Origin of the sequence: Microcoleus sp. B7-D4 (genome assembly GCF_036705125.1) — a bacterium.
Taxonomy (GTDB): Bacteria; Cyanobacteriota; Cyanobacteriia; order Cyanobacteriales; family Microcoleaceae; genus Microcoleus.
The window spans coordinates 4,748-62,418 of the sequence record NZ_JAUBTT010000028.1; the positions used below are offsets into that span (position 1 = coordinate 4,748).

Here is a 57,671-nt window from a genome sequence, read left to right on the forward strand (position 1 = left end):
GTCAGTCAGGCGATCGAGCAGTCAGTCAGGCGATCGAGCAGTCAGTCAGGCGATCGAGCAGTCAGTCAGGCGATCGAGCAGTCAGTCAGGCGATCGAACCGATGTTCTCGATCAAACCGATGTAGGTGATCGAACCAATGTAGGTAGCATCAGCGTTAGCGAGGAAATATAAAGAAACTCTTCAAGTTTCTTACTTTAAGATCGAGAGATAGTAGAAAGTGTAGTCAAGGACATCAGCAATCGGTGAAGTTGGCCCTTCCCGATCGACTAAAACAAGTCTGGTGTGTAGATAAGCGGACATTTTTGATGACAGGCGCACTCTAAACACAGGCGGTATCTTAGGCTCTCGTTTTCATGAGAAAGCCTGCATTTACAAGGTTAGTTCTATTGCCTGTTTTGTTCTTTCACACTCAGCGCAGAGCATCCGCAAACCATGACATCCAAAGTTTTAGGCATAGACATCAGTAAAAAAGACTTTCATGTCGTTTTACTGAAAGAAAGTGGTGGCACCAGACTCAAAAAATTCACCAATAATAGCGCAGGTTTTGAGAGTTTACATTCTTGGCTCAAACAACTTGGTGTTGAGGAAGTTCATGCTTGCATGGAAGCCACCAGCATCTATGGAGAAGCCTTGGCAGAATTTCTCTACCAAGCCGGATATCAGGTCAGTATAGTCAATCCAGCTCGGATTAAAGGGTTTGCTAAAAGCGAACTCCTGCGTACCAAAACAGACTCCGTAGATGCAGCACTGATTGCCCGTTTTTGTGCGGCTGTTAAACCCTCATTCTGGACGCCTACGGCACCAGAAGTTAAAGAATTACAAGCCCTGTTGCGACGACTAGATTCCTTAATGGAAATGTTTACTGCCGAACAAAACCGTCTGGAAACAGCCACAGCAACTGTTGCTTCCCTTACCCAGGAACATTTGGAGTACCTCAAACAACAACAAGCACAGATAAAACAATTAATTAGCGACCATTTTGACCGACATCCGCATTTGAAACAGCAGCGCGACCTTTTAACATCAATTCCCGGAATTGGAGATGTGACAGCTTCTGTATTTTTAGCTGAAATTGGTCGGATTGAGGATTATAAGAACGCCCGTCAGTTAGCTGCTCATGCAGGTTTAACTCCCTGTGAACGCAGTTCAGGAACGAGTGTTCGTGGCAAAACACGTTTATCTTGCACGGGCAATGTCCGACTGCGAAAAGCATTGTATATGCCGGCGGTAGTGGCAATGCGTCACAATCCGTTACTCAAAGCTATGAGCGAGAGATTATTGGGTCGTGTCCAGGTCAAAATGCAGGTGATTGGTGCTTTGATGCGGAAATTGGTGCATTTGGCTTTTGGTATTTTAAAGTCCCAAAAGCCTTTCGACCCCAATTATTTACTTGCTACCCCTTGACTTGTCTAGACAGTATCTACGTAATTACGCTCGATGCACCAATCCGAAAAGGTAGGTTTGTATTTATGGGTGGGTGGGGGCGGGTTTTCGAGATGGTCTGTTTCAGTCAGAAATTGTCTGTAAAACCCGCCCCTACAGAATTACGATCGATTCACAAAACACGATATAACTAATAACTAATGACTAACATAAAATTTCTGCAACCAGGAGATTTGCTCAAAGTAATTGCCCCTAGTGGCAGTTTGCGAGAATCAACCAACTTTGAACGGGGTGTAGAAATTTGGAAATCCCGTGGCTATCGACTTGAATTAACACCGGGTTTTGACGATCGCTGGGGCTATTTGGCCGGTTCCGATGAAAACCGCGTCCGACAGTTGGCAGATGCCCTCAATGACCCGGATTGTCGCGGTATTCTGTGTGTTCGAGGCGGTTTCGGCAGCACTCGACTTTTGGAAAAAGGAAATGTGGGAGATTGGGCAAATTCCCAATTTCCAACTCCCAATTCCCATTCCCCGAAATGGTTAATCGGCTTTTCCGACATTACTGCTTTGCTGTGGAATCACGACAAATTGGGCATTTGGGGCGTTCACGGGCCGATGCTGACAACTTTGGCGGATGAACCGGATTGGTCTGTCGATCGACTTTTTGACTGCATAGAAGGTCGTCCCTTACAATCTTTGCAAGGTAAAGGATGGGGCAGATCAAAAGCCACCGGGCGGCTGTTTCCTGCGAATCTGACTGTGGCTTCTCATTTGCTCGGAACCCCGTATCAACCGGATTTGACCGGGGTTATTCTCGCATTTGAGGATGTTTCCGAGGCTCCTTACAGGGTCGATCGAATGTTGACTTTGTGGCGGATGGCGGGGGCTTTCGCTGGGGTGCGGGGCATTGCTTTGGGGCGCTTCAGTCGCTGCGAGATTGAGCCGAGTATTCCCAGTTTTAGCATTGAAGAGGTTTTGCGCGATCGGCTGGGGGACTTGAATATTCCGATTGTCTCGGATTTGCCCTTCGGGCACGAGGGAGTTAACGCTGCTTTGCCAATGGGAATTATGGCGAGTCTCGACGCTGAATCGGGATTGCTGATTTGTGGCGATCGATCGCAACTTTAGATTAGGGCTCAACGTCTATAACTTTAACATGAGATTTTGCACCCGCTAAATAGCCGGGTTGGGTGAGGTTGACACGGTTGGCAGAAATTACATTTAAAATGGATTGTGTATGCAAATGTCGGCACAAAAAAAGCAAAAAGATTTTAAAATTTTCCAGAGGTTGATATGAAAGCACACAACTTGTTAAACAGTATTGCTGCCGCAGTCCTAGTTACGGGATTGGCACTTACCGGAATTTCCTCAAGTGCGGTTGGCGAACAGATAGGTAATAACGATCGCATTGACGGAGTAATTCGTCGCACTTCCCCGATTTACCGTTTCCGAAATATGTGGACACCCGGAACTCCGACGGAAGAATTGCGCGGTCAAGAATACACATTCAGCGCAAGGGAAGGCGACAACATTGAAGTTTTTTTAGATACAGATAGAAGTCGCGGTTTTACTCCCGTCATGGTGCTGTTTTACGGGAACAACAAACAAGTCGCTTTTACGCTAGACCGTTCTTTTAATTATCAAATTCCCCGTACTGGCGATTATAAGCTTTTAGTGTTAGCAAAAGATGCAGCCAGGGGCGGTAGCTACACGCTGGAAGTTTCGGGAATTGATGGGGGCAACAGACGATCTCGCAATTCGCGGGACGATTGGTACACGAGGCGAGATGACGGCCGAAATGACGGTCGATATGACAGAGCACAGCTTCTGGAAGATGATTTTGGCTTGCGGTCTGTTGATTGTCGCGAGAGACGTTCTATGGTGAGAGTCAGATTTGACGATGGAAATCAAGACTCGACTTACTGCGCTGTCCCGACTAGAAACTTTCCGGCGGGAGATTATTACTACAATTCGCGGAGTAGAAATTTAGATTCGGCGAGGCGGAATGATAGTAGATTTGATGCGGACCGCGATCAATGTCGGGTAGTGGTGGGCGGAGTCTGCGTGACGAGATAGTAGGGTGCGTCCCTATTTACAATCTAGAAATAAACTCGAAAATGTCACAGCGACGCACCCTAAAAAATACCGTGGGTACGTCGCTATTTACAATCTAGAAATAAACTCGAAAATCTCGCAGCGGCCCACCATACTTACGGCTGCGTCGCTCTGTATAATCTACAACTAACCTTCATAACCGGGTTTTTCACGCTCATCTGTAAGCTGCAACGCGTCTTTCGGAAAAAACCTGGTTTATGACTACCCGTGCGTTCAGGATTATTGGTATATTAATAATATTAATGATGTGGCAAAATGTATGAGCGTTAAAGAACTTGAAACAGCAATTATGAACTTGTCAGTTAAGGAACTATCCGAACTCACTACTTGGCTGATAGAGTATCGCCAACAGGTTTGGGATAGGCAAATTGAAAACGATTTGGAGGATGGGCGGTTAGATGCGCTACTTGATGAAGTCGATGCAGAGTATGAAGCGGGATTGGCTAAAGTGTGTCGATAATCACCATTTTACCAATATTGTTTTCTGACTCTACTTTTTCGCGGATGCTGCTCTCATAAATTTGCTTCGCAAGCTTTGCGACTTCTTCGTGACTTAGGAATGAAAAATCAATAATATCATGTCCGATCGATTGACCATAATATCCCGGTCGGGCGGGTTTTTGAGATTGTCAATTATTGGCAGATATTGTTGGTGAGGGGAACCCCTACCTGATGTCGGGCGAAGCGAAGCGGAGGGAATCGACCGGACATAATATAAGTTGTACAATTAAACCCCAGAAGCCTTGCTCCAAGGTAAACTATTGCTCTATTAGTCACCTTATTTATTTTTAATTCCTTAATAGGATTGTTTGCCTAAATAACTTCCTAGCGCTAATTTTCATTATAGAACTTTCTTCATTATATCTTATGCCAATACTCCCGACAGTTTTTAAGCAGCCAGAGTAAGCTGTTACGCATTTAAACAACTAACGAACCAGGTAAGGTGCGTCAGCTAGAACACTTACGCTTACAAGGGAAACGCTTATGTACTGACGCACCCTACAATTGTCCTTTAAATGTCGAACAGCTTACCATAAGACAAGACTGAAGAAAGATTAGGATGATTTAAAATCAAATCTGGGTCTAAATCTAACTTGTCAATCAAGGTACAAAGTAGGTGTTTATTGAATTCCAGACGTTTATAAGAGGTTATTGAAAACACAAAAGACTTGGCAGATGAATGACAAGTAGAGAGTTGATGTTTAGCTAAATTGAAGGCAATAAGACTGGCATTAAAATGAAAATTAAGTCGCGGTAAATGACGAGCTTGGCAATCAGACAATCCCGTAAATTGCTTGACATCACGAAGAATAAATTCGATATGAAAACGAGCCTGATAATATTCAACAATTTGCTCAGGCAGCAGGTGAATATCAGTGCTAAACAATAACGCATTTTTGATATTTCCCTTGGCTTGAACCTCAGAAATACAAGCCAAACTCATCTGGCAATTTAAACAACAACTCGCCTAGTACCAATGTATATAATGAAACTCCCGCTTTTATTTTTTTAATAAATTTAAGACGACTCAAATCACTAGAGTTAAATTTACCATCATATTTGTGAGGTGCTCCCAGTTTTTTTGTTCACCTTTATAGAGATAGCGTAAGTTAGCATCAACTCGCTCGCTTGCCAATAAAGTTTAAATTTAACTCCCGCACAGCATCCCAGAATTTAGAGCGATATTAATAGCCATCAGCGACCATTTGTACGTACAGAACTAGGGAAGAAATAACGAGTATTATTCAAATGTTTTGCATAGTCATCAACTCTTGTGATGTCAGGCTTTGAACTTGAAAATTCCGGTTTTTTTCGACTTTTTTTCGACCAGCAATTCTTCGGATTTTGGGGCATTTTTTCGCGGGCTTTATTTGAGGGCGTGATGGAGTTTGCTGTAGGCTTAAGCTATAAGATAAACGACTATCTATTTCGACAATAGAAATTACAGGAATTTCCAACCCCTGTTCCGATTTACCAGCTACACCCTTATAAAAATAAGCTTTACCGTCAGTCTTTTGGCCAGTTTTTATAAAAAAAAACACTCAATACCAGCAATGACTGTGTGTTCAGGATTTAAGGCAGATTCGAGCAAATATTGATTAAATGGTGGAAAGTTAAAGCTTTTGAGAAAGAGAGGACGGTAGGTTTTTTCGCTCAAACAACTATAACGACTGAGATTCGTGAAGTTGACAAAACAAAAGGATCAGCAAAATATTTTAGAATAAAGTGATTAAAAACTTCTTTTGGGGTTGACTAATCCTCGGCATTTGTTGTAAGATGGATTCCATAATTTTCCTAATGGAATCTGTTAAGATTGTGTGATTTTATAGCTTAACCTAAAAGAGCGCCTTTTTTTCTGTTCATTTTGGGTTCAGATTGCACTCACTTTTTTCGCTTCTGTGCTTTATTGCGTAAGCGTTGCTTGCCGAAGGCATCGCATCCCTATTTAAAAATAGTCCGGAGTATTGTTACAAACCACTCAATTTTGGATAATTGAGCAATTGCATAAATGTAGATAAACTTTGAAATCAGAGAAAATCCAAATGAAATCTTTCAGCAGAAAACTTGGTTTGGTAGAAATGTGGATGGCGCTCGGCCATGACGTGGGAGGTGGACTAATTGTAAATGTTGTCTATCTGGAAGGGATTTTAACACCGGATGTTGTTCAACAAGCTCTTAAATTAGTCCAACAGCGTCATCCCATGCTCCAAGTTTACATTGTTGAGTCTGAGGATGGATTATATTTTCAATCGTCAGGAATAACGGAAATTCCAGTCCAAATTATATACAAAAAAGATGAAAATGAAGCAATTAAACTTGCCGAGAAAGAAATACATACAAAATTTACACTAGGGAAAAATCCTCTGTGTCGCCTAACTCTTTTGTATTCTCCTCAGAATCAAAATACCTGTGAAATGATTATTACCTTTCATCATGGAATTGTAGATGGCATATCATGTATGCGCTTTATTGATGACCTGTTATTTTATTGTCAAAAAATCAAGGATGGAGAGAATATATCTCAAGTAGACTCCCTAGAATTTATTCAGCCCATAGAAAATTTAGTTACTTATAATATTACCAGTAAAGAACCAAGGGAAAATCATCCACTCGCAACTGAACAACCCTCTCTACCACCCCAATTAATTATTGAACATCAAGCATCCGCTAACGAACGTTTAACTCGGATGTTACCGCGAATGCTTAGTCAAGAAAAGACTAAGATACTAATTGATAAATGCAAACAACAAAAAACCACAGTGCATGGTGCTATGTGTGCGGCAATGCTATTTGCTGCTGGTAAATTACTATCAATAGATACACAGGCAAATTTCTCCTATGGTTTACCTGTAGATTTGAGAAAATATTGTGAGCCTGAAATCACAGACCAAAATCTAGGTTGTTTTATATCTGTGCTGGGTTTTAATCAGTTAGTTGAGCCAAATACATCTTTTTGGGATTTAGCTAGAGAATGTAAATCCCAAATACATGATTCTTTAATTAGCGGTGTCCATATAACTAGACTACAAGAAGGTAAATTACGTAATCTTGACATGGATTCCATGAAGGAACTCGTGATTAAGTCTATCTTGAGTAAAGAAGATACTATGGGAAGAAATAATCTTTTTGCAATTTCTAATAGAGGCAAATTTCAATTCCGGCATCAAGCCGATAAGCTAAAGGTTAAGGAATTCTACTTTGCTTTTCCTCAACATATTAGTGGTGATTGTTTTTGGTTAGGTGTTCTCACGCTAAACGAGCAGTTATTTTGCAATTTTATTTATGTAGAACCTGTAATCAGCGATCGAACAGCACAGTTATTTGCTGATGATGTGATGACAGTCATAGAAAAAGTGTGTATCAATCCAAATTTGACGTTAACAATGTTGTGTGAGTCAGTCACACAAAATTAAACTCTTTTAATTTCTGGGATTTATTTGACAAAAATATAAGTTTATTCTACAATATTTACGTCAACAAATGGTAAAAATCAAATAATATGAACTGGGACAATAAGTCACTTGTAATTTATTCAAATTTTCCCTTTCATGTAGAAGATTGGTCTCCTTTATCTGTGAATAAAGGTATTGGCGGAAGCGAGGAAGCGATCGTTTACTTAAGTCAAGAATTCGTTAAGTTAGGCTACGCGGTTACTGTTTTTAATCGATGCGGTGATATGGAAGGGGAATATAATGGAGTAGTTTATCAGTCTGTTGATAAATTTAATCCCCAAGATAACTTTAATGTCTTAATCTTTCATCGGGCTTGGACACAACCTATGCTAATGAAAGTGAAAGCCAGAAAAACTGCGGTGTGGATGCACGATAACCCGCAATTATTTCCTCCTTTAGAAGAGTCTCAGCGTTTGGAATTTCTGGCAAGTTTTGACAAACTTTTTATGTTGTCAAATTTTCATAAATCTCTGCTGCCAGACTGGATTCCTGAAGACAAGATTTTTTTAACAACCAATGGGATTAATCTCGAAGATTTCAATTTAACAGGAATTGCTAGAAATCCCAAAAGGCTAATTTCGATTAGTGATTATACAAGAGGTATTGAACATTTACTTATACACTGGGATAAAGTTATCAAAGAAGTACCAGATGCCGAGTTTCATGTTTTTTACGGTTGGCAAGTGGTTGATGCTTTAATTAATTCACAATTAATTAATAAATTTCCACAATTACCAGTTCAAAAGCAAAAATTAGTGCGTCTTTTCAACCAGAAAAATGTTTATGAACATGGTAGAATTGGACAACAAGAATTAGTTGAAGAATTATTCAAATCGGGAGTATGGGTTTATCCTTGTCATACACCTGAAAGTTTCTGTATTAGTGCTTGGAAAGCGCAAGCTGCTGGTTGTGTTCCGGTGGTGACAACTTATGGAGGTTTAGATGAAACTGTGAAATCAGGTATCCGAATTAAAGGGCCTGCTGGGGATGAGGAAACTAATAATGCTTTTATTGCAGCAGTGATTGACTTGTTAAAAAATCCTGAGAAACAAGACTCTTTAAGACAGGAAGCATTAGAACTTAAAGATTCATTTGGCTGGGATAGAGTCGCTCAACAATGGCATCAGGAGTTTATATCGGCTGAAATTAAGTAGAAAATAATGAATCCACAACCCGCATTTTGAATGTGGTTCAGGGTTCAGGTGATTCAGCCGACCCACCATACAACCGCTATCTTTAGGCCGTCAAGATAGTAAAAAAGTCCTGCTTATTTACCATTTTTTTGACGTAGTGGCTCGAAACCCGCCACTTCTGCCAGCGTATAAAGTGGCCGATCCTTCACCTCCTCGTAAATCCGCCCTATATACTGACCCAAAATCCCAATACTGACCAACTGCACCGCACCCAAAAAGAAAACCGCCATAATCACAATTGTCAAACCAGTTAATGCCGAACCAGGAGAGAAAAGACGCCAATACAAAACCAAAAAAGCCATCAAAACAGACACGAAAGCCGAAAATAAACCCAAATAAATTGACAGTTGCAAAGGAACTTTTGAAAAAGACACTAAACCGTTCATCGCCAAAGCGAAAGATTTACTAAAGGTATACTTAACATCGCCAGCAAAACGCGGATCGCGTTCAAACTTAACTGCCGTTTGTTTAAAACCAATCCAAGCGCGCAATCCCCGAATGTAGCGGTTGCGTTCAGGCATGGCATTCAGTACGTCCACCACGCACCTATCCATCAAACAAAAATCTCCGGTATCTATCGGAATATCAACATCAGCAAGATGGCGCAAAATGCGATAATACATATAAGCCGGCAACCGCTTAAGCCAACCTTCTTGACGGCGTTGAGTGCGCTGAGCGTAAACCACTTGATAGCCCTGCCGCCACTGTTCTACCATATCCATAATTAGCTCTGGCGGGTCTTGCAAATCGCCGTCCATGATGACTACAACTTGACCTCTAGAAAAGTTTAAACCAGCAGTTACAGCTATTTGATGACCGAAATTGCGCGCAAAACTGAGGTAACAAATTCGCGAGTCTTTTTCGTGCAATTCTCGCAAAAGTTCGAGAGAGCGATCGCGACTGCCATCATTGATTAAAATTAATTCTACTGGGCCGTCCATTCGAGCCATCACGGCACTAATTCGCCGGTAAAGTTCAGCTAAATTTTCTTCCTCGTTATAGATGGGAATTATCAAGGAATACTTAGGTCTATCGTTCATCGCAGTTTATTTAGGGGAATCAGGTTTTCAACTGTTAAATCAAATAAATCCAAAGGTTATTTTTTCACAAATACACTTAGTGGCTCCATTGACCATTTTTGTAGGTAAATTTGATTTTTTACAACCATCTCTTTTCCTTGTCGGTCGTCATTTTTTGTAGCTGAGTAAATTATGGCACAAGGGGTAAAACTTTTGTAAGGTTCCGAGTTGAGCTTTTGCTGGACAACAGGATCGATAGTGGAAATGTGCTCGATGCGAGGTGCTGGTTTTCCCGACTCTGCAAACATTACCCACAAGGGATATTCCCAGACATTTTTAGCCCAAAATGACAGTCCTATATTCGTGCAGTTTTTAGATTTAACAAAATCTACTGCTGTATTGTAAGCAACCTCGATGTTCGGCCGACTTGCAAAGTAAAGCTCGTGTCTGCTGCTATTAAAAATGTTACTATCTCCCAGAAGAGGTCTAAAGTTGTTGTAAAAAATCCAAGGTAGCGACATGACAATCAGAATGGCGACCAGATAATTCGCTATTTTATGATTTGATAATTCCGATGCGGCTAATCCAAATAGTGGGGAAAATAATACAAATATTGACATGTGATGTCGGCTGTGCCAAGGCTGCAATTTCAGCAGAAGACACAGCAGTAAAAATGCCATTATTACAGCACTTAAATAGGTTAATACTATTTTTGTTTTTCTCCAACTTGGGGTGTTAAGTATAAGTGGGATCGTGGCAAGTGTCAGCCAGAAGTGAATGGGATTTGTAGCTGTGTTTTCATTAAATGACGGTGTAGCGATCGCAAATACTTGTCCGGGAGGCCAAGTGATGCGCGGGTCGTTTGTAGCTACGCCCAATATTCTGTGCAGGAGGTTGATACCTCCCACAATTATACCATTAATTCGGGAAATCCTCGTACCGGCTTGCATACCTAAATTTCTAATTACATTTGACAGAAAAGTTGGCAGGGTAAATACTTCTATTTTATATTCTTTAGTAAAACTTTGAGGTGCTCCGATCGCATAACCGAATAAATCGTAATTTCGCCAAAAGTGACCGATATTCAAAACTAAAGTCACCGTGGCTATTATCAAAATTGGTGGCAGCATCTTCCCCCGAAAAGATTTAATTCCTCCTACAATAAACCAAACAATAAAAGGGAAACAAAATATATAAGCTGTCGTTTTGGTCAAGAGAGCTAGACCCAAACTCGCACCAATTTTAAAAGTATTAAACCCCGTAATTCCTGCGGAGAGTCCTGCTAAACCGCAGCCAACAAAACAAACTACCCAGAAACATACAGCATAATCGTTTTGAGTGCTAGAACCCTGGAGGATACCCATGGGCAAAGTCGCAGCAAAAACAGCAGCAAAAACTTGACCGCGTAAATTAGCGCCCAGTTGCTTAGCAATTAAAGAAACTGCGATCGCGCTTCCCACCATACTCAACCACTGTACCAAATTAGCAAAGCGATCGCCCCCGCTTAAAATCTGAAAGTGCATAATCGCAAACTCAGCCCAAGGCGGGTGATACAACTGTGGCACATAAGAAGTAGGATAATGCTCGACACTACGGTTTTGCATCCAGTGCACAACCCGGCTCATGTGATAAGTCATAGAATCCCAATTGTTAGGCGGTGCAACTACAGCAATCAAGCCCACCGCAGCAAAAATAAATAATACACCGCCTAGCAACCCCAGTAAGAAATTCGGAAATTTCTCATCTTGATTTTTCTCCACAATTGGCTGGACAATTTTAAATTTTAGATAAAAAATCAACAACAGAATATCTACTACCAACCACAGCCCGAACACCCACTCAAAAGTCAGCAACCTAAATAAACTAAAAATTTCAGTAGATAAAGCAACAATAACTCCCGCCACAATTGCTGCGGACAAAATAGCGCTGCGCCAACAATTATCTATTTTATGAAATATGAGAAACAAAATGCCCAGAGCCACCAATGGAATCAAGCCGAATATATCTGTTATCATAGATTGGGAGCCTGAATTTAAGACAGGACGCTCAGCGCGGGAAGGCTAAAACCCAGGTTTTATTGTTAATTCCTGGTTGTCTTTCCCCACTGTTTTATAGTATAAACCATGTGGTTTGCGTAAGTCCTCTAACAATTACCATCATAACGGAGAGATAAACAAATCATGGCTAATTCTAACTATCTTTGGCAAGCCAATCAAGACTTAAGCGAAGCTTGTCTGCAACATCCCTTTGTCAGAGGCATTGCTGACGGCAGCCTGCCCCAAAATAGTTTTGCCTATTACGTTGCACAAGACGCATTTTTTCTGGGAGCATTCGCTCGCGCTTACAGTATCGCTGCGGCAAAAGCACCCGACTGGGAGGGGTTTGAAATTCTCCACAATCTCGGTAGCGGCGTTTTAGAAGAACTTCGTTTGCATCAAAAATATGCAGCCAAATGGGGTGTAAACTTGCAAGAGGCAAAACCGGGAATTGCTACCCGCCGCTACACAGATTTTTTATTAGCGACAGCCTGGGGGAGTGGTGTAGGTTTGACAGTAGCCGCCATGACTCCTTGCTTGCGGTTGTATGCTTTTTTGGGACAGCAGCTAGCTAAACCTAATATACCGGAACACGCCTTTAGGGACTGGATTTCCACCTATAGCAGCCCGGATTTTGAGATTTTAGCAAAGCGGCTGGAAAGTTTGGTCGATCGCTACGCCGAAGCGACGCCGGAAGTAGAAGCAACCTATCACTACGCCATGCTGTGCGAAAGAGACTTTTTTCAGGCAGCTTGGGAAATAGAGTAAATTAAGTTTGGGCAAAAGATATTAAGAGCGATCGCCCCTAAGCTACCCACAGCCAACTAGCAAATCTCACGGAAAAGCGCAGCAGATATATACCAAACAATCCCATCAACCCGTAACCCCAACGAGGCCTATCCGCCAATAACAAGCCAACACCTATTGACAGTGGCACAATACCGTAAGCGTAGCGCTCTACCGAGTGTAAAGCTCCCGAAGTAACCAGCAGGGCCAAAGAGCAAAAACCGAAGCAAATGATTGTAATGCTCAACCTTTTTCGTAAATACCACAACAAAAAGCCACCGCCAAAAACCATCCCAACTTTAGTAGCACCGGACAAGCTGAAACTGAACAAGTCCTTAAATATCTCCCACCAAGTAGGCTGAGGCCAGTGTTTTTGGATGTGAATAAATGCTAAAGGATCTCCCAAATTAATAGCACAATATAAAATAAATGAAAAAAACCCGATCGCGCTACCAAAACCCGCAGCATAAGCCAGGGGAGGTCTTTTTTCCCTCCAAGCTGTCAGCAAAAAAGTAGGTATCAGGGCTACTCCTGGCCCTCTAGTAGCAGTCGTCAAAGCTCCCCAAAAAGCCGCCCAAATATACTCGCCCCTTTCAAAAGCTCGTAAAGCCGATGCTGTCAGGAACAAAAACAATCCTTCTGTGTATATGACAGTGCAAAATAGTGAGAACGGACACCAAGCTAGCACAGCAGTTGTCCACTTGGCTGCACCAGTATCGTATCGCTCTTCCACCCAAAAGTAGACCACGGCTAAGGCACCCAGAAAGGCCAAACTATTGATGAGTACCCCTGCTACTTCCACTTGCATTCCCAGAGTCGTCAACCCACGCATCAGCAAAGGAAACAGGGGATAAAAAGCCACAGAATAGTTCGGCCCGTCATCTGCATAGGTGTAGCCTAAATTAGCGATTTGGACGTACCATTTACCGTCCCAGTGCGAAAACAGTTCCCAGCCACTTTTGGGAAGGAAGCCACTGGCAAAACTTAGAGGGGCCCAATCCTCTGGCGGGAGGGAGGCTAAAGGAGCAATTATCTGCATCCCGATCGCAATTACCGATCGGCTCAGAAACCACATAGCAATTACAAAAATTAGCCCGTCCCTGCTTTTGGAGCGCGGACGGTGCCCAATTACTTCTAACCCTAAATCAGTATTTGTCATCCCTAAAACAGCGCAAGACTGTAGATTGAGAATTCAAGTATAGTCCGCTGCCAGCGAGATCGCCAAATATATACGCAAGTACAGCCGTACTGCTAATTTTAACGTCCCAGTTTATTGGGAATCCCTTCGCAGCCGCCGGGAATAGTCTCTCTCGACTTCGAGCCGCACCAAGCGCAGCAGTAATAGCGCTGCTCCTCCGACAGCCGCTTGACACCGGTGAAATCAACACGTTCAACCACAGCGCCAGTATGTTCCCCCGTTTGATAGTTGGGAAATTCGGTACGGCTGCGGGGAGATGCAGTTTGTGCCGAGCCGTAGAATAATGCGGCTGCTCTCATGTCGGCGCGAGCGAGATTGGCGTCGTACAAGACAGCGCGCGAGAGGTTGGCTTTCACTAAATCGCACTTGCTGAGATTGGCGCGGACGAGGTTGGCTTCGCTCAAATCCGTCCACCGCAAATCGGTGCCAGCCAGGTCAGCACCCGCTAACATGACATTGAGATCGATAACGCGGATACCGTGCTCTCTATCTTCAGCGTAGCCGCCGTCGCCGTCAAAGATGGGGCGGCCTAAAAGCCGATCGCGCTTCAGAGGAGTAACCAATCTAGACTGCGACAAAAACCGCAGAATTTTAGCTTTACCTTCAGCATCTACACTGCTCATAATCGCAGCCGTGCGGCCTTCTGCGATCGCCCTTTCCTGCGGCCAGTCTTCCAAAAACCCTTGTTCGTCAAGGGCTAAGTCCGAAACCCCTTGAAAATAAGCATCGATCGTTTGCTGCTGCGTAATTCGATTTTGCTGAATCGTCAAATCTTTCGAGATCACGTACTGCCGCCAAGCCACGTAAACGCCCAAAATTGCGATCAAAATTTGGCCCAAAGCGCCGATCAACTCGCCGAGAGCCCCGATGGCGTCCCAGTTGATTTGGATGTTGCGGCTTCCCGGTTCAGTATTACTACCGCTGAGCATCAGCAAGCCAACAATCCCAGCTAAAAGCCCGAAGCAGGCGACGATCAGAGTGCGCCAAGTCGGCGGAATTACCTGCGCCCAGATTTTGCCCCAACTCGGCCACATCAGTCGCAGCGATATGCCGATCGCACCGACAGCGCCAATTAAGCCCAGCCAAATGTTGTCATTGGCCAGCCCAAAAATCATCGCTGCGATCAACCCCAGCGTCAGCGCCGCCCCCGACTTCTCAGCAGTCGTTTGTTCCGGCTGCTGGGGCAGAAAAACCTTGCGAGTTGGAGGCGGCGGCACCGGTTTTTCCGGTTCAGCAGTAGCGACGATTGTCCCTGATTCTGGTGGCACAGTAGGGTTCGCACCGTTCTGACTTTCTACAGTCACGTTAGATTCAGGGCGATTGGGTTGAGAAGAGTTGTTTTCTGGTGTCATGCGTTGAGGCAAATTCTAATTTTAGCCGATCACTAAAACGATTTTAACTAACCTAGCAGTATTCTAGATAATATTACAATAGAAATCTCCACTAATTACACTCAAAAGAGGTAACGTACTATGACCCTCGTACTCCCCAATCTGCAAGAAAAACAAATGGGTCAAGTTCTTACAACAATCACCGTAACGAATCGCATCGATCAAGTCCTAGCTGAGCGGGGGTTCATTCCTGCGGGTGAAATTCGTTCATTAACTCTCGATAAAGTTTTAGTAGATACCGGAGCCACTCTGCTTGCCTTACCAGCTTTCATTATCAGCCAGTTGGGTTTAAGCCAGCTTGGAGAAACCTATGTAGAAACTGCTGCGGGAATCAGAAAAGGGCGGATTTTTCAAGATATAATGCTGGAAGTTGAAGGGCGACAAGCAGTGTTTGACTGCCTGGAAATGCCCGAAGGAGTTGATGCGGTTTTGCTGGGCCTGATTCCGATGGAAAGGCTAGGCTTAGAACCAGATTTAAAAAATCAACGGCTGCGAGTATTGCCGATGAATGAAGAACAAACATATCTGATGGTTTAATATTCTAGCGGACGAAACAGCCCAAAGATGTACCATAAAATCCACTCAAAGAGGTAACATAATTATGACACTCGTACTCCCCAATCTGCAAGAAAAACAAATGGGTCAAGTTCTTACAACAATCGCCGTCACGAATTTCATCGATCTAGTTATGGCTGAACGGGGATTCATTTCTGCTGAGGAAGTTCGCTCTGTGACGATCGATAAGGTGATTGTCGATACCGGAGCGACACTGCTTTCCCTGCCAGCTCTCATTATTAGCCAAATCGGTTTAAAACAAGTAGGAGAAAGAGATGTAGAAACATCGGCTGGCATCACAACAGGTCGAATTTTTGCCGGCGCTCAAATTATTGTAGAAGGGAGAGAAGGGAGATTTGATTGTTTAGAATTGCCCGAAGGCGTTTCTGCTGTTTTGCTGGGCGTGATTCCAATGGAAGAACTAGGATTAGAACCCGATTTGAAAAATCAACGGCTGCGAGTATTGCCGATGAACAATCAGCAAACATATCTGATGGGTTAGTCGATCGGCGTTTACCGCACCACAAACCTCTGGGCTGTGATTCCTCTCATGTCCAGTCAATCGATTTTAGATTTTAGATTTTAGATTTTGGATTGACCCCACGGATAAATTCGGGGGCTTGAGGATTTTAGATTTTAGATTTTGGATTGATTCCACGGATACATCACGTGGCGGGTACCATCAAGAAATTCTTGGTCAATTACCCGCCCTCAAAAATGTTTGTAGTGAGGACTAAACTCCTCAGAAAAAAATTGAGTAATTTATTCCTCATTCTTAAAAAAATATTGATTTTGAGAGGTTATATATTATTAACTGCGGTTTAAAAAATGCTCAAAAAACTTAGTTTTTGGGTATATGTAATAAGTTTTTTGCCCTACATCTAGCGAGCCGAATAAGCCTTGAGTAAATACAGGTCAACCGTCCCTAAAATCAAAACAATTATCCCTAAAAGCAACTCCATACTAAACCTTTGAGCATTGCCCAAAGCGACAAGAATTTGCTGTCGCACCACAAACGCCAACAGCCAGCAAATCTCCGCCTTCAGCCAAACCAAAAGGCCTCGCCCCAACAGATATTGCCGGCGAGCGTTCTCAGAATTAATCGGTACCGGATAATTAAAAGTATGCCGATAGCGCGATACCGCAGTTAAAACCGCAAAAATAATCGCAGCCACAGCCGGCACGATCCAAATCGTCACCTTGTCGCCCCAAGCATCAGCCACCCCCCCCAAGCCGAAATGAATCGGAATTCGATCGGGCAAAACCGCCCAAAACTTGACGATGAGCAAAACAGCCAGCAAAATCGCGATCGCACCTAAAAGCTCTACCGCCACTAAAACAGGCGAAAGCCCCAGAGAAATAACCGGCCGTTGGTTTGGTGCGTTTCCAGTCATGGCTACTTAACTAACAAGCGGGAAGTCCCGCACTCTAATGGTAGTCCGTTGAGTGCCGGGATGAAAGCGTACAGAACAAGTGGGTTCGATGCCCACTTGTTCGCTTTGCGATCTTTGCAGATCGGCAAAACCTTTGATATAATATTTACTATTAATAGCAATTACCAGTAAGTAAATGCTACGCAAAGTTGTCAAAGTTCGTTTATACCCTACCGATCGGCAGTCCCAGCATCTGGCACAGAGTTTTGGTTGCGCTCGTTGGTGGTGGAATTACGCGCTTAATAAGTCCATTGAAGTCTATCAAGAGACTGGCAAAGGGCTGGGACAATCTGCATTAAATGCTTTACTGCCAGCACTAAAAAAGGAATATGAATGGTTAAGTAACTGCTACAGTCAAGTGCTACAGGCGGCTACGCTTAATCTCACGACTGCCTATAAAAACTTTTTTGACAAAAGAGCTCAGTTTCCTAAGTTCAAGTCAAAAAAGCATAAGCAGTCGATTCAATACCCCCAAAATGTTCAAGTCGTTTCTGACTCTGAACTCAAGTTCCCTAAACTTGGAGTAGTCAAAGCAAAATTACATAGACCGATTGACGGAAAAATCAAAACTGTCACAGTTAGCCAAAACCCTTCGGGTAAATACTTTGCTGCAATTTTATTTGAGATTGAAGGTGAAAATCCAGAAATTTCTACCTCTGGGAAAATCGTTGGGATTGACTTAGGATTAAAACACTTTGCGATCGTTGCCGACGGCACTAAGATTTCTCAGTTTGAGAATCCTCAACATTTTGTAAAATATCAACAAAATCTCAAGCGTAAGCAGCAAAAATTAGCGCGTAAAAAGGATGGTAGTAATTCTCGCAAAAAAGCTAAAAAATCAGTGGCTAAGGTACACGAACGGGTAGCCAATAGTCGGCATGATTTTCTGCATAAACTCAGCGCAAATCTGGTCAACAAAAACCAAGTTGTCATAGTAGAAAATCTTCATGTTAAAGGCATGGTTCGTAATCATTGCTTAGCTAAAGCTATATCTGATGCTGGCTGGGGAATGTTTGTCAATTTCCTGAGCTACAAATTAGACCGCACAGGCGGTAAGTTAGTAGAAATTGATCGATGGTTCCCTAGCTCCAAAACCTGTTCAGTTTGTTTGCATCAAGTCTCGGAAATGTCTCTAGATGTGCGCGAGTGGACTTGCTCTCACTGTGGCACTCATCACGACAGAGATGGCAATGCTGCAACAAATATCAGGAATGAAGGTATCAGAATGCTAAAGACGGATGGAACGGCCGTTTCTGCTGTTGGAGGGGAGGTAAGTCCAAAGGTGGGGCGTAAGTCCAATCTGAGGCACTCCCCTACGAAGACAGAAGCCCACGCTGTATGCGATAGCATCAGCGCTGGGTAGTTCACAATTAGATTAATATTGGAAATAATAGTATTGGTTCCAATTTCCTCCCCCAACAGCTTTCGTTGGGGGTTTCCAAACATCCCGCGAGGTTCTATGACGGCTCAGGTCTTGATTGAAAAGAAAAAGTTAGAAAAACCGCCCCTAACAATACACACATTAGGCGATCGCGTCCTGCGGCAGCCAGCTAAGCGCGTCAAAAGCGTCGATGCAGAAATTCGGCAGCTAGTCCGAGAAATGCTGCAAACCATGTACAGTGCGGATGGCATCGGTTTGGCAGCCCCCCAAGTCGGAGTCCACAAACAAGTAATCGTCCTCGACTGCGACCCGGAAAACCCCGCCACACCCCCAATGGTTTTGATCAATCCCACCATCAAAAGTAGCAGCAGCGATATCTGCATCTTGCAAGAAGGGTGTTTGAGCATTCCGGGAGTTTATTTAGAAGTCAAACGCCCAGAAGTCATTGAAGTCTCCTACCGCGACGAATACGGCCGCCCACAAACCCTGATAGCAACAGATTTACTGTCGAGGGCAATTCAGCACGAAATGGATCACCTCAACGGAGTGCTGTTTGTAGACAGAGTAGAAAACAAGCTGGCACTGAATGAAGCATTAGTCAAGCAGAAATTTTCGCCAAAGGCAGTAAAATCAGTATGATGGCAGGAACTCCGAAAAGTGGTTTACTATTAGCTCTTTCGTGCATCACTGCGATCGCGGCAGTCGGCTCCATCTTTGAGCTGTCATCGGGAGAAGCTCAACTTGGCAATTTAGTCACGGGCATCATCCTCGCCCTGAGCGTACCGCTAACTGGCATATTTTTCTATGCTGCCGTTCAGGATGCCAGGGCAAATCTATAAGCAGAGTTATTAGTCATTAGTCATTAGTCAGCAGTAATTAGTAATTAGTAATTAGTAATTAGTCAGCAGCTAACAACCAATAACTGTGGAATAAAGATTGCTCAAAAATAACATCAGCTAACAGCTCGTGAGCTCATGACCAATGACTAATGACTAATGACTAATGACTCATAACTCATGACTAATGAAATCGGATTTCTGCGACAAGTGCCAGCCAAAGATGCTCTGGAAACCCCAGTATCCAAGTACCAACTTTCTGAAGAAGGGGAATGGGTCATCGGACGCGATCGCAATTGTCAAATAGCTTTAGAGTCGATCGCCCACGGCATGGTTTCCCGTCGCCACGCCCTGATCCGTCCCCTAACTCAGGGTACTTTGACGAGATGGGAAATTTGCGACCTCAACAGCGCTAACGGAACTTATATCAACGGAAAAAAGCTCTCTGGCTGCCAAACTTTAGAAACAGGCGATCGCATCAGTCTCGGTATTGACGGCCCTGAATTTATATTTGAATCTCCCGTAATCCCTTACCAAAATCAACCCGGATTAAGAGCACCACAAACGGGCAATTTTGCTGGTAGCGAAAAAGACGCTCTCACTTTAACTCAATTATTCCCGATCGCCTCCACTGGCAAACAATTAAGCCAAAAAGCTTACTTATATCCAGGTATCGCCACAGTTATTGTTGTCGTGTCGATGTTTGTCGCCGTTGGAAATTCCGCAGCATTCAACTTGCTGCTGTCAGCTTACCTCGCCGGTGCGGCTTACTACTTTATCTATCAACTATGCGGCAAACACAAGCCTTGGTGGGTATTGCTTGGTTCGGCTTTAGCTACAGTCCTGATTCTGAGCAGCCCCTTATTAATTGGATTTATATTCGTATTTAGAGAAATTTTGCCCGGTCGCCTGCCAATCGAAGGCGAAACAATCAGTTTTTTGCCTTTTTTGACCAGAATGTTTTTCGGGGCGGGTCTGATGGAAGAATTGCTGAAAGCCCTGCCCGTTTTGGGAGCCATGTTGCTGGGAAATTGGCTGAAAAATCCCTGGCGCGATCGAGTCGGCGTTTGGGAACCTTTAGACGGAATTCTGTTAGGAAGTGCCTCGGCAGTCGGGTTTACACTGTTAGAAACTCTGGGACAGTACGTTCCCAATGTCATCCAAAATGTCACCCTGCAAGCAGGGCCGGACGCCGGACAATTAGTAGGATTGCAGTTGCTAATTCCCCGCATTTTGGGTTCCGCCGCCGGACACATGGCTTACAGCGGCTATTTGGGATATTTTATCGGTTTGAGCGCCCTCAAACCCAGGAAGCGCTGGCAAATTTTGGGCGTAGGTTATTTCAGCGCTTCGGCACTTCACGCTTTGTGGAATGCGTCGGGAGCCGCCAGCGTACTTTTGTTGGCGTTGGTGGGAGTTTTGTCCTATGCGTTTTTGGTAGCCGCGATTTTGAAAGCCAGAGCTCTGTCTCCGAATCGAGAGCAAAATTTTGCAACTCGAATATTTTCTGAAAAGTGACTTCTGACCATTGGTAACAATTTAAGCTAAGAAAGCATTTGTCAATCAGCAATTATGCTCAACATTTACTCGGATTTGGGCATAAAACTGAGATTTGGGCGGTTGAGGAATCATGCCTCCCATGATATTTATACGTACTTTCTCTCAAATCGTGAATTTTCCACTCTTAAAAAAGCAGTTTTTTGAGTAATATTACTGATTGACAAATGCAATTAAGTCTTAACTTGTTACCAATGCTTCTGACTGCTTAATTGTTAAGGTGCGATCGCACTTCAAGCTGCCATTTTTTTCTTGTGTTTTAACCAGCTTAAACCTGCCAATGCTAAAGCAGTCCCTGCAGCGGTGATTGGTTCGGGAACTGGTTCGGCTTCGGTCTTCATTAGGTCGTAGGAAACAGAGATATCTGAAGCTATCACTTTGTCAACTAGATTTACACTGCCTGGGTTTATGCCTATACTATATAGCTCCCTATACCCCGTGAAAACAGATATCCACCTATAAGAGAACTCCTCGACCGAAGCTATAGACCAAGATGCGTTACCCTGATACTTGACGTAAAAAGGTCCATATGGTTCGTCTGGAGGAATAATTATTTCTCTCGTCGCAGTGTCCTCACCGCGTGCTTGCAGTCCGCGAAAATCGCCTTGATAAAATAAAGCTGTAGCCCCTGCCAAATTGTAGTAGTTTTTGCCTTCTAGTCCCAGATAGTTAACAATGAGAGAAGGGTTGAATCTTCCCTCGGAAACTGCAACTTGTTCCAATCCTATCCCTGTAAGCGAGGAGTTATTCACCTTGAAAAAACCGTTACCTAGACTATGTGCCATATTGAAAGAGTAGGTGAGGACGGCTGCTTGTGCTTGGTCTACTCCTGCTAATGACAGCGCTGCACAACTTAAAATTGTGCTAGCGATCGCACTTCCTAATCTGAGCCTTTGTTTTTGACACATTGTTTTTTATTAAGCTTTACGTAAGTCTAGTTTATTTGAGTGAGCGATCGCCCGTAATTATCCGCATTCTTAAAGTAAATTTTTTTGAATTCCAAGATTGCGGAATGTAAATAACCGAAGTAATACGGATAAGTCATCTGTTGTATTTGTATAATTTATTACTTTCACTATTACTTTTGAACAGAAACCAGAAAAATGTTTGATCGTAATCGCCAAATATTTCGACGGGTTTGTGTTGTTGCGATGCTGCGGACGATCGTCCCAAGGCTGATACACATTTAATAGATTTTGTCAATACGCAATTTCCAGACCTTTTGTCCCAGTATTCGGCCCTTGTGTATGATTCGCTTCTGCTTAATGGCCTGATGCGATAATCGCAACTGAACTTAGAAATTCTTCACAAATAGTTTGACTGTGGTACTATCTGGATGGCTGTGAGTAGCTGAGGGAAGCCAAGGGGCTTGATTCCTGTGGTGGTGGAGGAGAATCCAGGAGTGCTAGATAGGATGTCATTGGGATACGCAAACGTTTTCGCCCAGCGAAGTCAACCCGAACCCCTCCGCATTGGGGTGATTGGGGTTGGCAATATGGGCCAGCATCACACGCGAGTTCTGAGCTTGCTAAAAGATATCGAACTCGTCGGTGTTGCAGACATAAATGTAGAGCGGGGAATAGATGTAGCAAGCAAATACCGGGTTCGCTTCTTTGAAGACTACCGAGATTTGCTCGCCCACGTAGATGCAGTTTGCGTCGCCGTTCCAACTCGCCTGCATCACCCTGTGGGGATGTCTTGTCTCCAAGCGGGTGTTCACGTTTTAATTGAAAAGCCGATCGCGGCTAGCATTGCCGAAGCCGAATCTTTGGTCAACGCGGCTGCTGAGGCCCACCGGATTTTACAAGTGGGTCACATCGAGCGCTTCAATCCAGCTTTTCAGGAACTTGGCAAAGTGCTGAAAACTGAAGAGTTACTGGCATTGGAAGCTCACCGGATGAGTCCCTATTCCCAGCGGGCTAACGACGTATCGGTAGTTTTGGATTTAATGATCCACGACATCGACTTGCTTTTGGAATTGGCAGATTCCCAAGTGGTGAAGCTGACCGCCAGCGGCAGCAGGGCCTCAGATTCAGGTTATTTAGACTACGTGACAGCGACGTTGAACTTTGCTAACGGCATTGTCGCCACCCTGACTGCCAGTAAGGTGACGCACCGCAAACTCCGTTCAATCGTGGCTCACTGCAAGAATTCTCTGACAGAGGCAGATTTTCTCAACAACGAAATCTTGATTCACCGGCAAACAACCGCCAATTACGTGACGGATTACGGTCAGGTGCTTTACCGTCAAGATGGGTTGATCGAGAAAGTTTACACCAGCAATATTGAACCGCTCCACGCAGAATTGGAGCATTTTATTAATTGCGTGCGGGGTGGAAATCAGCCTTCTGTGGGAGGAGAACAAGCTCTCAAAGCTCTGCGGCTTGCGAGTTTGATTGAGCAAATGGCTCTCGACGGTCAAGCTTGGTATCCGAAAGAGCTAGAGTCTACTTTGCAAGTTAGCTAAATCCAGACAAATCGTGTCGTTTCCGGGTGCTTTTACAGTTTGGGTTTGTTGTTCGTTGAAGAGGGTAACTGTTCCCATGCAACCGGATTCGATGTCAGCCGATTTGAGATTGGACAATTCGGCGTCAGGAACCCCATAGCTAAAGCTAGGGGCTTATAGACTGTCCGGCTCTTCGAGCGGGATGGAACAAGCCAAACCTTCCCCTGGCTAAGTCCTTTGAGGACTCCGTTTTGTGAGTCATGACACCAACGAATGCGTAGCCAGTTCGTTGCCCTGTCGCTAAAAGTTAAACAGTTCTAACGGGTTAAGACAGTGCTTTTAGCCGAACAAGCTCATTAAACATTGCCGAGGCTAACATTACACGCAAGTAGAAGAGACGCAAAAATGTCTAATTTTATTTTTGTTCTAGACACTAAAGGGCGACCGCTATCACCCTGTCAACCAGGAGTAGGGCGCTCATTACTTAACGCAGGTAAAGCATCTGTTTTCAGGCGATTTCCCTTTACGATAATTTTGAACAAAGAGGTTGACGCAAGTCCTAAGCCGTTAGAACTCAAACTCGATCCAGGTTCTAAAACTACTGGTATTGCCCTCAAGCAGAGCGACAAGATAATCTTTGGAGCCGAACTACAACATCGAGGACAACAAATTAAAGAAGCATTGCTGTCTCGTCGCCAACTCAGGCGAGGAAGACGCAATCGCAAAACTCGGTATCGTCAGGCACGATTCCTCAATCGCACCCGTCCTGATGGTTGGCTAGCTCCATCCTTACAGCATCGGGTCGAAACAACACTCACATGGGTTCGCAAGTTGATTCGATTTGCACCCATTGCCAGCATTGTTCAAGAGCTAGTGCGATTCGATTTGCAACTAATGCAAAACCCTGAAATCTCAGGTGTTATGTATCAGCAAGGAGTGCGATTCGTTTCTCCGAAAATGGAAGGTTTAGCCGCCTGAAGTGTATGGAGAGCAAGGCTCTCAGTCTATTGTATTGACTGAAACTAAGAACCTTGACAACTTAATGACCATGTAGGTGAGTCCCTGCTGAGCCAAAAGCAAAGATAGCAGGTTGGAGATAAGCCATAACAAGTTGACCTCCATAATAACAAGTCCTACCGCTTAGGTGCTGAGTTGAAAGCGCTACCCAAGCCCATCAGACTAGCAATCCGACAGGTAATTCGTGCAAGGGGTAGTAAAAATGAGGGTAAGCCAGGAGTCTGCCTGATAATCCCCTCTAGCAAGAGATTATGAGCAGCGTACAGCGAAGGTGCTACTAACCATCGTTAGGTATAACCAGTGAAAACAGACTGAAGCCATGAGGCAACACTGGGAGTGACAAAAGTCCATAGGTTTAAGGGAGCTAAACGGGTACCTTGTCGTTTAGCAAGCACTTCCCACAACCTCGGTGGATAGCACCGCTCTAAAATCTCAAACAAATGGTCATTAGGAACGAAGTAACTTTTATATATCTCTCAGTGAGGTCGATACCTGAGCAGGTTGCTAACCGCATGATATGTAAAAGTGGGATTGTGAAAGAAGCTAAAGCCCTCGCGTAATAGGAGGGATACGCAGACGTTCACACATTGATTTGGAAGATAGAGTTGTGATTCAGAGTTCAAATGTCTAATACAGAGTCAATCAAGACAACTGTGGAATGGGAGATAACCGACTGGCGAAAGCTAGAGCGGACAGTCTTCAAGCTCCAAAAGCGAATCTATCAAGCCTCTCAACGTGGAGAGAATCGAACAGTCCGCAGGCTGCAAAAAACGTTGATGAAGTCGAAGTCGGCTAGAATGCTAGCCGTGCGAAGGGTGACTCAGGAAAATCAGGGCAAGAAAACGGCAGGCGTAGACGGGGTAAGTAGTCTAACCCCCAAGCAACGTATGGCACTTGCAAACCAACTGAGGCAATTAAATTACTCCTACAAAGCAAAACCAGTCCGAAGAGTTTGGATTGACAAACCTGGAAGGACAGAAAAACGCCCATTAGGAATCCCTACAATGCACGATAGGGCATCCCAAGCCTTAGTAAAAGCTGCTCTAGAGCCAGAATGGGAAGCTAAGTTTGAACCTAATAGCTACGGCTTCCGACCAGGGCGCTCATGTCATGATGCGATAGAAGCAATATATGCCAGCATCAACAAAAAACCAAAATGGGTACTTGATGCTGATATAGCTAAATGCTTCGACCGAATCAACCACGAGGCACTGCTGAAAAAACTGAATACATCCCCCACCATAAGACGCCTAATCAAGTGCTGGTTGAAAGCGGGGGTGATTGACTGGAGCGGATACGCTAACCGCAAGCAAAAGAAAGTAACCAGCCAAACACTTGAGGGAACACCACAAGGAGGCGTGATATCGCCACTACTGGCAAATATTGCCCTACACGGGTTAGAGAAGAGGCTACTCCAATACATAGAAACCATCACTCTCAGATATCCCAATGGTAAAACAATGGGTAAAAAGGATAAAAGGTCATCCCTTGGAGTAGTCAGATATGCCGATGATTTTGTGGTTTTACATGAAGATATAGCAATCGTCCAAAAGTGTCAGCAGATTACAGTAGACTGGCTAAAAGACATGAGTTTGGAATTAAAACCCGAAAAGACGCCAATCACACATACCCTGAACACAACAACAGGGTTTAATTTCCTTGGGTTTAATATCAGACAATTCGAGGTAGGAAGAAATGCGTCAAAGCGCGGTTATAAAACCATCATCACCCCATCCAAAGAGGCGCTAAAGTTGCAGACATCAAAAATAGGCATCATCATAGAAGGACATAAGAATGCTCCCAAAGCAGCCTTAATATCTAGACTAAACCCGGTCATAAGGGGGTGGTGTAACTATTACAGAGGACAGTCAAGCAAAGATACATTCCAAAAAGCTGACTTCATCACTTACAAGCAACTCAGAGGATGGGCTAGTTGCCGTCATAAACGTCATAGTGGTAAATCCTCAAAAGAATGGAAGTCAATAGATAACAGGAAGTGGGTATTTGCTACTCAAGAGGGTTTATTCCTCATAAATCACTCAGACACAAAGGTTGTCCGCCACACAAAAGTTGAGGGCGTTAAGAGTCCATACGACGGTGACTGGATATATTGGAGCGCCCGAAAGGGAGACTACCCTGGAGTGAAAAAGCAACTATCCGAGTTGCTAAAAATACAGGGCGGAAAATGCGAATATTGCGGATTATACTTCAGTCCTGACTCGCTTGCCGAAATTCATCACAAAGATAGCAATCACAAAAACAACAAGCGGGATAATCTGGGCTTAGTACATAAACACTGTCACGACCAACTCCACGCCAAATCTCGGCTAACCAAAGCCGATAGGGATATAAGTATTATCGAGGAATGGATTGATGACCACCCTTTTTAATCCCCTAACCCCCCAACAGAAGGGAACGAGGTTCACATGACAAGTGCCAAATCAGTGAGGAGCTGGATGAGGCGAAAGTCTCACGTCCAGTTTTGCAAGAGAGTTCGGGGAAGTGATTCCCCGTTCGACTCTAACGAATTGCAGGGTTACGAAGTCCGGCAGTATCTCTTGGCAAAATGGAATCGGCAGTGCGCTTATTGCTCGGTTGAAAATGTACCGTTTGAGATTGAACACATTCAAGCTAAGTCAAGAGGTGGTTCTGACAGAGTTTCCAATTTGACGCTTGCTTGTCACGATTGCAATCAAAAGAAAGGTAATCAGGATGTTCGGGCATTTCTAGCGACTAAACCCGACGTGCTAAACCGCATCCTCAAACAGGCAAAACTACCACTCAAAGATGCTGCAGCAGTCAACTCAACCCGATGGGGGTTGTTCAATGCACTTAAAGAGACGGGATTACCTGTCACTACTGGTACGGGCGGGCAAACTAAGTTCAATCGCAATCGATTAGGGTTGCCCAAATCGCACTGGCTTGATGCTGCGTGTGTAGCTAACTTTGACACACTCGAAGTCTTAACCTCAAAGCCGTTACTGATTACAGCAAAAGGGCATGGGACACGACAGATGTGCGGTACCAATAGGTATGGCTTTCCTACTCGGCACAAATCCAGAGTGCAAATCCACAAAGGGTTTCAGACTGGCGATATTGTCAGTGCAACCGTTACCGCAGGGAAGAAAATCGGCTGCTATGTAGGGCGGGTTCTCTGCGGTGCTTCAGGTAGTTTTGATATCGCAACCAAGTCTGAAAGAGTCGCAGGTATTGGTTATAAATATTGCAGTCCAATTCACAAAAAAGATGGCTATAGCTACGCATTTTGAAGAAAGTAACTTCAAGGCGACTGAAGTCGCTACCGCTTTCCTACCCAAGTCGGTCGCCAGGGGCTTCTCGCTCGTTTTTTGGTGAGAAGTTCGGCGAGCGCGTGCGTCGAGTTGCGCTCAGTCGAACGATTTTAGACTTTAGATCGACCAAAAGCATCCAGGATATAAGCCCCCGGATTCATTCCGAAAGCAGACTCAGGACCGGTGAAATAAACAACCTGTATCCGATGAAACTTGCCCCCGAATTTATCTCGCGCAAGTCAATGCTTCAATTCTAAAATCTAAAATCTAAAATCTAAAATCTAAAATCGATTGACTCTGCAGATGAGTCTGGGGGCTTGAACTAAGGTTTCAACTTTTTTGCTCTCGACAACAGGAGTCGTGGGCAAGTATCCGTCTTTAGGTGAAGTCACGATTTATGCCAAAAAAGAGCGGCTATTTGATGACTGATGATTTTGCTAACTAGCTGATTTCCTTGAGGACTCAGGTGAATGCTGTCTCGATACAAAGTTGGAAATTCGGCCGCACAATTGAAAATGGGAAGAAAATCTATGTAAGTAATTTTCTCTGTTTCTACGAGTTCGGCGAGACGCGCTCTAGCTTTGACTTCCCAGTCGCGAGGGCCTGGGCCGCCGAGTTCGCCCCGCTTGGGCGTGACGGCTAGCAAAAACTCGATGTTGGCGGATACAGCTATTTTATGGATTTGGCGAATAGCCTCTAAGTTGCAGCCTACTACATCGCCGCTTGTGGCTTCGGGTGCTGCCAATTGAGGAGTCGGCACAGCAGGTAGCAGGTAGCGGCTCAATAACTCTAGCGTAGCCGATCGGGGTTTGTGATCCGGGTAAGATCGATCGCGCCCCACAACCAGATCACAAGGAGCCGATGCAAACAAATCGTCCGTATTGAGCAGCAAAACCAAAGCCTTTGCCCCAAAAACACCGAACCGCTTGGCGTAAGCAAGTTGATTCCTCGGCCCCCAAGAATTGGCTGAGGCATTGAGAACTTCAAAATTTAAATAGTTGACTTTTGAACCTAATTGTGCATCGCTCGCCAGATGCTGTACTTGCAGTCTCAAATTCCGAGCCATAATTTCCGAGATCGTATCTGTCTGATGTGTCCACCAACCGCCGTTGGCGACAGAATCTCCCAACAGCAAGACGCGCAGAGTTTCAGGAGGGGCGATCGGGGCGATCGCTCCTGTACGCATCGAATACTCGTTAATCTCAATCCGGTTGCCCAAGCGGCGCACCTTTTGGTTGGGCGCCAACAAATAGCCGCACTCGGCATCGGCAATGTAAATCAAGGGATTGCCAAAACCCAGCAGCACCCGCAGCAGCACTTCGATTGCCGCCCCCAATCCTGCGGTGACAGCCAAAATTATGAGAACAACTTTCACCACTTAACCTCGATAGAGAAGGAAAAACCCCTGCCGACACCAAGGTATAAAAAAGAATGCAACTGCAGTCAAGCTTTCAACCCCGATTGTAGTCAGTCGATTTGAGATTAAAGATTAAAGATTAAAGCATTGACTCCACAGATGAATCTGGGACAGATCCGTGATGTCTAAAATTTTTTGCTGTCGGCGACTTTTGTCTTCTAGCTGTTTATCCGTCTTTGAGTCAGGTAAGTAGTAGGTGGCAATTGCAAAATCTAAAATCTAAAATCTAAAATCTAAAATGGCATGGCTTCGGGCTTTTACCGACCTGACCGCGCGATCGAGTCATCCGAATCGCCCCCGTGGATTTGACGTACTCCCCGGCAGACCAGCGCGGGGATTCTTAAAGGCTGCTTGAGGGTGGGCCGGGGCCACACCCTCAAGCTTTCTTCTTCTTGCTTCCGCGACTCTTAACTAGACCGTTGCCAGTCCCCGTCAGACCGTCTCCACAAGCATTTTCTTTAATAGACCTCTTGCAAAAGTCCTTTTCATAAATTTATTGGACGGGCTCTTCGGCCCATCCCACAAGAAAAAATAACTCTTGTGGGATGGACCGAAGAGCCCGTCCTAGTTATTTTTGCAAGAGGTCTAATGTCCAAGAAGCGTCCCTCCTCAGACAATCCTTGAAAAGCGGATAACTTGAGCTGCTGCTACGTCTCTATGCGTCGTGTAACCACACTCAGGGCATTGGTGGAGTCTTTCTTTAAGCTCCTTTTTACCGAAAAATTGGGTTTAAAGCCCCGTCCTTGGCTTGACGGCTTTCTCTTTAAATACTATAGCTTAAGAAGCGATGCAACGTTTTTTAAGCTATAGTAAATAGAGGAGGTGATGCAAGTGTTTAGTCTGACATACGAATACAAACTCAAACCCACATCAGCCCAAGTTGCCCGATTTGAAGACTGGCTCGAACAATGTCGGCGCGTCTACAACTATGCATTAGCCGAACGCAAAGATTGGTTTAAATCTCGTAGCTGTCAGATAAATGCTTGTTCTCTCCAGTCCGAATACATCATTCCAGCAGAAACCAAACGCCCTACTTATGCCAGTCAATGCAAGACATTAACAGCCTATAGGAAAACTTCTGGCAACCTACAGCGAGTGCAATCTCAAGTTCTACAACAGACGCTTCGTCGGTTAGAACAAGCATTCGTCAGTATGTGGGAGCAAGGACATGGTTTCCCTCGATTCAAGAAGAGTGGAACCATGCGCTCTTTCGTTTTTCCTCAAGTTGGGATAGATGCCGTAAGAGATGGCGCTATCAAGCTACCTGTAATTGGCTGGCTCAAGTTGCGCCAATCGCGTTCTATTCCTGATAGCGCCAAGCTAAAACAGGTTCGGATAGTCAGACGTGCTAGCGGATGGTTTGCCATGTTGACATTGCAGTGGGATGTATCCGTTCCAGATGTCATGCCACATGGCGAAGCGCTTGGAGTAGACGTTGGAATCAGTCACTTTGCTGCGGTTTCTAACGGTAAGTTGTTCCCCAATCCCAGACCTTTCAATTCGCTCGAACGCAAGCTTAGATTACTGCAACAGAGAGTACCCTTGAAAAGTTAAGGGGTCGAATAACCGCAAGAAAGCGCAAGTTAAAGTCAGCAAACTGCACGAACGAATTGCAAATACTCGGAAAAACTACTACTGGCTCGTAGCTCACAATCTCTGCGATTGGGCGGGGATGATATTTGTGGAAGATTTGAAACTTAAAGGTCTAGTGCGAGGCTTCTTAGGGAAGCACTGCTTAGACGCTGGATGGGGACAATTTTTTCAAGTATTAGAGCAGTGCTGTCGCAAACGCGGAGTGTTCTTTCTTAATGTTGACAGCAAGAAAACCAGTCAGATATGTCCTAACTGCTTAGTCGAGACGGGCAAGAAAGCGCTATCCGAGCGTATTCATTCGTGCCAACATTGTGGCTATAGGACGGATAGAGACGTTGCAGCCGCTCAAGTAGTTCTCATTCGAGGACTTGCAGCCGTGGGACACACGGTCAAGATGCTTTCTGAGGGTAAAGCGATTGCGCTCCCGGCGATGAAAGAATCCCCGTCCTTATAGGGCGGGGAGTGTCAAGAGAGTTGATCCAGTCCTTGCGTTCCCGCAAAGCGTAGTTCCAAACCTTGCGACAAACCATTAGAACCCGCTCAATTTCTTGAGCTTGCTCTGCAGTTGGCTTCAATTTGTACTCGTAATTAAGGTTTAACATTGCTCGTTTTCCCTGGATCTACAAAATAGAGTAGGCTTTTGTAGAGTCAACGACAAGCAAAGCAATGCAAGGTAACTTGCAGGCTAAAGCCTGCCTCTAGCTTTCATCCCCGGTCTAAAGACACGGGGTTCTCAGCATATTTGCTATAGAATTCTAGAATATACCGTCAAAATCCGCCGTCAGCCGTCAGTGAACTTGGTGGTTTCAGGAAAATCCGTGGACTTAAAACAAATATTCAAAACGCCGAATCCCATAATCGGTGTCGTACATTTACAGCCTTTGCCAACTTCTCCCCGCTGGGGCGGAAACCTCAAAGCTATTATCGGAAGAGCCGAGCAAGAGGCTACAGCGCTGGCTTCTGGTGGCGCAAACGGTATCATTGTCGAGAACTTTTTCGACGCTCCTTTTGCCAAAGACAGCGTAGATCCGGCTGTGGTAAGTGCCATGACTCTGGTAGTCGAGAGGCTAACAAATCTCGTGACGCTGCCGATCGGCGTTAACGTGCTGCGAAACGACGCCCACAGCGCGATCGCCATCGCCTCCTGCACAGGAGCTCAATTCATCCGCGTCAACGTCCTCAACGGCATCATGGCTACAGACCAAGGCTTAATTGAAGGCCAAGCTCACCAGCTACTGCGCTACCGCCGGGAATTGGGCAGCGATGTCAAAATATTAGCAGACGTGTTAGTCAAGCACGGGCGACCCCTAGGCAGCCCCAACTTGACCACAGCCGTCCAAGAGACGATCGGGCGAGCTTTAGCCGACGCCGTAATCCTTTCCGGCTGGACAACTGGTAGCCCTCCCAATCTCGAAGACTTAGAACTCGCGAGTGCTGCTGCTGCAGGAATTCCAGTTTTCATCGGCAGCGGCGCCTCGTGGGAAAACATTTCCACCCTCATGCAGGCCGCTGACGGCGTAATCGTATCGAGTTCCCTGAAGCGAAACGGCCGCATCGAGCAGCCTATAGATCCGATCCGCGTCAGTCAGTTTGTAGAAGCCGCCCGCCGCAGCTTGTCACAGAAAGATCCCGAACAGGAAAATAGAGATGCTAATGGCTCAAGAGGGCCAACACCGGAACCGGGCAAAGTCACAAGTAAAACGTAAAATAGGAATTGTTGACTGTTGACTCTTGGCAGTAGTCAGTTGGCAGTTGGCAGTAGTCAGTAGTCATCAGTTATCAGTCATCAGTCATTAGTTAACAATTAACAGTCATTAGTCAACAGTCAACAGTCAACAGTCAACAGTCAACAGTCAACAGTCATTAGTCAAGAGTCAACAGTCAACAATTCCCAATTCCCAAATTACCAAATCAAAAAATGATTCGCCGACGTTCAACCCCTTGGATTCATCGCTGGTCTAGGACTGTGATGGCAGCGATCGCAGCCATAGGCGTCGTAGAAACGGCCTATCTCACGATCGCTAAATTCACGAATGGCTCGGTCATTTGTCCCACCAGCGGCTGCGACAAAGTTCTCAACAGTCCCTACGCCACAGTCTTTGGCACAGTGCCTTTAAGTTTGTTAGGCTGTCTGGCTTACCTGAGCATAGCAATCCTGGCATTGGCTCCCAAAGCTGTAAATCCCGCCACCAATAAAGGACTGCACTCTCAACTCGAAAAAAACACTTGGCAAGCGCTATTTATCATCACCGCTGCGATGGTAATTTTCAGCAGCTATTTGATGTATTTGATGGCTTTTGAAATTCAGGATCTGTGCATTTACTGCGTCACTTCTGCCTTATTTGCGCTGTCGCTGTTTGTCCTGGTGCTAGTCGGGCGCGAGTGGGAAGATATCGGACAGTTGGTGTTTACAGGCATTTTGGTGGCAATGGTGAGTTCTATCGGCGCCTTGGGACTTTATAACAGCGTCAAGTCACCTCCTCCTATTGTCTCTACCCCCGGAATTGCACCCCCTGCCGTCACTACCACCTCCGGCCCGGCACAAATTGCTTTGGCCCGCCACCTCCGACAAATCGGCGCTAAAGAGTACGGCGCTTACTGGTGTCCCCACTGCCACGACCAAAAAATGCTGTTCGGCAAAGAAGCAGCCAAAATAATAGATTATTTTGAATGCGATCCCAGGGGACAAAATTCCCGCGCTGAAATTTGCCAAGCTGCTGCGGCGAATGTTAAAGGTTTCCCGACTTGGGAGATTAATGGTCAGTTTTACGCGGGGACACAATCTTTGGATAAACTCGCTGATTTATCGGGTTACACGGGTTCCCGCAACTTTCCAAACTAACAGGAAAGTTTGAGATTATAGATGACAGATTTTAGATTAATGGGCAGGAAATATCCTGGTTTTTAACCTAGTTTATAGGTGGCTCGTGCGGCGAAATTAATCTAAAATCTCGCATCTATAATCAATAAAAAAATAGTAAAAATTAGTGAGAACGAAAAAGTTTAAAACAATTTGTGGGTCTCTAGTATTTAGAGCAGCGAATAAATACTAGAACTTTTACATAAAAATGCAAGAAACCGGGTTTCTGCTTCCAGAGTGATTGTTGAAATGACATATTTTGGTTGCGAGACCCGGTTTCTGCTGTTGCATCCCGATCGCACCGAAAAACCAAAAAATTGGATATTCTAAAATCTAAAATCTAAAATCTAAAATCGACTCGCCCGCACCGAAAAACCAAAAAATTGGATATTCTAAAATCTAAAATCTAAAATCGACTGGCCCCGAAGATGTAAAACCTATAGGTAGTAGTAGTTTAGATGCTCAAAGGGCGAGGCCCAAATCCCCAAAATATGCTAAAAACTATCAAAAAATGGGTCGATCGAGAACGCCGAGTATTGATTACTGCGAGTGCCGTTGCTAGTACGGTGATTGTAATGCGCTGGTTCGGATTTTTGCAGGTGTGGGAATGGGCTGCTTTCGACCACTTTGTGCGCTGGCGGCCGGCCGAACCCATTGACTCGCGCATCGTCATTGTAGAAATTAAGGAAGCTGACTTGCAAAAATACGGCTACCCAATTTCGGATGCTGCCTTGGCCCAATTGCTGCAAAAATTGCACGCTGGCAAGCCGCGGGCGATCGGCCTCGACATTTACCGAGATTTGCCAACTCAACCGGGTAACGCCGAATTGCTCAAAACTTTTAAAACTATTCCCAACTTAATCGGCATTGAGTTGATGCCAGACGAAACTAGGTTAGGAGTTCGCCCGCCTCCGGTACTTGACAAGCTCGATCGAATCGGTTTCAACAACGTTGTTATCGATGCTGACTCAAAAGTGCGGCGAACTTTGCTCTACGCTTGGCCCGGAGACGGCAAAACTCATCAAAGTTTCGCACTCAGACTGGCTTTGCTTTACCTCAAAAGCGAAGGGATTTCCCCTCAACGAGCCAGAGTCAATCCTAAATACTTGCAGTTAGGCAAGGGGGTTTTTCGGCCTTTTCAACCGAATGACGGTGCTTACGTTCGATCGGACAGCCGTGGCTATCAAATTTTGACCAACCTGCGCGGCCCGCGAGGCAGTTTTCGCACTGCATCGATGGGCGATGTGCTTTCTGGCAAAGTACCTGCTGATTTTGTACGATCGCGCATTGTCTTGATCGGCTCCAATGCCCCCAGCCTCAAAGACTTTTACCAAAATTCTTACAGTTCCGGTTGGTTTGGTCCTCCCCAGCAAATACCGGGAGTTGAGCTTCAGGCTCATTTCTTGAGCCAAATTTTGAGTGCAGCCCTGGACGGGCGCGCGGGTATCAATGTCTGGCCAGAGGCTGCGGAGTTGCTGTGGATTTTACTGTGGTCTTGGGCGGGAGCAAATGTGAGTTGGAATTTGCGATCGCTTGGTCGATCGGCTTACTGTTTATTAAGTATCTGTCTAGGTCTGAGTGCCAGTTTATACTTAGCATTTTTAGCAGGTTGGTGGCTACCGTTAATTCCTCCAATCCTCAGTGTTGTGGGTTCTGGTGCTGCTGTTGTGGGTTATCTGGCTCACTTGCAAGAAGAATTAAAACGGTCTAAAGAATTTTTACAATCGCTAATCGATACAATTCCTGACCCCATTTTTGTCAAAGATCGAAATCACCGCTGCGTAGTTTTGAATCAGGCATATTGTCGGTTTATTGGCTATCCTTTAGAAATTTTAACTTGCCGAACCGATTACGATTTATTTCCCCAAGCCGAAGCCGAGATATTTTGGCAGCAAAACGAATTAGTATTTCAAACTCACCAGCCGCGAGAAAATGAAGAATATTTTACTGACGCTCACGGAATTACGCATCTAATTGCGACTAAAAGATCCCTGCATAAAGATGCTGCCGGCAACCTATTTTTAGTCGGAGCAATTAGAGATATTACCGAGCGCCAACTTCGGCAAAATGCCCTAGAACAAAAAAATGCTGAGCTCAGCCACCAAGCTTATCACGATGCTCTTACCGGTTTGCCCAACCGCCAAATGTTCTACGAATGCTTGCATTCCTCTCTAGAAATAGCCTCCAGCAATCAGGAATTGGTAGCTTTACTGTTTTTAGATTTAGATGGATTTAAATCAATCAACGACACTCTCGGACACAATGTGGGCGATTTACTCTTAAAAACAGTTGCCAGTCGGCTCAAAAAATGCTTGCGGGGCAGCGATACCATCTCGCGGTTGGGCGGCGACGAGTTCACAGTCATTTTGCCCGCAATTCCAGGTCGCGAGGAAGCTGCCAAAGTAGCGGAAAAAATTTGCGACGCCATCATGCAGCCTTTTATTTTAGAAGAACATACAGTTTCTGTAACTACAAGTATTGGCATTGGTTTATATCCCATTGACGGTCAAGAGCCAGATATTTTAGTTAAGAATGCCGATGTTGCGATGTATCGTGCTAAGGAACGCGGGAAAAATCAATATCACTTTTATTAATTAAGATTAGTTAAAAACATAATACAACTGTAGGTAAAGTCCCCACCCCGATATTGATAACTCATTTGTAATTATTCAATTTTTTTATTTAAAATCTCAATTATTTCAGACAAAATTTGAGCAATTTTTAGACATCAAACCCTAATTGGGCCGTGAGGGAGATATTATTTCAGGCGTCCCCTGTGCAGATCACTTCAAAAAATAGCTCGCTCCTTAGACTGTAAGCCCTCTAAGCTTTTTGAAACCGTTCCAAAAAATGTCCAAAGTAGTGAAATCTAAAATCACATAATTTAAAAGCCTCTCATCTGTCATCTGTCATTAGATAGATTTAGCAAAAGATAAAACTTATGAGAGCAACTTGCCGTCTCATCTAAATGTTACAAAATATTAAAATAAATCACAACCTGAAACCAAATTCAAGTCGCCAAAAAGCCTTAATATAAAAAAAATTATGTAAACTTACGAAAGTTAATTAAAGTAAATGTAAAGATATCAGTGGAAATACGGAAATTGACAGATATAATAGGTGGTACAGACGTGGATATATTGCGATGATTTGAATAAGGCTGTGAATACTATGCGTACTTTGATTCAGCTCACAAAAACGGCAACCCTGGCTGCCTGCCTGCAAGTGAATATAGTCGGCACCGCAAATGCGGCTCGACTTGCCAGCAACTCAACTAGCAATTTCACAAAAGCCCGTAGCACGGGCGAGATCCCCAGAGTTGGGACAGTTACACCAACCTCTAGGTTGGGAAATCCCCAACAATACGAACCAGACCCGAACGGGAGCCCCAAAAGTGACGGTACGGGAACGCGCTGACCCCAAATTTTCAATCAATTTTCAATCTTCTATTCGCGGAGATTTGTACCAATTGGATTGGTTAATTAAAGTATGGCGGCACCAATTCGGCTCGGTGAGAGGATAGTCCACCCGGTAGTGACCGCCGCGGCTTTCGGTGCGAAACGCAGCACTTTTGACAATTAAATAGCCGATATCCAATAAATTCCCAACTTCTCCCCAATTTCGCAAAATCGAGCTATTCTCCGTCTCAGCAGGGGAAAAATCAATAATTTGTCCGGGCTGTAAATTATCAAGCGTTTGACTCAAAGGCAAGGAAGCAAATTCTTGCCGCCAAATCTCAAGTTGGACGATCGCACTTTCCAAATCCCGCTGTCCTCGGCAAATTCCCGCACTCTGCCACACCAAATTCGGCAATTCGACCCGCAACCTTTCGATCGCCTCAATGTCCTTTTCAGAAATCGATTTTTCCCAAATTTCCCCTGCCTCGAACCGATCGGCGAATGCCTCGGGTCTTCCACCTTCTAGCTGCAAAAGTCCCATCTGCGCCCCAAAAACCAGACATTCCAGCAGCGAATTGCTCGCCAACCGATTAGCGCCGTGTACCCCCGTGCTCGCAGTTTCTCCCACCGCGTACAAACCCGGAATCGAAGTTTGGTTAAACTTGTCAGCGACAATCCCTCCCATCCAGTAATGGGCTGCGGGCGTCACCGGCACCGGTTCGGAAAAAATATCAATTCCCCAATCAGCGCACACTTGAATAATATTCGGAAACCTGTAGCGCAGTCGATCGACCGCAATCGGGCGCAAATCCAGCCAAACATGAGGTTCCCCCGTTTTTTGTAAGTGGCGGAAAATAGCGCGACTGACAACATCCCTAGGGGCGAGTTCCCCGCTGGGGTGAGAGTCAAAAGCAAAGCGATATCCCTTACTGTCAACCAAATGAGCTCCTTCTCCCCGCACCGCTTCGCTAATGAGAAACCGAGGCGCGCCCGCTGTGCTCAGCGCCGTCGGGTGAAACTGCACAAATTCTAAATCTCGCAGCAGCGCCCCGGCGCGCCACGCAATTGCCACCCCGTCCCCGGTACTTACCGACGGATTGGTCGTTTGAGCAAAAACCTGTCCGCCGCCGCCTGTCGCCAGCACCACCGCTTTGGCCTGCAGCCACTTGACTTGTGAACCGCAAATCGAGCTAATGCCCTGACAGCGCCCGGTTTCGTCTAGCCACAGACTCAAAGCAAAGGCAGGAGATACGAGTTGAATGTTTTTGCGGCTCAATACTTTTGCTGTCAGCGTACTGATAACGGCTTTGCCCGTAGTGTCGGCGGCGTGGAGAACTCGGCGGCGGGAGTGGGCGGCTTCTAGGGTGAGGGCTAAATCTGGGCCGGTGCGATCGAATGCAACGCCCATTTTCACCAGGGAGTCAATGCAAGCACCAGCTTCCTCGACTAAAAATTTCACCGCATCTAAATCGCAAAGACCGGCTCCCGCAGCCAGTGTATCCTGAACGTGCAGCGCTGCGGAATCTTCAGGGGCGATCACTGCGGCAATCCCTCCTTGAGCCCAATCGCTGGCAGAAACAGGCAGGGTATTTTTATTGATCAAGCCCACCTGCAAATGTTCTGGCAGGCAAAGTGCCGTGTACAAACCGGCCGCGCCAGCACCTATTACCAATACGTCAAATTTGTCAGTCATAAGTCTGCCGCCAGTCGATTTTAGATTTTAGATTTTAGATTTTAGATTTTAGAATTGAGTCTACAGATGAATCTGGGGACTTGAACTAATGTCAGTCAAGGGATTTTAGATTTTAGATTTTAGATTTTAGATTTTAGATGAATCAGGGGAACCCGCTGATTTCAATCTAGCGAATTTTGGTCGGCTTTTGCCGAATGGTGGTTGAAAGTAAGTCTTGATAAATTAAAGGCAGAAGTCATCAGCCTAAGAGAAAAAAAATCTTTTCTTTCGGCCGTTTGCCTTCTGCCCAATGACTTCTGCCTTCAAATGAGGCCCGCTGCTACCTAGTCGTAGAGACCGTTATTCAACCTGGTGTCTCCTTCAATAAAGACTGATTCGACATCAGTTACGGTGAATTTGTCCAAGTTAGCTTGCAGCACTTTTTTCTGAGCTTCCGTCAAACCTGAAATGTTGAGTACGTCCTCAACTTTTTCGTAAGGAGCGTTCTTAATAATTAGTCCAGCTAAAGTGGGATACAACCCTCGATATTGGCGAAAGTCCCGGACGGCGCTGTTGTTCAAATCAAGTTTTTTGCCGTATTCTGTGGCAAGCTTCTCATCGGCGCGATTGGTTCTAGCCGGAGCTTCAACAGCTAGGAGCGAGGATGATGGCAAGACGATACGGCTTAATGACGCCGCGATCGCGCTTTGGTCTCCAGCCCATGCAAAGCAGCCCAGCACTAAGCCCAATACTGCCAATAGACGACCCAATCGTTTCATGAAGTTTTGTCTCCCAATTTCATACACAGCATTTATGTAGAGACTACCATTTTGCTTATGCAGTTTTTCAGACAAATCCGCAGCAGGCAGATATCTGTTATAAAATTTACCTTTAGGTATTGACAAATCTGAGGATATATGATATAATCGGCTTTTTAAGCATCGCAGGCAAGTTTATCAAAGGCACTCCAAATTAAAAACTCGGACTGCCATTTTAAAGGGTTAATTTTTGCCCTGCACCCAATTTTCTAGCTATCGAGAACTCTTTCCTTTGCTTTTGAGAAAAGCGTTCAAGTCAGCATAAGTACCGCCGTAAGCCACGCTGGGATTCTCGTAACCCTTCAAAGAAACAGTGTGCTGCTCGAAAGCGCCCTGGGCCCCCAATTGCGTCAGGTATTTGTAGGTAGTTTGTCCCACAGCGATATCCTTGCCGAGTTGCTTGGTGCAAGATTCCAGGCGAAATGCTGCGTTTACAGTATCTCCCAAGGCGGTATAGTCCGAGCGGTCGCTGCTGCCAGAATTTCCCACCATTGCATAACCGGTATTGATGCCGGCGCCGACTCGCAAAGGAAAAGGCAGGGGGTAACGGCTGCTGAGTTCGTCTGTTGCCTTGTGCAGTTCGCTCAAAGCTTGGCAAATCCGCATCATTTCCTCGCTGCTGACATCGCTGGTTTTGTGGAACCAGACGGCCATGATGGCATCACCGATGTATTTGTCCACCCAACTGCCGTGTTCGCGAATGATCTGTCCTGCTTTGCGGAACCAATTGCCGATAACTTCCGAGAGGAGGGTTTCGTCTAGCTGCCTAGTCAAAACTGTAAAGTCTCGGATGTCCATTACCATGACGCTAATCAGGCTACGCACCGTCAAAGTCGCCGTAAAATCTTCAGAGTCTGTCTCGTGTATTGGCTCGTGTCGGTGGCCAGCGGTTGGGTTGTAGAAGTCCAATTCGGTTTGACCGAAAATAATCCGATCGCCATTTCTGAGAGTGACAGGAATACTGACCCGCCGCCCGTTGACAAAGGAACCATTGCGGCTGCCCAAGTCGATCAGGTAGAACTCTCCTGTCTCCATTTGCTGTAACATCGCGTGATTACGGGAAATCCAGCGATCTGTCAGTACAAAATTATTGTCATCGCTCCGCCCTACTGTCCAGCAATTGCTGCCGGAGAGCGGCAAGTAGCGATTGCCGCCTTCTGTGCGAAGTACCATATGTGGATTGGGTTGCACTCGTCACAACAGTCCTAGAAACGACACAAAATTAACCGATTTGAGATTTGAGACTTCAGATTTTAGATTTTTTAGTCCATCGTCGATGCACCTAGCCCCTCCAGGAGTGGTCAACCATAAATTCGATCGAGCGAGCGAAGGTATTTATGATTCCATCTACCAAAGCAGCCCGTAAAAACAGACTGTCTACCAAGATTGTACCTGATAATACTGCCTGCCCCGGAGCGAAGACAACTTTTATTTATTTTGATGGGCCAGAAAAAAGAGGGAAAATGGCTCTCTGGCTAGGCGGCTAGCCTGTACACACAAGTCCGAAATCTTTTAACACCATTCCTGAAACCCAAGTTTCGCATGAATCTCAGAAAGGAAGCTTATTTTCCTGAATTTTAAGTTATTGATTCGGCCAAACGAGAAATCAAGATTTTAGGAAACAGCGTTTCTCCAATATGGGTCAGCGAGCAACTTGTCTGTACAGGGTAGAGCTAGGCGGGGGGGTAGGGGGTGTAGCCTGGTATGCAGAGCCAGAGTTCTGTGCACTACTCCCTATGGTCTAGGCTTCCAATTTCAACCGGAACAGCCGATCGTACCGAAGACATCCTTAATAACTGATTCTCTCAGTATTTTTACTTAATAATCCGAGATTGAGCCACCGCCATCAACTCGAAATAACCCATGTGACTGTTGAGGCTGCGGAAGGGGAGTGATAAATTCACCTAAATTGACCTTTTGTTCCTGATGAACATAGTTAGGTCTAGTAAATTATGTAAGCCTATGCCACGACCAAAAGTTGGGTGTCATTGATTACCGCCTTTGCGACCAAAATAAAGACGGTAAAGCACCAGCAATGGCTACCTAATCAATGCTTAAAATCCTACAGAGCGTCGTGAGCTAGGTTCGTAATAACTTATTTATCAAGCTTTGTAATTAGAGCCATCGAAAAATTCTGCCTTCATAAGTTAGTAGAATCCCAAGTAAGGCAAACACCAAACGCTATTGCTGCTATTTTTAAAACCGAGCAAATAACTTATCAAGAATTAAATAATAAAGCCAATCAATTAGCACATTGTCTGAACAGCTTAGGGGTTAATTCAGAGACGCTTATTGGAGTATGCGTTTCAGTAATACGATTTGTTTGATAATCAAGGGCTTGATTCAATTAGGGTATGGCCCTGAATTAGATATCAAGATGAGTCTCGCTCCTGTGGATTATATAGTTCAGGCGATTCGGTATTTATCGCATCAACCCGAGTCTCTTAACAAGACATTTCATGTATTAAGCCCCCATGTATTATCGATGAACCAACTTATCTTGAATCTTAACACCCTTGGTTATGCCCTCCCTTCTATTCCTTACCCGCAGTGGCAGGCAAAACTACTCAATATGTCTCCCGATAATGCTTTAACTCCGATGGCTTCTCTCTTTGTCAAAAAAATATCTAATAGCCCAAAAACTTTTATCGAGACAACATCTTTTGTCTGTCAAAAGTTTGATGACCGCAACACTCAAGATGGACTTGTCGGTACTGATATTCTCTGTCCTCCCATTAATGATTCCGTATTAAAGGCTTATTTATCCTATTTCCATCGTCAAGGTTTTTTGTGATATAGTAAAACTAAATGATTTGTCCCACTCTTGTAGGGTAGTGATCCGTGCGTAGCCCATCGATCGGGTTAACTACAGGGGAATTACCCTACCAAAACTTACAGAATTAATTGAAAAATGCTATATAATAGTTATTTTACCTGGTTTAATTTTTGGTTATGTAGAGGATAATAATGAAGAGAAATTGGCTCGCGAACTTAAAATTGTCTGACTCTCTCCTCTCCCCAACTCGCCACAACAGAAATAGACCCCCAGAGTCGCTGACCAAACAAACACTCTTGAAGATAGCCTTGGGTATGGGGATGGTTGTTATCGCCTCCACAGCTATTAGCTATTTTCAAATAATCTCACGGATTACTGCTAATTCACTCACGCAGTTAGAGCAATACATGGAATTACGATCCAAACGCGAAAGAGCAATATTTACCTTAGCGGAAGACAACCATAAGTTGCTCAAACAAGCTTTATTAGAGCAACTAAAAGCAGAAGCAAATCGCGATCCTCAAGCTGAATTCGATGAAAACTTTGTCAGATATCCAGATGGCTCAATTCGGAATCGCCCTGAACTATTTCAAAAAGAAAAAACTGCGGGATTATTCTTAGGAAAAAATGTCATTTTTGATACTGAAATGCAGCGACGAATAGTTGCTTTCTATAAAACAATAAATGCTTATGGCCCAGCATGGCGCAATCGCTTAGCTAACACCTATACGCAAATTCCTGAGAATGGTATTATCATATATATGCACCAGTATCCCTGGGTCCTCAAAGCACCTTCTAATGAATCTTTCCGCGTCACAGATGATGAGTCATTCCAAATTACCCGCCCTATCTATAATCCAGAACGCAAAACAGTCTGGACAGGCATTTATTACGACCAAGTAGCTGTAGCTTGGATGGCATCCTGTGTGACACCATTAGATGTAGATGGCAAGCATATTGCTACAATCGGGCATGATATTTTAATAGATGATTTGCAGAAACGGACTATTAATGAAGGACTCAAAGGCACATACAACATGATTTTTCGAGCCGATGGGCGGCTAGTAGCTCACCCAGAACTTATGCAAAGTATTCAAAAAGGAAATGGACAATTCTCCATCGCCCAATCTGGAGATGCTCATCTGCGACGAATTTATGATTTAGTCACCAGTCATAAACAGGAAAATATGATTATTGACAATCCTGACTATGATGAATACTTGGGTATTACTAGAATTGATGAGCCAAATTGGTACTTAGTCACAGTTTTCCCCAAATCTCTGCTAACCCAAGAAGCCTTAGCTACTGCTCGCATGATTCTAGTGCTAGGGCTCAGTGCATTACTGATTGAAATTATTATTGTGTTCTTAATTTTACGTCGAGAAATTTCTACACCACTCAATAAATTAATGGCTGCAACGGAGAGTATTGCTGCGGGAAATCTTGATGTTCAAGTTAATGTAAACCGCCAAAATGAATTGGGTCGTTTGGGATATTTATTTAACAAAATGGCTCAGCAAGTCCGCGAATCTTTTGCCGCGCTTGCGAAAACTAATGAGGAATTGGAACTGCGAGTTGAAGATAGAACTGTAGAGCTTAAACAAGCGAAAGAAGTTGCCGATACAGCTAACCGTGCTAAGAGCGAGTTTCTGGCTAATATGAGCCACGAACTGCGGACACCTCTCAATGGTATCTTAGGATATGCCCAAATTCTCCAGCGCTCGAAACACATAGTTGAGTCAGATCAAAAAGGAATTAATATTATTAACCAATGTGGATCTCACCTACTGACTCTGATTAACGATATCCTTGATTTTTCTAAAATCGAGGCCCGAAAAATGGAAATATATCCTACAGATTTTCATTTTCCCGCTTTTCTGCAAGCAGTCGTTGAAATTTGTCGAATTAGGGCAGATCAAAAGGGAATTGATTTTATCTATACCATCGAAGGTCAACTCCCAGTTTGCATTTTTGCGGATGAAAAACGCTTGCGACAGGTATTGATTAACTTATTAGGCAATGCTATTAAGTTTACGGCTCAAGGTAGCGTGCAATTTATAATTAAATCAAAACTCTTGGAAGATGAGGTCAGGGAACGACCTTTATATCGAGTTATGTTTCAAGTGGAAGATACTGGAATTGGGATAGCGAGCGATCATGTTAAAAATATCTTTTTGCCCTTTGAGCAGTCTGGTAATATGAAGAAGCAATCAGAAGGGACTGGACTAGGATTAGCTATCAGCAAAAACATTGTTGATATGATGGGCAGTACCTTGGAAGTTGAAAGTGAATTAGGCAAAGGTAGTGTTTTCTGGTTTGAGATAGATTTACCCGAAGCTAAGGAATGGGCAAAAAATTCTAAAACTTCAGAGCAGGGCGTTATTATTGGTTTTAAGGGCGATAAGCCCAAAGTTATAGTAGTAGATGACCGTTGGGAAAACCGTTCTGTTATTGTCAATTTACTCAGCCCTATTGGATTTATACTTTATGAGGCTGAAAATGGCCAGGAAGGACTTGATAAAATTGCTGAGGTTCAACCAAATCTGGTGATTACTGATATTGTTATGCCGATTATGGATGGCTATGAAATGGTTAAAACTTTGCGAAAATTACCATCATTTGCTAATTTATCAGTGATCGTGTCTTCAGCCAGTGTATTCGAGTCCGATCTGCAAAAAAGTATAGAGATTGGAGCTAATGAATTTTTGCCCAAACCTATCGAAGCTCATAGCCTGTTAAATACGATCAAATCCCTCCTGAAATTAGAATGGATATATGAAGAGAAATTACAACCGCCAAGCACAAGAGAATTGACCAAAGAAGTGGTTGAGATTGTGCCACCTTCGCATGAGGACTTGCTAATATTGTATAATCTTAGTCGTAAGGGATTGATTAACGATTTACTACAAGAGTTGACGAGGATTGAACTGATAGACAAGCAGTTTATCCCTTTTATTCAACATCTGCGCGAATTTGCTAAAGCTTTCAAGCTAAAACAGGTGCGAACTTACATAGAGCAATACCTAAATACTCCCTAGCCCCAAAAAAGTTGTAAATTTATGTATCCCATCCCCAGTAAGTTATGTATGACTGAAAACTCAGAAAATCAATCTATTTTGATTGTAGATGATAATCCCAATAACCTAGAAGTTCTAGCCCACATATTGACCGACGTGGGTTATCAAGTTTCCGTTGCTCTTGATGGTGAAACTGCGATTGAACAAGTAGAATATCATCCGCCCGAACTAATTTTATTAGATATAATGATGCCGCCCGGTATTGATGGCTTTGAGACTTGCCGGCGATTGAAAGCCAATCCCTTAACCTGCGAAATTCCCATAATATTTTTAAGTGCTTTATCGGATTCACATAATAAAGTCAATGGATTATCTGTAGGAGCCGTAGATTATATTTCTAAGCCTTTCCAAAGTGAAGAAGTTTTAGCGAGGATTAGAATTCATTTAAAATTATATCATCTAACTAAAAAACTCGAACAACAGAAGCAACTGCTAGAAGAAAAAGTGGAATTACGCACTGTAGAATTATTAGCAGCTAAAGAAGCAGCCGAAGCAGCCAACATTGCCAAAAGCCAGTTTCTCGCTAACATGAGCCATGAGCTCCGCACCCCTCTCAATGCGATTATTGGCTATAGCGAAATGTTGCAAGAAGAAGCCGAAGATTTAGATCAAAAATTTTTTATCCCTGACCTGAAAAAAATCAACGGTGCAGGCACACATTTACTTGGACTAATTAACGACATTCTTGACTTGTCGAAAATTGAATCGGGGAAGGTTGAAATTTACTTAGAAACCGTTGATATCTCAGATTTAATTAGGGAAGTCATCACCATGATTAAGCCACTGGTGGAGAAGAATGCTAATGTATTGGTAGTTAACTGTGAACCCAATTTGGGAGATATGAAGACCGACTTAACTAAGGTACGTCAGAGCTTATTTAATCTGCTTAGTAATGCCAGCAAATTTACAAAAAAAGGCATAATTACTATTAAGGTAGAAAAAAGATATAGAAAATCTGGAATAGCCGATGGAGAAGAACAGAAATCAGCCATTCCCTATATTTTATTTAAGATAAGTGATACTGGCGTTGGCATAGCTCCAGAACGAATGGAAAAACTGTTTCAACCATTCACCCAGGCTGATCCTTCAACTACACGAGAGTATGGGGGGACTGGATTAGGATTAGCAATTACTAGAAATTTGTCTCGGATTATGGGTGGAGATACGTTGGTTGAAAGCGAGGTGGGTAAGGGTTCTACTTTTACTCTTATACTGCCTGCAGAAGTGATACTCCCAAAGTAAAACCAGTGAGCATAATTGCACTGTAAAAAACTATTTTTAGAAAAGTGCCTATTTTACATCGCCATTCTTATGACGAGCAGCGATTTTTAAGAAATCGGGCAAAACAGCAAGAAGCTGTGGCGTGTCAAAGTTTATTCCAGCAGAAACGTTTTGAATAATATTAATAATTTTTTAGCAGACCCCGAATCGGACTGATTAAGTTCTGTTGTTCTGAGATTAAGTGGTGGTAAGGAGCCGAGGGAACCACTAAGAGTAAAAATCCTCTATGCTAGAGTAAGCTGCTAAATGGCCTATATCTCGCTTTTGACCGAAAGCATCCAGGATACAAGCCCCCGGATTCATTCCGAAAGCAGACTCAGGACCCAGAAATAAAAAATCTGTATCCGATGAAACTTGCCCCCCGAATTTCTCCGTGGGGTTAATGCTTCAATTCTAAAATCTAAAATCTAAAATCTAAAATCTAAAATCGATTGACGGCTTGGTTGTGGCAATCGTTGCGACATTTATGATGATTTATCAAATTTTTAAAACGAATTTTATTTATTGTTACCGTCTTGTGATAGCTGAGAGATTGGTTATTTCTTGCCTGTCTAACTCGTTTTCCAGCTAGGAGTCAAGACCGCAAACAGGACGGCAAAAAATAACCCTGGCTTTCATTCCACCGCTAAGATGAGTACAGTTATAGCGGGGGACTTCCCGCCGAGTAAGTTAAATTGGAAGAGAATTGTATGTTGTCGAAAAGAATTTTACCTTGTCTGGATGTGAAAGCCGGTCGCGTGGTCAAAGGTGTCAATTTTGTCAATCTTCAGGATGCTGGCGATCCAGTAGAAATGGCTCAGGTTTACAATGATGCGGGTGCTGATGAGTTGGTGTTTCTGGACATTACGGCGACTCACGAAGACCGGAATATTATGATCGATGTGGTGTACCGCACGGCCGATCGAGTATTTATCCCTTTGACGGTGGGCGGCGGCATCCAATCCTTAGACACCATTAAAAGTTTGTTGAGGGCGGGCGCGGATAAGGTGAGTATTAATTCGGCGGCGGTGCGCGATCCGAGTTTAATTGACAAAGCGAGCGATCGATTTGGTAATCAGTGCATTGTAGTGGCGATCGACGCTCGCAAACGGCAAGACGCAGATAATCCTGGTTGGGACGTGTACGTGCGCGGAGGGCGAGAAAATACCGGCAAAGATGCGATCGCCTGGGCCAAAGAAGCCGAACAGCGCGGCGCCGGCGAAATTCTGGTGACAAGCATGGACTCGGACGGCACTCAAGCCGGTTACGATTTGGCATTAACCCGAAGCATTGCCGAAATTGTCGAAATTCCCGTCATTGCTTCCGGCGGCGCCGGCAACTGTCACCACATCTACGAAGCCGTGACTGAGGGCAAAGCAGAAGCTGCACTGCTGGCTTCCCTGCTGCATTACGGGCAACTCAGTGTAGGAGAAATTAAAACTTATCTAGCAAAATGTCAAGTTCCCGTGCGACAGCAGCAGCCATTAGTCATTAGTCATTAGTCATTAGTCATTAGTCATTAGTCATTAGTCAGTGGATAGTCGGGCGCATCTTAATATCTTGCAACATTTTCAACAAATCGCTCTGCGGGTTGACTCAAGCGCCCTCTCACATTGCAAACAGGCTAAATAAACCCGCCGCCACCCCACGATCAAACCAGTTACTGAGATTTATACCGCTATGTGAGGCGCATCCGAAGGCACTTATGTAGAATTTTTTTGATTCTACACAAGTGCCTTTTACATAAATTTCTTGGGGCGACCCACGCCCGTCATCTAGAAATATTCCCTGAGAAGGATTTCAACTACCAGCTTTTTCAGCTAAATATTATATGTTAGCTCAATTTGAAAAAAAGCAACGGTTGCTTTTATCAAACTTGAGTAAAAGATTGTGCAGAATTTGAGTGAGCTTCAGCCTGTTAACAATCTCAGCAATTAAAAATTGTAAAAACGGAGAAATTGTGTATGTCTTTTATCAGCTTTAACCTCCCTGCCAAGCGTTTAGTTCGCACTTTAATAGCTGTTTGTTTTTGTGCCTTGATGTTTGTGTCTAATGCTTTCCCGGCTTTTGCCATTACCAGCAGCCCCACCAAAGGTGAAGACCAACTTTTGGGTATCGAAAAAGAATCTCAAGAAGTTGTCCTGAAAAAACCGATGTCCTTGGAAGAAACTCAAGAAAAAGCCAGCAAAGGGCCCAACGAAGTTCAGGGAGACGCTGACATTGAAAAAATGAAAAATCCTTCCAATACACAAGCTACATCCTTTGAGCAACAAGTCAAAAAAGCTGTCAGCAAAGTTAAAGACTAACTCAGCGCGCAGTAGTCAGCGGACAGTTGTTAGTAGAAAAGATTAGGGACACGGCGCGGTGCGGTGTCCCTAGAATTTTTTTTGTAGAGACACCGCACCACGCCACCTCCTTTGAAAGGCCGTATCCAATCTAAATTTAGCTTTAGTTTTCAGACTTGCTCTTAGGAATGAGAATTAAATAACTTAGAATTTTGATGGTTCTTGTGGGATGGGCGTCCCGCCCGTCCAGAAAGGGCGGGCGGGACGCCCAACCCACTTTCAAGAGTGTAAATTATTTAATTAGCGATCCTTAGATGGAATAAAAAAGTGGAAAGGACTTGGCATCTTTCGGCTTTACGAACACTCTTTGCTGGGGCTGCAAGTTCAAGCTATCGAATCTTTCTCTAGTCAAATTAGCGTTTACTACTTGACCGTCATCTAAGGTTAATTCTACCTGAATTTCCCATCCCAAATGAATCAAGCGACTGATTCTGGCAGGCACTGTTGCACTATTTTCTGTAGTTTCAATTACTACGTCGTGAGGGCGCAAGAAAATCTCTGGGTTGGCGGAGTCAAAGCCGTTGTCTTGAAACATTCTTGAACTGCTAGGCAATACATTGACTGGACCGATAAAACTCATTACGAAAGCACTCGCTGGATTGTCGTAAATTTCTGCTGGTGTGCCTACTTGTTCGATTTTACCTTTATTCATTACTGTAATGCGATCGGCAACTTCCATCGCTTCTTCTTGATCGTGCGTCACAAAGACTGTGGTAACGTGAACTTCGTCGTGCAGTCGCCGCAACCAAGCGCGCAAATCTTTGCGAACTTTGGCATCGAGAGCTCCAAAAGGTTCGTCTAGCAGTAACACTTTCGGTTCCACAGCCAGGGCTCTGGCGAGGGCCACCCGCTGCCGCTGGCCTCCTGAAAGTTGCGACGGGTATCTATCGCCCAATCCTGCCAATTGCACTAAATTCAACAATTCTTCTACCCGCGATTTGACTTTCGCGGGCGGTGTTTTCTGAATTTGCATCCCGAAAGCGATGTTTTTTCGCACTGTCATGTGCTTGAATAGCGCGTAGTGCTGAAACACGAACCCAATTTTGCGGTCTTGGACGCTAGTATTGGTCGCATCTTGGCCTGTCAGCCAGATTTTGCCAGAGTCGGGCATTTCTAAACCGGCAATCAGCCGCAGCAGTGTAGACTTGCCGGAACCAGACGGGCCCAGCAATGCGACTAGGGAACCCGATTCAATTTTTAAGCTGACTCGATCGAGTGCTTGGAAACTGCCAAACTGTTTTGATACGTTTTCTACAACTATCATATACTTACCATTTATCAATACTTTCAGCCTTTAGCTGTGCAATTTCTATCAACACTCTACAACTATGCCCATTGTTCGTTCGGCAACAAAGCCGTGTACAAGATTTAACAGATTTAACGGATGGATGTTGAGCTTCGAGATTCGAGCTTCGAGCGAAAAATGTTAATCTCCGGTTTGTGGAGGGGTTAAGGTAAGTTTTTTTATAGCACGATCGCACATCCGTTTGTTAATTTTAGGGTTTTGGCGATCGGTCAAACAGCCGAAAATTAACAAAAATGCACCTCAAAAAAAAAACAACACAATTCTTTGCCACCAAAGTTGGCGTTTGGTACTACAATGCAGCAAAAGTTCAAGCGTTTTTGACTTCAACGGCTGAGGGGATAAAGGAAAATGGGAGATGTTGGACGTGTGCCTGTAGGAATTATCGGCGCTTCAGGGTACGGCGGCGTGCAACTTGTGCGACTGCTGGCGGACCACCCGGCGGCTGAAGTAGTTTATTTGGGCGGGGATAGCAGTGCAGGAAAACCTTATTCCAGCCTTTATCCGCACCTGACTAACTGCATTGATTTGACAGTCGAGGCGATCGACCTAGACCAAATAGCGGCAAAATGCGAAGTTGTGTTTCTGTCGCTGCCAAACGGTTTAGCTTGCAAAATGGCACCGACGCTGATAGAAAAAGGCTGCAAAGTCTTGGATTTGTCGGCTGACTACAGATTTGAAAATCTGGAAACTTACAAAGCTTGGTACGGTGGCGAGCGATCGGACTCTGCTTTAGCTGCAACGGCTGTTTACGGCTTGCCAGAATTGTATCGCGATCGAATTAAAGACGCTCAGTTAGTAGGCTGTGCCGGCTGCTACGTCACTGCTAGTTTGTTAGCCCTGGCCCCTTTGCTCAAACAAGGTCTCATCGTGCCAGAAACAGCAATTATCGACGCCAAATCCGGTGCTTCGGGAGGGGGCCGCAAAGCCGAAGTTAATCTCTTGTTGGCTGAAGCAGAGGGTTCTCTGGGCGCTTACGGCGTTGGGCGCCACCGCCACACGCCAGAAATCGAGCAAATTTGCAGCGATTTAGCGGGACATGATATTAAAGTTCAGTTTACTCCTCACCTAATTCCGATGGTGCGGGGAATTCTGGCGACTGTTTACGCAACTTTGCGTGATCCGGGTTTGGTGCGGGAAGATTTAATCACGATTTTCAGCGCTTTTTACCGCAATTGTCCTTGGGTAAAAGTGTTACCGGCTGGGGTTTATCCGCAAACAAAATGGGCTTGCGGTACGAATCTTTGTTTTATCGGCATCGAAGTCGATCCGCGTACTGATAGGGTGATTGTGCTGTCGGCGATCGACAATTTAATTAAGGGACAAGCCGGCCAAGGCATCCAGTGCATGAACTTGATGATGGGCTGGGAAGAAACTTTGGGTTTGCCACAATTGGCTTTCTATCCTTAATTGAGAATTGGGCATGGGGCATTGGGCAATTGGTAATTGGTAATTGGTAATTGGTGGGGGCGGGTTTACGAGATTGTTGGTTTTAGGCAATTATTTCTGGTAAAACCCGCCCCTACAGGATGTAAATTGCCGATGCCCGATGCCCATCCGATTTTAGATTTCTGATTGTTAATTTTAGATTCAAGTTACTAATCAATTCTTCAATCTAAAATCTAAAATCTAAAATCTAAAATTGTCAGATGCCCCATGCCCGATTACCAAGTGTTATTTAGGCCCGTAACCGATCGACCCAGCATAAATTGCCCGATCGCCCAATTGGTCTTCAATCCGCAATAAACGGTTGTATTTGGCAACTCGTTCGCTGCGACACAAAGAACCAGTCTTGATTTGACCGGCGCGAGTCGCTACGGCTAAATCGGCAATGGTGGTATCTTCAGTTTCACCGGAACGGTGGCTGATGATCGATCGATAGCTGTTCCGCTTGCCCAGGTCGATCGTATCCAAAGTCTCTGTCAAAGAACCAATTTGATTCAGCTTAATCAAAATCGAATTGCTAGCTTTCAAATCAATTCCTTTCTGCAGCCGCGTCCGATTAGTAACAAACAAATCGTCACCCACCAATTGAACTTTGCTGCCCATTTTCTGCGTCAGCGCTACCCAACTTTCCCAATCGTCCTCATGCAAACCATCTTCAATGGAAACAATCGGATATTGACTGGCCAAACCATCCAAATAATCGATTAATTCTGCAGGCGAATGAGCCACACCGTCGTAAGTGTACTGCCCATCTTTGTAAAATTCGCTAGCAGCAACATCCAAAGCCAAAGCAACTTGTTCACCCGGTTTGTAGCCAGCTTTTTCAATAGCTGCAATCAACAAATCCAAAGCTGCTTGATTGGATTTAAGATTAGGCGCAAAACCGCCTTCATCACCCACACCAGTCAGCAAACCCTCAGCTTTTAAGACTTTACTCAAGGATTCAAATACCTCTGCACCCCAGCGTAAAGCTTCTTTAAAAGAGGGCGCACCCACAGGGACAATCATAAATTCTTGAATGTCCACATTATTGTTAGCGTGAGAACCCCCGTTGATCACGTTCATCAAAGGCACGGGCAAAACGTTCGCCAAGGGCCCGCCCAAGTAGCGATAAAGGGGGAGTCCTAAAGTCTCGGCGGCCGCCTTTGCTGTGGCTAAGGAGACTCCGAGAATGGCATTTGCGCCGAGGTGGGATTTGTTCGGGGAACCGTCCAAATCAATCATGGTTTTGTCTACCAGCGCTTGGTCGATCGCATCTAGATTAGCCAAAGCGGGGGCAATTTTGTGTTCGACGTTAGCGACGGCTTTTAGGACTCCTTTGCCACCATAACGGCTTTTGTCGTCGTCGCGGAGTTCGTGGGCTTCAAAAGAGCCTGTAGACGCGCCGCTGGGGACTTGGGCGAGTCCGACAACACCGTTGGCTAGGTAAACTTCAGCTTCAATGGTGGGGCGGCCACGGGAGTCGAGGATTTCTCTGGCTTGAATAGATTCGATCGCAGTGTCTAGCATATTAATTATTCCGGACTTAATTCAAGGTTTCATGACAATTAGCAGTCTCTGGGTTTTCCCACGCTGACTGCTGACGGGTAATAGAGTACGCGATCCCCAGAATTATTGGTGCACAGTTCAAAATATTTGCGGATTTGGACGAGCCGATCGGTGTCAATAAGCTAGGCTTGTTGAATAACAGCTCCGGCAAGTTTGACAGTAATTTGATTGTTTTAACCCCAGATTCCCGCAGATTTCTTAATTAGAACCTTTGTTAAAATTAGAATGTCAGCAAAGTCAATCAAAAAAGGAGAAACTTAGGATGTTAGAAACAAATATCGGAGAAATTAGAGCATTAGCTGAAAATTCAGACCCTATTATTGCTGATCCCCCAAACACCAAATTACTCACCGGGCCATTGCCAAATCCAGCCAGCAACCCCAACTTTTTTGACTTAACTCCCAATGACGACGCATTTCAATTAGCAAATGGAATTCTGCGTAATACTCCCGGAGGTTTGCGGGCCTTAGCTGGTAACGATTTTGTCAGAGGTTCAGGTGGTGCGGAACTGATGAACGGTAACAGCGGCACAGATACTTTAATCGGGGGTTGTGGCAGCGATACTATTCGCGGCGGCCAAGATTTTGACATTCTTTATGGAGAATGTGGCAGCGATTTTGTCAGCGGAGATCAAGGTGATGACTACGTTTATGGAGGCACGGCCAATGACTTTATGCGGGGCGGTAAAGGGAATGATGCTTTAGTAGGAGAGAGTGGAAATGATACTCTAATCGGTGATGCTGGAATTGATAGACTTTGGGGAAGTGAAGGCGCAGATTTGTTTGTGCTCCGCACAGAAGTGGGAGCAACTTCGGGGGAAATTGGTTCGCTTCAACCGCCTCCTAGTGGCAATTTTGATGTAGATGAAGTGCCTGCCGATTTTATTCTCGATTACAATCCGGCTGAAGGTGATGTAATTGGATTGACGGGTGGATTGACGCGAGATAATATTGTTTTGAGCGAAAGGTTTTTAACAATTGGTGATGCCAGAGATTATGACAGCAGCGGGCCTTTTCCTCCGGGAATTCCTCGAACGGCTGATTTTATAATTTTAAATACTAAGGCGACGGTGATTCGGGAAGCTAGCACCGGCAATATCTTGGGTTTGGTGAAGGATGTTTTGCCGGATCAACTTCAGTTTATATCTGTATCGGAGGGGACGATCGCTCTAGGATAACTACCAACTGGTGGGCAAGGCTAATCTGCATAGCACGGAGGGGCGGAACGAAACGCCCATCCGACAACAACAAGGCTCTCAATCCTCGTTCCCAGGCTCTGCCTGGGAAGACATATCAGCGAGGCTCTGCCTCCCGATTCCTGACATAAATTAAACAATATTTAAGATTGCCAAAAATCCGCCACATCATATCCCAGTTTGATTGTTTTAACCCCAGATTCCCGCAGATTTCTTAATTGGAACCTTTGGTAAAATCAGAATATCAACAAAGTCAATCAAAAAAGGAGAAAATTAGGATGTTAGAAACAAATCTCGGAGAAATTAGAGCATTAGCTGAAAATTCAGACCCAATTATTGCTGATCCCCCAAACACCAAATTACTCACAGGGCCCTTGCCAAATCCAGCCAGCGACCCCAACTTTTTTGACTTAACTCCCAATGACGACGCATTTCAATTAGCAAATGGAATTCTGCGGAATACTCCCGGAGGTTTGCGGGCTTTAGAGGGTAACGATTTTGTCAGAGGTTCCGGTGGTGCGGAACTGATGAACGGTAACAGGGGCACAGATACTTTAATCGGAGGTTGTGGCAGCGATACTATTCGCGGCGGTCAAGGTTTTGACAAACTTTACGGAGAATGCGGCAGCGACATTCTCAGCGGCAATCAAGGCAATGACTACGCCTACGGAGGAACGGCAAATGACTTTGTTAGAGGCGGTCAAGGAAATGACAATTTAGTAGGAAACAGCGGCAACGATACTCTGATTGGTGATGCGGGAATTGACAAACTTTGGGGAAGTGAAGGTGCAGATTTATTTGTCCTCCGCAGAGAAGTGGGAGCAACTTCGGGGGAAATTGGTTCGACAGAGCCGGATTTTACTCTAGATATAGTCCCGGCAGATTTTATTCTAGACTACAATCCGGCTGAAGGTGATGTAATGGGATTGGCGTCTGGATTGACGCTAAATGATATTGTTTTGAGCGAAAGGTTGTTGAAGGTTGCTGATGCTAGAGATTTCGACAGCAGTGGCCCTTTTCCTCCGGGACAGGATCGAACGGCTGATTTTAGAATTTTAAATACTAAGGCGACGGTGATTAGAGAAGCTAGCACCGGCAATATCTTGGGTTTGGTGAAGGATGTTTCGCCGGATCAACTTCAGTTTATATCTGTATCGGATGCGGCGATCGCTCTCGGATAATCCTCATAGGTTTGTAGTAAGCACTTGAGTCCTGAGAGAGGCTCTAAAGCCCTGACTACAAACCATTTCATTCGTTTCCCAATTCGGGATTTCAAGACCATAAATCCGCCACATCATATCCCATTGCGGTGAGCATTTGCCGCAGCAGAGGTAAGCTCAAACCGATCACATTTGTGTGACATCCTTCGATTTTTTCCACAAAAAAGCCGCCTTTACCTTCCAGTGCAAAACAGCCTGCACATTGCAAGGGTTCTCCGGTAGCGACGTAAGCCGCAATTTGGCGCGAGGTAACTTCCGCAAAATGAACTTTTGTAACTTGATAGCGAATGACCGATCGCGACCTTGCCTCATCAAAGTCATCGAATCTAGTATCAATTAAAGCATGACCCGTATACAATTCGCCCACCTTACCGCGCATTTTCTGCCAGCGCGAGATTGCTTCTTCCGCATCCTTGGGTTTGCCGTGAATTTCGCCATCTATGAGCAAAATTGAATCGCATCCCAACACCAAACACGCTTTTGGATTGGGGATTTGGGGGTGAGAATTAGCCAGTAAAAACTTAGCCACAGCCTCAGCTTTTCCCTCTGCTAACACCTGCACTAAATTAGTGGCATCTTTCATTTGTATTTGCCCTTCATCAAAGTCGCTGGGGCAAATCACAGCTTGAATGCCGGCATTTTCTAGCAGGCGGCGGCGCGCAGGAGAAGCTGAAGCTAATACAAAAGTTGGAATTTTCATAAGTTAAGAAGTGAGTTGACAGTTGACAGTTGACAGTTGACAGTTGACAGTTGTCAGTTGTCAGCCGTCAGTTGACAGTTGTCAGTGGTCAGTTGGCAACTAACCCATGCCCCATGCCCCATGCCCCATGCCCTAATAAACAGAGAAAGATTTAACAACTTTCTCAAAAGCTTCTTTTACCTTTGGCCAGCGTTCTTCGGTAGTGGAAACGTTAAGCGTAAAAAGTTTGCCGCGGCTGACTGCTACACTCGCTAAGTTATGGCGTTCTTGGTTTGGCAACTTAACGGCGTATTCTAAAATGTAATAGTTTTTCGATCGCGATTCACGAGCTTCTGCATTGACTAATTCAGCTTCGCGGCCGGAATCACTCGGGGCGATCGCACTTTTGCTGAGCTTGTATCCCACATCCGTCGGCGTTCCCAAATCCGCCAGAGTTTTGTCCTTCGCGACTGGACTGATTACCACGCTGACGTTCTCGGTTTGCTGAATCAAATCGCGGAGCACCACATCGGGCCCGTTAGAAACCGCGATCGGCAGCCAGCCGTTAGGATAGAGAAATTGATAGCCATCGCCAGTATCAACGTAGCTTTTGAGCCCGGTGACTTTAGACACACAACCGGTCAAGGTGAGGCTTAGAACCACCAGAAGTATTGCCGCAATTCGTTTGAGCATTCTTTTTACGGGTAGAGTAAAACAAAAATATTTAATTTTAATTGTCTCACCAAACCTTGCCCCTAAAAATAGTTAAGCTATGGATCGCTGTTTGTGTAACGCCAGCGATCCATAGCCATATAGTTTAATTGTTAACAAAATCATTACAGGTGAGTCAGCCAGCTAATCAGCCCGTGCTTGGTCGAAACTTCTAAAGCCAAGAGAGAAACAAAGCCAATCATGGCAAGGCGGCCGTTTAAGCGTTCGGCGTAGGGGGTAAAGCCGGTGCGGGGTTCGTCATCGACGTATACTTGCGGCTCGATCGCAAAATTGTTCATTTTGCCTTGGTCGTCCAGCATTAAGCCTCGATTACTCATGTTTTTTTTCCTAAATGGTTTTTAGTGTACTGTAACTAAATGTAACAGACTTGTGAAGATATGTAAAGGATTGTGAGAAATTTTTTTTAAATTCCCCGATCTGACACCAGTTTATAAAAAAAATGCAACTGTAGGCAAGCTCTAAACCCTTATATAGTATGTCTTTCCCAAATCTAAAATCTAAAATCTAAAATCTAAAATGGTATGACTGTGGGTAGACTCTGGGCCCCAGAGGGGGGAGGATAGAGTGGAGAGGCACAAAAGTCGATGGTGTATGGCAAATCCAGTCTGGGTTTGACGAAAATTGTGGAACGGAGGAAAAATTTATGCGGGCCAGTCTGGAAATGCGGTGGTTTTATAGCGGTGCACTGCCAAAATCTATCAATCAATGGTTTGGAAGCGAGAGTCTCGGCGGGTATCTTT

At 44.7% G+C, this 57,671-nt stretch carries 47 protein-coding genes and 4 pseudogenes (1 of these 51 cut by a window edge); 33 read left to right on the top strand and 18 right to left on the bottom strand.

All coding sequences use genetic code 11. The features are described 5' to 3' along the window. Positions 1-433 precede the first annotated feature (433 nt). The 4 genes from QUB12_RS13365 (at position 434) to QUB12_RS13380 (ending at position 3,961) form a co-directional block, all read left to right on the top strand. The gene (locus QUB12_RS13365; protein WP_333143994.1) at positions 434-1,405 is read left to right on the top strand and encodes a transposase; all 972 of its coding nucleotides are present in this window, start codon (positions 434-436) and stop codon (positions 1,403-1,405) included. A 179-nt stretch (positions 1,406-1,584) separates the two neighbouring features. After that, positions 1,585-2,514 carry an LD-carboxypeptidase gene (locus QUB12_RS13370; protein ID WP_333143995.1) on the top strand — a complete coding sequence of 310 codons (930 nt, stop codon included), beginning with the start codon at positions 1,585-1,587 and terminating at the stop codon, positions 2,512-2,514. A 165-nt stretch (positions 2,515-2,679) separates the two neighbouring features. Beyond that, on the top strand, positions 2,680-3,462 hold the full coding sequence (locus tag QUB12_RS13375; protein ID WP_333143996.1) for a hypothetical protein: 783 nt from the start codon (positions 2,680-2,682) through the stop codon (positions 3,460-3,462). A 298-nt stretch (positions 3,463-3,760) separates the two neighbouring features. Continuing rightward, positions 3,761-3,961, top strand: a complete 201-nt coding sequence (locus QUB12_RS13380; protein ID WP_333143997.1) for a hypothetical protein — start codon at positions 3,761-3,763, stop codon at positions 3,959-3,961. A gap of 552 nt (positions 3,962-4,513) precedes the next feature. On the opposite strand, the gene QUB12_RS13385 is transcribed toward QUB12_RS13380, so the two are convergent. Next, the gene (locus QUB12_RS13385; protein WP_333143998.1) at positions 4,514-4,945 is read right to left on the bottom strand and encodes a hypothetical protein; all 432 of its coding nucleotides are present in this window, start codon (positions 4,943-4,945) and stop codon (positions 4,514-4,516) included. A 1,099-nt stretch (positions 4,946-6,044) separates the two neighbouring features. On the opposite strand from QUB12_RS13385, the gene QUB12_RS13390 reads away from it, so the two are divergent. Both QUB12_RS13390 and QUB12_RS13395 read left to right on the top strand, forming a co-directional pair. Beyond that, the gene (locus QUB12_RS13390; RefSeq protein ID WP_333307118.1) at positions 6,045-7,415 is read left to right on the top strand and encodes a condensation domain-containing protein; all 1,371 of its coding nucleotides are present in this window, start codon (positions 6,045-6,047) and stop codon (positions 7,413-7,415) included. Between the two features lie 86 nt (positions 7,416-7,501). After that, positions 7,502-8,608, top strand: coding sequence for a glycosyltransferase family 4 protein (locus QUB12_RS13395; protein WP_333307120.1), 1,107 nt, complete (start codon positions 7,502-7,504; stop codon positions 8,606-8,608). Positions 8,609-8,721: 113 nt separating this feature from the next. On the opposite strand, the gene QUB12_RS13400 is transcribed toward QUB12_RS13395, so the two are convergent. Both QUB12_RS13400 and QUB12_RS13405 read right to left on the bottom strand, forming a co-directional pair. Beyond that, on the bottom strand, positions 8,722-9,687 hold the full coding sequence (locus QUB12_RS13400; protein ID WP_333307123.1) for a glycosyltransferase family 2 protein: 966 nt from the start codon (positions 9,685-9,687) through the stop codon (positions 8,722-8,724). Positions 9,688-9,743: 56 nt separating this feature from the next. Further along, positions 9,744-11,681, bottom strand: coding sequence for a hypothetical protein (locus QUB12_RS13405; protein WP_333307125.1), 1,938 nt, complete (start codon positions 11,679-11,681; stop codon positions 9,744-9,746). 165 nt (positions 11,682-11,846) lie between these two features. Here QUB12_RS13405 and QUB12_RS13410 point away from each other — a divergent pair, with 165 nt between their 5' ends. Next, positions 11,847-12,470, top strand: coding sequence for a TenA family protein (locus QUB12_RS13410; RefSeq protein WP_333144004.1), 624 nt, complete (start codon positions 11,847-11,849; stop codon positions 12,468-12,470). Between the two features lie 37 nt (positions 12,471-12,507). Here the strand turns inward: QUB12_RS13410 and QUB12_RS13415 are convergent, their stop codons facing one another. Together QUB12_RS13415 and QUB12_RS13420 are read right to left on the bottom strand one after the other, a co-directional pair. Further along, the gene (locus tag QUB12_RS13415; protein ID WP_333300760.1) at positions 12,508-13,647 is read right to left on the bottom strand and encodes a mannosyltransferase family protein; all 1,140 of its coding nucleotides are present in this window, start codon (positions 13,645-13,647) and stop codon (positions 12,508-12,510) included. 98 nt (positions 13,648-13,745) lie between these two features. Then, positions 13,746-15,038, bottom strand: a complete 1,293-nt coding sequence (locus QUB12_RS13420) for a pentapeptide repeat-containing protein (protein ID WP_333144006.1) — start codon at positions 15,036-15,038, stop codon at positions 13,746-13,748. 120 nt (positions 15,039-15,158) lie between these two features. Here QUB12_RS13420 and QUB12_RS13425 point away from each other — a divergent pair, with 120 nt between their 5' ends. Next, positions 15,159-15,614, top strand: coding sequence for an aspartyl protease (locus QUB12_RS13425; protein WP_333144007.1), 456 nt, complete (start codon positions 15,159-15,161; stop codon positions 15,612-15,614). A 64-nt stretch (positions 15,615-15,678) separates the two neighbouring features. Next, positions 15,679-16,134: an aspartyl protease gene (locus tag QUB12_RS13430; protein WP_333107888.1), complete on the top strand. Its 456-nt coding sequence runs from the start codon at positions 15,679-15,681 to the stop codon at positions 16,132-16,134. Between the two features lie 379 nt (positions 16,135-16,513). Here the strand turns inward: QUB12_RS13430 and QUB12_RS13435 are convergent, their stop codons facing one another. Beyond that, a complete protein-coding gene (locus QUB12_RS13435) occupies positions 16,514-17,026 on the bottom strand; it encodes a DUF1648 domain-containing protein (RefSeq protein WP_333144008.1) in 513 nt (170 codons plus the stop codon). A 175-nt stretch (positions 17,027-17,201) separates the two neighbouring features. Between QUB12_RS13435 and QUB12_RS13440 the strand changes: the two genes are divergently transcribed. The 4 genes from QUB12_RS13440 to QUB12_RS13455 all read left to right on the top strand — a co-directional run bounded on the left by QUB12_RS13440 (position 17,202) and on the right by QUB12_RS13455 (position 20,800). Further along, a complete protein-coding gene (locus QUB12_RS13440) occupies positions 17,202-18,428 on the top strand; it encodes an RNA-guided endonuclease TnpB family protein (protein WP_333144009.1) in 1,227 nt (408 codons plus the stop codon). A 96-nt stretch (positions 18,429-18,524) separates the two neighbouring features. Further along, positions 18,525-19,085, top strand: a complete 561-nt coding sequence (gene def, locus QUB12_RS13445) for a peptide deformylase (RefSeq protein WP_333144010.1) — start codon at positions 18,525-18,527, stop codon at positions 19,083-19,085. Beyond that, positions 19,085-19,285: a hypothetical protein gene (locus QUB12_RS13450; protein ID WP_199292547.1), complete on the top strand. Its 201-nt coding sequence runs from the start codon at positions 19,085-19,087 to the stop codon at positions 19,283-19,285. The genes def and QUB12_RS13450 overlap by 1 nt, the downstream gene beginning before the upstream one ends. A gap of 177 nt (positions 19,286-19,462) precedes the next feature. After that, positions 19,463-20,800 (top strand): PrsW family glutamic-type intramembrane protease, encoded by a 1,338-nt coding sequence (locus QUB12_RS13455; protein ID WP_333144011.1) that lies wholly within the window; start codon positions 19,463-19,465, stop codon positions 20,798-20,800. A 272-nt stretch (positions 20,801-21,072) separates the two neighbouring features. On the opposite strand, the gene QUB12_RS13460 is transcribed toward QUB12_RS13455, so the two are convergent. Further along, a complete protein-coding gene (locus tag QUB12_RS13460) occupies positions 21,073-21,747 on the bottom strand; it encodes a PEP-CTERM sorting domain-containing protein (RefSeq protein WP_333144012.1) in 675 nt (224 codons plus the stop codon). A 506-nt stretch (positions 21,748-22,253) separates the two neighbouring features. Here QUB12_RS13460 and QUB12_RS13465 point away from each other — a divergent pair. The 4 genes and pseudogenes from QUB12_RS13465 to iscB (QUB12_RS13480) all read left to right on the top strand — a co-directional run. Then, a complete protein-coding gene (locus QUB12_RS13465) occupies positions 22,254-23,306 on the top strand; it encodes a Gfo/Idh/MocA family protein (RefSeq protein WP_006635844.1) in 1,053 nt (350 codons plus the stop codon). Positions 23,307-23,690: 384 nt separating this feature from the next. After that, positions 23,691-24,221: pseudogene (iscB, locus tag QUB12_RS13470) on the top strand (RNA-guided endonuclease IscB); the annotation flags it as partial. 704 nt (positions 24,222-24,925) lie between these two features. Continuing rightward, on the top strand, positions 24,926-26,692 hold the full coding sequence (gene ltrA / locus QUB12_RS13475) for a group II intron reverse transcriptase/maturase (RefSeq protein ID WP_333144013.1): 1,767 nt from the start codon (positions 24,926-24,928) through the stop codon (positions 26,690-26,692). Between the two features lie 135 nt (positions 26,693-26,827). Further along, positions 26,828-27,571 (top strand): annotated as a pseudogene (gene iscB / locus QUB12_RS13480) (RNA-guided endonuclease IscB); the annotation flags it as partial. A 409-nt stretch (positions 27,572-27,980) separates the two neighbouring features. On the opposite strand, the gene QUB12_RS13485 reads toward iscB (QUB12_RS13480), so the two are convergent. Both QUB12_RS13485 and QUB12_RS13490 read right to left on the bottom strand, forming a co-directional pair. Continuing rightward, on the bottom strand, positions 27,981-28,967 hold the full coding sequence (locus QUB12_RS13485) for a GDSL-type esterase/lipase family protein (RefSeq protein ID WP_333144014.1): 987 nt from the start codon (positions 28,965-28,967) through the stop codon (positions 27,981-27,983). A 651-nt stretch (positions 28,968-29,618) separates the two neighbouring features. Beyond that, positions 29,619-29,726: pseudogene (locus tag QUB12_RS13490) on the bottom strand (zinc ribbon domain-containing protein); the annotation flags it as partial. 114 nt (positions 29,727-29,840) lie between these two features. On the opposite strand from QUB12_RS13490, the gene QUB12_RS13495 reads away from it, so the two are divergent. Then, positions 29,841-30,563 (top strand): transposase, encoded by a 723-nt coding sequence (locus tag QUB12_RS13495; RefSeq protein ID WP_333144015.1) that lies wholly within the window; start codon positions 29,841-29,843, stop codon positions 30,561-30,563. Positions 30,564-30,606: 43 nt separating this feature from the next. Then, positions 30,607-31,056, top strand: a complete 450-nt coding sequence (locus QUB12_RS13500; RefSeq protein WP_333144028.1) for a transposase — start codon at positions 30,607-30,609, stop codon at positions 31,054-31,056. A 16-nt stretch (positions 31,057-31,072) separates the two neighbouring features. On the opposite strand, the pseudogene QUB12_RS13505 reads toward QUB12_RS13500, so the two are convergent. After that, positions 31,073-31,204: pseudogene (locus QUB12_RS13505) on the bottom strand (helix-turn-helix domain-containing protein); the annotation flags it as partial. Between the two features lie 216 nt (positions 31,205-31,420). On the opposite strand from QUB12_RS13505, the gene btpA reads away from it, so the two are divergent. The 4 genes from btpA (at position 31,421) to QUB12_RS13525 (ending at position 36,879) form a co-directional block, all read left to right on the top strand. Next, positions 31,421-32,308 (top strand): photosystem I biogenesis protein BtpA, encoded by an 888-nt coding sequence (gene btpA, locus QUB12_RS13510; protein ID WP_333104508.1) that lies wholly within the window; start codon positions 31,421-31,423, stop codon positions 32,306-32,308. A 212-nt stretch (positions 32,309-32,520) separates the two neighbouring features. Further along, positions 32,521-33,444, top strand: coding sequence for a vitamin K epoxide reductase family protein (locus QUB12_RS13515; RefSeq protein ID WP_333144016.1), 924 nt, complete (start codon positions 32,521-32,523; stop codon positions 33,442-33,444). 476 nt (positions 33,445-33,920) lie between these two features. Further along, on the top strand, positions 33,921-36,056 hold the full coding sequence (locus QUB12_RS13520) for a CHASE2 domain-containing protein (protein ID WP_445300666.1): 2,136 nt from the start codon (positions 33,921-33,923) through the stop codon (positions 36,054-36,056). 568 nt (positions 36,057-36,624) lie between these two features. Beyond that, a complete protein-coding gene (locus QUB12_RS13525; protein ID WP_333287790.1) occupies positions 36,625-36,879 on the top strand; it encodes a hypothetical protein in 255 nt (84 codons plus the stop codon). 21 nt (positions 36,880-36,900) lie between these two features. On the opposite strand, the gene nadB is transcribed toward QUB12_RS13525, so the two are convergent. From nadB to QUB12_RS13540, 3 genes are all read right to left on the bottom strand, one after another. After that, complete coding sequence (nadB, locus tag QUB12_RS13530; protein WP_333307129.1) at positions 36,901-38,553, bottom strand: L-aspartate oxidase; 1,653 nt, start codon at positions 38,551-38,553, stop codon at positions 36,901-36,903. 323 nt (positions 38,554-38,876) lie between these two features. Then, positions 38,877-39,311, bottom strand: coding sequence for a photosystem II complex extrinsic protein PsbU (gene psbU, locus QUB12_RS13535; protein WP_333144020.1), 435 nt, complete (start codon positions 39,309-39,311; stop codon positions 38,877-38,879). Positions 39,312-39,563: 252 nt separating this feature from the next. After that, on the bottom strand, positions 39,564-40,523 hold the full coding sequence (locus QUB12_RS13540) for an adenylate/guanylate cyclase domain-containing protein (RefSeq protein WP_333144021.1): 960 nt from the start codon (positions 40,521-40,523) through the stop codon (positions 39,564-39,566). Positions 40,524-41,473: 950 nt separating this feature from the next. On the opposite strand from QUB12_RS13540, the gene QUB12_RS37595 reads away from it, so the two are divergent. The 6 genes from QUB12_RS37595 (at position 41,474) to QUB12_RS13565 (ending at position 48,769) form a co-directional block, all read left to right on the top strand. Then, positions 41,474-41,677 carry an AMP-binding protein gene (locus QUB12_RS37595; protein ID WP_445252126.1) on the top strand — a complete coding sequence of 68 codons (204 nt, stop codon included), beginning with the start codon at positions 41,474-41,476 and terminating at the stop codon, positions 41,675-41,677. Between the two features lie 158 nt (positions 41,678-41,835). After that, the gene (locus tag QUB12_RS13545; RefSeq protein ID WP_333144023.1) at positions 41,836-42,144 is read left to right on the top strand and encodes a hypothetical protein; all 309 of its coding nucleotides are present in this window, start codon (positions 41,836-41,838) and stop codon (positions 42,142-42,144) included. A 203-nt stretch (positions 42,145-42,347) separates the two neighbouring features. Then, positions 42,348-45,164 (top strand): ATP-binding protein, encoded by a 2,817-nt coding sequence (locus tag QUB12_RS13550; RefSeq protein ID WP_333307131.1) that lies wholly within the window; start codon positions 42,348-42,350, stop codon positions 45,162-45,164. 48 nt (positions 45,165-45,212) lie between these two features. Continuing rightward, positions 45,213-46,445: a response regulator gene (locus QUB12_RS13555; protein ID WP_333144025.1), complete on the top strand. Its 1,233-nt coding sequence runs from the start codon at positions 45,213-45,215 to the stop codon at positions 46,443-46,445. A 728-nt stretch (positions 46,446-47,173) separates the two neighbouring features. Next, positions 47,174-47,965: an imidazole glycerol phosphate synthase subunit HisF gene (gene hisF, locus QUB12_RS13560; RefSeq protein WP_333144026.1), complete on the top strand. Its 792-nt coding sequence runs from the start codon at positions 47,174-47,176 to the stop codon at positions 47,963-47,965. Between the two features lie 462 nt (positions 47,966-48,427). Then, the gene (locus QUB12_RS13565) at positions 48,428-48,769 is read left to right on the top strand and encodes a low temperature-induced protein (RefSeq protein WP_333144027.1); all 342 of its coding nucleotides are present in this window, start codon (positions 48,428-48,430) and stop codon (positions 48,767-48,769) included. A gap of 289 nt (positions 48,770-49,058) precedes the next feature. Here QUB12_RS13565 and QUB12_RS13570 read toward each other — a convergent pair whose 3' ends face one another. After that, positions 49,059-50,072, bottom strand: a complete 1,014-nt coding sequence (locus tag QUB12_RS13570) for a sulfate/molybdate ABC transporter ATP-binding protein (protein ID WP_333148188.1) — start codon at positions 50,070-50,072, stop codon at positions 49,059-49,061. Between the two features lie 390 nt (positions 50,073-50,462). Here QUB12_RS13570 and argC point away from each other — a divergent pair, with 390 nt between their 5' ends. Further along, positions 50,463-51,521: an N-acetyl-gamma-glutamyl-phosphate reductase gene (gene argC / locus QUB12_RS13575; RefSeq protein WP_333147556.1), complete on the top strand. Its 1,059-nt coding sequence runs from the start codon at positions 50,463-50,465 to the stop codon at positions 51,519-51,521. 264 nt (positions 51,522-51,785) lie between these two features. Here argC and eno read toward each other — a convergent pair whose 3' ends face one another. Further along, complete coding sequence (gene eno, locus QUB12_RS13580; RefSeq protein WP_445252094.1) at positions 51,786-53,066, bottom strand: phosphopyruvate hydratase; 1,281 nt, start codon at positions 53,064-53,066, stop codon at positions 51,786-51,788. A gap of 301 nt (positions 53,067-53,367) precedes the next feature. Between eno and QUB12_RS13585 the strand changes: the two genes are divergently transcribed. Beyond that, complete coding sequence (locus QUB12_RS13585) at positions 53,368-54,282, top strand: calcium-binding protein (protein WP_333307133.1); 915 nt, start codon at positions 53,368-53,370, stop codon at positions 54,280-54,282. Between the two features lie 296 nt (positions 54,283-54,578). Continuing rightward, positions 54,579-55,481, top strand: a complete 903-nt coding sequence (locus QUB12_RS13590; protein WP_333307135.1) for a calcium-binding protein — start codon at positions 54,579-54,581, stop codon at positions 55,479-55,481. Positions 55,482-55,572: 91 nt separating this feature from the next. Here QUB12_RS13590 and QUB12_RS13595 read toward each other — a convergent pair whose 3' ends face one another. From QUB12_RS13595 to QUB12_RS13605, 3 genes are all read right to left on the bottom strand, one after another. Further along, positions 55,573-56,220 (bottom strand): nucleoside triphosphate pyrophosphatase, encoded by a 648-nt coding sequence (locus QUB12_RS13595; protein WP_333307137.1) that lies wholly within the window; start codon positions 56,218-56,220, stop codon positions 55,573-55,575. Between the two features lie 132 nt (positions 56,221-56,352). Next, entirely contained in the window at positions 56,353-56,892 is a 540-nt protein-coding gene (psbP, locus tag QUB12_RS13600) for a photosystem II reaction center PsbP (protein ID WP_333147549.1), read from the bottom strand. A 143-nt stretch (positions 56,893-57,035) separates the two neighbouring features. Next, positions 57,036-57,248, bottom strand: a complete 213-nt coding sequence (locus tag QUB12_RS13605; RefSeq protein WP_190659021.1) for a high light inducible protein — start codon at positions 57,246-57,248, stop codon at positions 57,036-57,038. A 326-nt stretch (positions 57,249-57,574) separates the two neighbouring features. Here QUB12_RS13605 and QUB12_RS13610 point away from each other — a divergent pair, with 326 nt between their 5' ends. Next, a protein-coding gene (locus QUB12_RS13610; RefSeq protein WP_333147547.1) for a hypothetical protein crosses the window boundary here: on the top strand, positions 57,575-57,671 show its 5' portion. Its footprint extends 515 nt past the window's final position; the window shows 97 of its 612 coding nt (coding positions 1-97); its start codon is at positions 57,575-57,577; the stop codon falls past the right edge of the window.

What these genes read in the sequence shown, in the direction of transcription:
- QUB12_RS13590 (WP_333307135.1), top strand. Translation starts at nt 54,579, where the DNA reads ATGTTAGAAACAAATCTCGGAGAAATTAGAGCATTAGCTGAAAATTCA.
- QUB12_RS13375 (WP_333143996.1), top strand. Translation starts at nt 2,680, where the DNA reads ATGAAAGCACACAACTTGTTAAACAGTATTGCTGCCGCAGTCCTAGTT.
- QUB12_RS13435 (WP_333144008.1), bottom strand. Translation starts at nt 17,026, where the DNA reads ATGACTGGAAACGCACCAAACCAACGGCCGGTTATTTCTCTGGGGCTT.
- QUB12_RS13390 (WP_333307118.1), top strand. Translation starts at nt 6,045, where the DNA reads ATGAAATCTTTCAGCAGAAAACTTGGTTTGGTAGAAATGTGGATGGCG.
- eno (WP_445252094.1), bottom strand. Translation starts at nt 53,066, where the DNA reads ATGCTAGACACTGCGATCGAATCTATTCAAGCCAGAGAAATCCTCGAC.
- QUB12_RS13515 (WP_333144016.1), top strand. Translation starts at nt 32,521, where the DNA reads ATGATTCGCCGACGTTCAACCCCTTGGATTCATCGCTGGTCTAGGACT.
- QUB12_RS13370 (WP_333143995.1), top strand. Translation starts at nt 1,585, where the DNA reads ATGACTAACATAAAATTTCTGCAACCAGGAGATTTGCTCAAAGTAATT.
- QUB12_RS13450 (WP_199292547.1), top strand. Translation starts at nt 19,085, where the DNA reads ATGGCAGGAACTCCGAAAAGTGGTTTACTATTAGCTCTTTCGTGCATC.
- QUB12_RS13425 (WP_333144007.1), top strand. Translation starts at nt 15,159, where the DNA reads ATGACCCTCGTACTCCCCAATCTGCAAGAAAAACAAATGGGTCAAGTT.
- QUB12_RS13410 (WP_333144004.1), top strand. Translation starts at nt 11,847, where the DNA reads ATGGCTAATTCTAACTATCTTTGGCAAGCCAATCAAGACTTAAGCGAA.
- QUB12_RS13400 (WP_333307123.1), bottom strand. Translation starts at nt 9,687, where the DNA reads ATGAACGATAGACCTAAGTATTCCTTGATAATTCCCATCTATAACGAG.
- QUB12_RS13465 (WP_006635844.1), top strand. Translation starts at nt 22,254, where the DNA reads ATGTCATTGGGATACGCAAACGTTTTCGCCCAGCGAAGTCAACCCGAA.
- QUB12_RS13385 (WP_333143998.1), bottom strand. Translation starts at nt 4,945, where the DNA reads ATGAGTTTGGCTTGTATTTCTGAGGTTCAAGCCAAGGGAAATATCAAA.
- QUB12_RS13565 (WP_333144027.1), top strand. Translation starts at nt 48,428, where the DNA reads ATGTCTTTTATCAGCTTTAACCTCCCTGCCAAGCGTTTAGTTCGCACT.
- argC (WP_333147556.1), top strand. Translation starts at nt 50,463, where the DNA reads ATGGGAGATGTTGGACGTGTGCCTGTAGGAATTATCGGCGCTTCAGGG.
- QUB12_RS13545 (WP_333144023.1), top strand. Translation starts at nt 41,836, where the DNA reads ATGAACCAACTTATCTTGAATCTTAACACCCTTGGTTATGCCCTCCCT.
- QUB12_RS13440 (WP_333144009.1), top strand. Translation starts at nt 17,202, where the DNA reads ATGCTACGCAAAGTTGTCAAAGTTCGTTTATACCCTACCGATCGGCAG.
- QUB12_RS13365 (WP_333143994.1), top strand. Translation starts at nt 434, where the DNA reads ATGACATCCAAAGTTTTAGGCATAGACATCAGTAAAAAAGACTTTCAT.
- QUB12_RS13380 (WP_333143997.1), top strand. Translation starts at nt 3,761, where the DNA reads ATGAGCGTTAAAGAACTTGAAACAGCAATTATGAACTTGTCAGTTAAG.
- QUB12_RS13520 (WP_445300666.1), top strand. Translation starts at nt 33,921, where the DNA reads ATGCTCAAAGGGCGAGGCCCAAATCCCCAAAATATGCTAAAAACTATC.
- QUB12_RS13430 (WP_333107888.1), top strand. Translation starts at nt 15,679, where the DNA reads ATGACACTCGTACTCCCCAATCTGCAAGAAAAACAAATGGGTCAAGTT.
- QUB12_RS13605 (WP_190659021.1), bottom strand. Translation starts at nt 57,248, where the DNA reads ATGAGTAATCGAGGCTTAATGCTGGACGACCAAGGCAAAATGAACAAT.
- QUB12_RS13415 (WP_333300760.1), bottom strand. Translation starts at nt 13,647, where the DNA reads ATGACAAATACTGATTTAGGGTTAGAAGTAATTGGGCACCGTCCGCGC.
- QUB12_RS13405 (WP_333307125.1), bottom strand. Translation starts at nt 11,681, where the DNA reads ATGATAACAGATATATTCGGCTTGATTCCATTGGTGGCTCTGGGCATT.
- QUB12_RS13570 (WP_333148188.1), bottom strand. Translation starts at nt 50,072, where the DNA reads ATGATAGTTGTAGAAAACGTATCAAAACAGTTTGGCAGTTTCCAAGCA.
- QUB12_RS13455 (WP_333144011.1), top strand. Translation starts at nt 19,463, where the DNA reads ATGACTAATGAAATCGGATTTCTGCGACAAGTGCCAGCCAAAGATGCT.
- QUB12_RS13420 (WP_333144006.1), bottom strand. Translation starts at nt 15,038, where the DNA reads ATGACACCAGAAAACAACTCTTCTCAACCCAATCGCCCTGAATCTAAC.
- ltrA (WP_333144013.1), top strand. Translation starts at nt 24,926, where the DNA reads ATGTCTAATACAGAGTCAATCAAGACAACTGTGGAATGGGAGATAACC.
- QUB12_RS13540 (WP_333144021.1), bottom strand. Translation starts at nt 40,523, where the DNA reads ATGGTACTTCGCACAGAAGGCGGCAATCGCTACTTGCCGCTCTCCGGC.
- psbP (WP_333147549.1), bottom strand. Translation starts at nt 56,892, where the DNA reads ATGCTCAAACGAATTGCGGCAATACTTCTGGTGGTTCTAAGCCTCACC.
- hisF (WP_333144026.1), top strand. Translation starts at nt 47,174, where the DNA reads ATGTTGTCGAAAAGAATTTTACCTTGTCTGGATGTGAAAGCCGGTCGC.
- QUB12_RS13460 (WP_333144012.1), bottom strand. Translation starts at nt 21,747, where the DNA reads ATGTGTCAAAAACAAAGGCTCAGATTAGGAAGTGCGATCGCTAGCACA.
- psbU (WP_333144020.1), bottom strand. Translation starts at nt 39,311, where the DNA reads ATGAAACGATTGGGTCGTCTATTGGCAGTATTGGGCTTAGTGCTGGGC.
- def (WP_333144010.1), top strand. Translation starts at nt 18,525, where the DNA reads ATGACGGCTCAGGTCTTGATTGAAAAGAAAAAGTTAGAAAAACCGCCC.
- QUB12_RS13555 (WP_333144025.1), top strand. Translation starts at nt 45,213, where the DNA reads ATGACTGAAAACTCAGAAAATCAATCTATTTTGATTGTAGATGATAAT.
- QUB12_RS13595 (WP_333307137.1), bottom strand. Translation starts at nt 56,220, where the DNA reads ATGAAAATTCCAACTTTTGTATTAGCTTCAGCTTCTCCTGCGCGCCGC.
- QUB12_RS13585 (WP_333307133.1), top strand. Translation starts at nt 53,368, where the DNA reads ATGTTAGAAACAAATATCGGAGAAATTAGAGCATTAGCTGAAAATTCA.
- QUB12_RS13395 (WP_333307120.1), top strand. Translation starts at nt 7,502, where the DNA reads ATGAACTGGGACAATAAGTCACTTGTAATTTATTCAAATTTTCCCTTT.
- nadB (WP_333307129.1), bottom strand. Translation starts at nt 38,553, where the DNA reads ATGACTGACAAATTTGACGTATTGGTAATAGGTGCTGGCGCGGCCGGT.